Origin of the sequence: Collinsella aerofaciens ATCC 25986, from assembly GCF_964239575.1 — a bacterium.
GTDB lineage: Bacteria > Actinomycetota > Coriobacteriia > Coriobacteriales > Coriobacteriaceae > Collinsella > Collinsella aerofaciens_BQ.
Map to the genome: position 1 here is coordinate 57,672 of NZ_CAXSQQ010000004.1, position 57,315 is coordinate 114,986.

Consider the following 57,315-nt stretch of genomic DNA (forward strand, 5'->3'; position numbering starts at 1 on the left):
GCGTAATACCGGCGTAGTTGCCCGCAAAGAACAGCGTGCAGCCAAACTCGCCCATGGCACGCGCGAAGGCGAGCACCGTGCCGGCGGCAATCGAGGGCCAGCCAAGCGGCATCATGAGCTTGGTGAAGATGCGACGCTCGGACCAGCCCAGCGTGCGTGCCGCATCGAGCATCTGCGTGTCGAGGCTCTCGAAGGCTCCGAGCGCCGTGCGGTAGACCAGGGGAAACGACACCACCACGGCGGATATCACCGCCGCGGGCCACGTAAAGACGATCGAGATGCCATGCGCGATAAGCCACCGACCGACCCCGGTCGATCGACCAAACAGCATGAGGAGCAGAAAGCCGCAAACCGTGGGCGGCAGCACCATAGGGATGGTAAAGACCGAGTCGAGCAGGCCCTTGATACGGCTCGTAGTACCCATGGTCTTCCATGCGGCAAACAGGCCCAGCGCAAAGGAGATCAGCAGGGCGAGGCCGCTCGTTTTGATAGACACCCAAAACGGACGATAGTCGATGTCGCCCAAAAAGGAGGCCAAGGAGGTCAAGGGGCCCTGCTCATCCCGCAACACGACAGACGATGCCTCTACCATTTGAGCGCTATCAAGCCAACGCGCGCCGCCCTTGGCATCACCCGAGGCTGATGCAATCACCACATAGCGGTCCCCATCCGCACCGCGCTCGTCAAAGCTATAGGTATACCCGCCGGCATCAAACGTTGTTTCCGCCGTGACATACCAAGGAAGATTCACGTCCCCCAGCTGCGCACCTCCCATGCAGTTTGCGCTGTCGAGCTCACAGACGAGGGCCTTGAGACCCGATACGCACTCGTTGTCCTGCGGATCCAACCCATACTTCTCGACCGCCTTGGGCGATATCCACACCACAACGCGATCGGCGGCAGGCGCCACTACAAGGTCCACGTCCTCGTCAACGGGAAACCGGTAGCCCTCAGGCTGGCCCTCCATGGCACGAGCGGTCCCCTTGGCCAACCGCTCAAAACCTTCGATCCCATAGGAAAGCCCATGAGCGGTCGCAGCAACCTGGGCCCCGTGCTCAGCGTCCCCGGCAAACGCAAATCCCGGCACCCAGCAAAGCGCGAAGGTCAAAGCACAGGCGACAAGCATGCGGAATCTATTAAGCACGAAAAGCTCCAAGCGAATACAAGGACGAAGTGAAAAACAAAACGATGGAATTATCGCGCCAAGCCGCACTACGCGGAAAGCTCAAAGCCGTACTTGGCCCAAATCTTCTGGGCCTTCTTGTTGGTCAGGCAGAAGTCGATGAACGCCTTGGCCTTGTCGGCGTGCTCGGAGCTCTCGGCAACGGCACCCGGGTACACGATGGGCTTGTGCGAGTCCTCGGGGCACACAAAGGCTTCCTCGATGCCGTCGTAGCGGAAGATGTCGGAGCTGTAGACAAAACCAGCCACGCAGTCGCCTGTGGACACATAGGCGGCGGCGGTGCCCACCTTATCGGCCAGTGCGACCTTGTCGGCAATCTCGGGAGCATACTCACCGTCGTCGCCCTCGGTGCCGGTGTAGAGGCCCACGGAGGCCAACGCCTGGTTGGCGTACTTTCCGGCAGGGACGGTCTTGGCGTCGCCGATGGCAATCTTACCGTCCAGATTCGCGACGTCGGCGATGGCCTCGACCTTAGTATCGGAGCCCTCGGCGCGAATGATCACGAGGTCGTTGACGAACATGTCCTCACGCGTGTCGGCATCGACGAGCTCGGCGGCTTCGGCGTCGTCCATGGTGCCCTTGGAGGCCGTGATGAGCACGTCGACGGCGGCACCGGCACGCATCTGCTCAACGAGGTCGCCGGAGGCCTTAAACTGCGTGTCGGCAAAGGTGGTGCCGGTCTGCCCGGTGTAGAGCTCCTGAACCTCGGGCAGGGCCTTCTCGAGCGAGTTGGCGGCAAAGACCTGCAGCTCGACAGCTTTCTTGGAAGATGCCTTAGCAGAACCTGCATCGGATCCGGCCGGCTCGGACGTCTTGCTGCCCGAGCAACCGGCAAGACCAAGGCCGGCAGCGGCGACAGCAGAAAGTGAGACGAATCCGCGGCGAGAAACCAAATCGAACATATTCAACCCTTTCGGATCTTGTGCCCGGGTACCCCACCGCGGGCTTTAATCTGCAATCAGATTATACTTCTGCGCGAATAATGATTATGAGAAATTATTCTCTCCAGAGAATATAGTTTCAAGTTACCGTGCACCTCGGTGTCGCTTCGGCGGAAAACAAAAGCGGAGCGACCGATAAGGTCGCCCCGCCGCAGGTAAACCGCTTAGTTGGTATGTCCGCCGCCCGCTGTCATCTGAGCCGCATGCTCCAGCTGGTCCGCTATGGCCTCCCAGCTTTCGCGGGCGGCCTTCGTAGAACCGGAAAAGTTTACGACAAGTGTATGACCTCGTTGCATGCAAATAGCACGCGAGAGCATGGCGCGGCGCGTCTTGGTCATGGAGTATGCACGGATTGCCTCGGCAATACCCGGCACATCGCGGTCGCAGACGGCACGCGTCGCCTCGGGCGTCACATCGCGCATCGAAAGCCCCGTGCCGCCGCAGGTGAGCACGACATTGGCGTGGCACTCATCGGCGGCTTCCACAATGGCATCACCGATCTCGCTGGCGTCGTCGCGCACGACCACATGCGAGGCGACCGTCCAGCCCTGCGCCACGATGAGCTCCTCGAGGGCAGCGCCCGCCTCGTCCTGGGCAAAGTCGCGCGTATCCGAGCACGTCACGATCGATATCTTCAACTCCATAGCGTTCCTCCTATAGCACCGTTCCCTCGGGCAGGTCGACGCGCACAACGTCCACGGCATCTCCCACCTTGAGCTCGCACGGTCCTTCGTCAATACGCAACAGGCAGTTCGCACGCTGCATAGTTCCAAGCAGCGCCGAGTTCTGCGTCTTGGCCTCGGTCACCAACAATTCACCGGTCTCGGGGTCGCGCAAAACCGTGGCGCGATCGAAGAAGCGTCGGTCCTGGCGCTTCTTCACGCCGTGTGTGAGCGTCGCCTGCTGCACGGGACGCACGCCCTCGGAAAAGCCGCGCATCTTGCGAATCGCCGGGCGGGCAAGCATCTCAAAGCCCACATACGCCGCCGCGGGATTGCCCGAAAGCCCCAAATATGGCTTGTCCCCAAGCAGACCAAACGTGATGGCTTTGCCCGGACGCATCGAGATGCGATCGAACAGCACCTCGCCCTCGCGCCTGACCAGCGCCGTCACATAGTCGTAATCGCCCGAAGAGGCGCCGCCGCTCGTAATGACAAAGTCGCACTCCTGCACGGCACGATGAACCAGCTCGGCAATCGCCTGCTCATCATCGGGCGCAATGCCGTAGAACACGGGCTCGGCGCCGGCATCGAGCGCTTCGGCCATCAACGCCGACGAGTTGGAGTCGCGAATCTGCCCGCGCGACGGCACGTTGCTCGGTGCGACCAGCTCCGTGCCCAGCGAGATGATGCCCACACGAGGGGCAGCGTGCACCTTCACGCTCGCGTATCCGGCGCTTGCCAGCAGACCCGCGCCCGCCGGAGCCACGACCTCGCCGGCGTGCATCACAACATCGCCGGCATGGGCCTCCTCGGCGGCAGAGCGAACGTTCTCCCCCACCTTGGCCGGCGCCGAGAAGCGAACGTGCGACCCCTCGTTACCATCGCCGTCGAGCACGTCGACGATCTCGTATTTCACCACGGCATCGGCACCCTCGGGCACCGGCGCGCCCGTCATGATGCGGACCGTCTCGCCCGCGCCGATTGCGTCCCCAAACACATGACCCGCGGCCTCATGTCCGATAACATCGAGCGTCACCGGCGCCTCGCCAGATGCCTGCGCCAAGTCCGCCGAGCGCACGGCATATCCGTCCATAGCGCTGTTGGCAAACGGCGAGATGTCGATATCGGCCACCGCGTCCTCGGCCAGGGGAAGACCGGCGGCCTGCCACACGGGAATCTCGACGAGATCGGTCGGAGCAACGTGCGACAGGACAATCGACTGTGCGTCATCCAGCGGAATGAGTTTCTCTGCCATATGCACCTCTTAATGCCACGGCGCACAACAGGGGCGCCGATTCTTTATGCTTGTCTCAGTATAATCCCCCGTCGCACGACCGCGACTCGGCCTGTACCCGCAAATACACCTGTCGGTTGCAGGCCGCGAAACAGAATGGAAACCAACCCACCGGCTCGTCGCGTTTACCGCGTTCTATAATGCTTGCGTTGCAACCTAAAAGAGGAACGTATGGCTCATAACGACAAACCCGAAAGCGCAAACGAGGCTCAGGATCATTCCCAGCCGCTCGACGACGGCGGCTTTTTCTCCCTGAACGACGTCATCATGGCAGGCAGGCATCAGCTCACCCGCTCCGAGCAGCTCTTGGCTGCCGACACGCGCCGCAACGCCCGCAACCTACTCGCGAGCGCCAAGTTGCTCGTACTCGTCGTCATCGTCTCGCTCGCCATGGGCGTCGCCGCTTGGGCGTTTTTGGCCTCGTTGAATATCGCCACCGACTATCGCGAACACCATGCGTGGATTTACGCACTGCTTCCCGTTGTGGGCGTTGCCACCGCATGGGTGTACAAAAACCACGGTCTTGCCGCCAAACGCGGTAACAACCTGGTCATCGACTCCGCTCTGGGCACACGCCTCATCCATATGCGCATGGCCGTCCTCACCTTCGTCTGCTCCACGCTCACGCACCTAACGGGCGGATCGGCCGGTCGCGAGGGAGCCGCGGTTCAGATTGGCGGCACCATCGCCAGCAACATCTCGAGCCTCGCCCACCTCAAAAAGCATGATCACCACGACCTCATGCTCGCCGGCATCTCGTCCGCTTTTGGCGCCGTATTCGGCTCGCCCCTCGCCGGCGCGTTCTTTGGCATGGAGATGTGCTTTATCGGCAAGATCGACTACACCGCAGGCATCTACTGCCTGGTTGCCTCGTTTACCGGCTACTTTACGTCGCTTGCCTTGGGAACCGAGTACGAGGCGAATGTTATCGCCAGCGTTCCCGCCATGACGCCCAAGACAGTCGTCATCGTTGTTATCAGCTCCATTATCTTCGGTCTGACGGCACGCCTCTTTGCCTGGTCGGTTCGAACCGTCAAGAGCCTGTACGGTCGCTTTATCACCAATTATCTTACTCGCGCACTCATAGGCGCACTCGTGGTTTTGGCCGCCTATGCCCTCCTCGACGCCTGGGACTACGCCGGCCTTTCCACGTGGCTTTCCGGCGCCGGATTTGCCGGCAACACCACCCTGGCGGACGCAGTCATCAAGTTGGTCGTCACAGCGCTCACCCTGGGCGCCGGCTTCCAAGGCGGCGAGGTCACGCCCCTGTTTGGTATCGGTGCGGCGCTCGGCGGCTGGATCGGTTGCCTCGTCGGAATCGATCCCAGCTTTCTGGCAGCGCTGGGCATGCTCGGCGTGTTCTGCGCCGGCCTTAACGTGCCCATCACCACCTGTATGATGGCCATCGACCTGTTCCACGGCACGGCAGCCGGGTTCTTTGTCATCGTGGCCTTTATCAGCTACCTAGCCGCCGGACACCGCGGCGTGTACCCCGCCCAGCGCATCATCTCGCCCAAGCGCCGTTCGCTTATTGTGGATGAGGGCGGTACGGTAGCGGATGCTATCGAGCGCCACAACGACCTGATAGAGTAGATGTAATAATCGCCGTGCAGCCACAATCAGGGGCAATTCGACCTGAGCGCGACCGCACTGCCATGTCACACGCCGGGAGTCGCCCCCATGCACGCAACTGATTTTGGCCGCACGCTCATCATCGCCAACCCAGCCGCCCAGTCGGGTGCGGCGCACGAAGTTGCCGAGCGCCTGCAACGCTTTTTGGACATGACTGCACGCGCATCCCAGTTTGACCTGGTGCTAACCGAGCGCATGGGACACGCCAAGGAGCTGGCCGCCCAGGCAACGGACTATCGCACCGTTATCGCACTCGGCGGCGACGGCGTGATCCACGAGGTCGTCAACGGGCTTATGACGCAAAAGGAGGACGCCCGCCCCGCTCTTGCCGTCCTGCCCGTGGGCTCCGGCAACGATTTTGCCCAAACGCTCGGCATCGACGATTTCTCCGGTAAGGATTTTGGCGCGCTGCTCACCTGCGAGCTGCAGCGTCAGGACATCGGGCGCATTCGCTTATGGAACCCCACAAGCGGCAGCGGCGAGGCTACCGTTGAGTACTACGACCAGACGCTTTCGGTCGGCATCGATGCCGCCATCGGCCTTGGCACCACCGAGCTACGCAAAAAGACGAGCCTCACCGGCGCGCCGCTCTACACTCTTTCGGGACTTGAGCAGTTTGGCCTACGCTATCGCAATTACCCCATGACAGTCAGCTTTGACGGGGCGCCCGCCGAGCGCGTAAGGGCGATCATCATGGCGATTCAGCTGGGTCCTACCTATGGCTCGGGCTATCGCATCTGTCCCGACGCCGACCCCTGTGACGGCATACTCGACGTCTGCTACGCCTGCGGCCCCGTCCCTCGCGCGGTTGCCCTGCCTATGTTTCTTTCGGCCAAGGACGGCCACCATACCAAGTTGCCGCCGGTTCGCATGCGCCGCTGCCACCATGTCGAGCTCACCTTTGAGGAGCCCAACTATCCCATCCAGGCCGACGGCGAGCCCATCGTCGCCTCGCGCATCGAGGTCGACATCCTTGCCGGCGCCCTCCACGTCTGGCACCCCACCCGCTAGCCCCACCTAAGTTGCGGTGAAATAGGGACTGTTTATGTAGCTAAAGCCGCAAAACAGTCCCTATTTCACCGCAACTTATTGATAAGATCATTCCTCCCCGCCCAGCTTGCGACGGTTGGCCTTTTTAATCGCATTGAAGTGTTTGTCGTTGAGCCTGCGCTGGCGCGACCGCTGTGGCACTTTGGTCTTGACGCGGCGGCGCGGCGGACGCCCGCGACGCTCAAGCTCAGCGCGCAGCTTACGTAGGCAGCTGCTACGGTTTTGGAACTGACTGCGGCTCTCGCGCGCCATCACGACAATCCCCGAAGGGATATGTTTCATGCGTACCGCCGAGTCCGTCGTGTTCACGCCCTGTCCGCCCGGACCCGTCGCGCGAAACACCTGCACCTCGCAATCGCGCGCCAACTCCTCGGCCGACATCTCGGCATAGCGCGCATACTCGCGCCATCCCATCTTATTCTCATCCATATCAACACCTCCCCTCATACAAAAAATGTGACAAAGGGACAGTCCCTTTGTCACATCGCATACCAATCGCTTGTGTTGCGCGCTTAGGCGAAGGTGATCTCGCCGTTCTCGCAGTCCATATCGGCGATACGTGCCAGGCTCTCAACGCGGAAGCCGCGCTTACGGAGCTTCTCGCCGCCGCCCTGGAAGCCCTTCTCCACGGCAATACCGATGCCGGCAACCTCGGCGCCCGCAGCCTCGCAGATCTTGATGAGACCCTCAAGCGCACAGCCGTTAGCCAAGAAGTCGTCGATGATCAGAACCTTGTCGCCCTCGGACAGGAAGCGCTTACCTACAATGACCGGGTACTCCTTCTGCTTGGTGAAGGAGTAGATGGTCGTGGCATACTGCTCGCCATCGAGGTTGATGGACTGCGCCTTCTTGGCAAAGACCACCGGCACGCCGCCAAAATGCTGAGCTGCGATGCAGGCCATGCCAATGCCCGAAGCCTCAATCGTCAGGATCTTGTTGATCTCGACACCCTCGAACAGACGGGCCCACTCGGCACCCATGTGGTCGAACAGCTCAACGTCGCACTGGTGGTTGAGGAAGGCATCAACCTTAAGGACGTTACCGGCCTTTACGATGCCGTCATGGCGAATACGATCCTCAAGCTCCTGCATGGCGCAACCCCTTCTCGCGGCACCGATACCGCGCGATTAATAAACGTTGTTCGATAGTCTACCACGGACCGACCCCCGCCCGCCCCACAAGCCGCATCGCACCACAAACCAGTCTTTTTGGGACGGCGCGAATCGTGGCAGACAGCCTCCCAACACGCTAATGGCGGGCGCGCATCCTCACCAAACGCACCATGGCAAGCGCAAAGCCCACAGCGGCCACAGCCATAAGTACGTAGAACACCGAGCGAAAGCCGAATAGGAATACATCCGGACGGCCTGCAACAAAACTGGTCACGGCCTCGCCCATCGCCACGCTCATCTGTCCATACAGGATATTCGACGCCACCGTAATGCCGAGTGCCATACCCGCATAACGCGCCAGGCTACCCAGACTACCCGCAAAGCCGAGTGCTTCGCGCGGAGCCGAGCCCATGTACAACGAGTTGTTAGGACTCTGGAAAACCGACGTACCGCACGACATAAACGCGACACAGCACACGATCACAGGGATAGAAGAGCGCTCGTCGAGCGTGCTTACCGCAAAGAGACCGCACACATACACGCCCAGGCCGACCGCCGTAGGGCCCTCGCAGCCAACACGGTCCGAAACCGTACCCGAAAGCGGCCCGATAAAGGCATTCACCATCGGCAGCGCCAAAAAGAGCAATCCGGAAATGTCGGAACCAAAGCCGTGGGCGTCCTGAAAATAGAACGGCAGAATAAACTCGGATGCGCCAATGCCAACGAACACGATGAGCATGCAGACAAGGTTGATGGTGAAGGCCGAATTTGCAAAGCAGCGACGAGCGGCCTCGATCAGGGACATGGGGCGCTCGCCGGCCTCCGGCTTAACATGCGGCAGCGTGTAGAGCCCCACGATAAACGAGATGACGCCAATGGGCAGGTTGATGAGAAAGATGCTCTCCCAGGGAAAGCTTGCCACCAGCATGCCGCCAAGCACGGGGCCACACATCATGCCGAGGGCCACAAAGGTCGCGAGAATACCCATGGCACGGCCTCGTTCGCGCGCCGGAAACGACTCGGTGATGATACCCATGTTGTTGGCCATGGCCGCCGCGCAACCGACGCCCTGCACAATGCGTGCCAGAATAAGAACTTCGAGCGAGGCCGAAAGGCCGCACAGCAGCGAACCAAGCGTAAAGACGATGACGCCCAGCTGAAACACATTCACCTTGCCGCGCACGTCGCCCAGACGGCCAAACGGCAACATAGCCACGCAAGTCGCAAGCAGATACACCGAGCTTACCAGCTGAATGCGATCGAGGCCCACGCCCAGCTCCTTTTGCATCACGGGCAGTGCCACGGTCACGACGGTCGAATCCAGACACACCATAAACGTCATGATGAGCACGGTAAACAGAATCGCCCACTTGTTCTTGCCATGGGTGTCGCCCTCTAGGGCAAGGTGCTCGCGGCGCAGCTGCTCTGCAGTTTTCTCCATATCCATCCTTTCGAGTAGCCCAACGCAAAAAACGGGGCCCCAATCGCCTGCAAACAGCCGCGATTGGGGTCCCGCCTACGGAATCGGAACGAAAGGTCGCCGAAGCTTTCTGCCAGCATCGGCGCCTTATGCGAACGCTAGCCTAGCACTGCTCGAGCGCCTGCTCAAGGTCGGCAATCAGATCGGCCGTGTCCTCGAGGCCGCACGACAGGCGCACCATGTCGGCGGAGATACCGCAGGCGATGAGTTCCTCGTCGTTCATCTGGCGATGCGTAGCGTTAGCAGGATGCAGGCAGCAAGTGCGGGCGTCGGCAACGTGCGTGGCGATCTGGGCGAGCTTGAGGCTCTTCATAAAGGTCTCGGCCGCCGCGCGACCACCGTTAAAGCCAAAGCTCACAACGCCGCAGGTACCGTTGGGCATGTACTTCTGAGCCAGGTCATAGTACTTATCGCCCTCCAGGCCCGGATAGCTCACGAAGCGCACCTTGGGATGGCTCTGCAGGAACTTGGCAACGGCCAGGCCGTTCTCGCAATGACGCGGCATGCGCACATGCAGGCTCTCGAGCGAGCTGTTCAGGAAGAAGGCCGCCTGCGGATTCTGCATAGGACCAAGATCGCGCATGAGCTGAGCGGTTGCCTTGGTAATGAAGGCACCCTCGCGACCAAACTTCTCGACATAGGTCACGCCGTGGTAGCTCTCGTCGGGCGTGGTGAGACCCGGGAACTTGTCCGCATGAGCCATCCAGTCAAACTGACCGTGGTCGACGATCACGCCGCCCAGGTAGGCAGCATGTCCATCCATGTACTTGGTGGTGGAGTGCGTAACGATATCGGCGCCCCACTCAAAGGGACGGCACATCACGGGCGTCGGGAAGGTGTTGTCGACCATCAGCGGCACGCCGTGGTCATGTGCGGCCTTGGCAAAGCGCTCAATATCGAGCACAGCAAGGGCGGGGTTGGCGATCGTCTCGCCAAAGACGAGCTTGGTATTGGGCTCAAAGGCTGCCTCGAGCTCCTCATCGGTGCAGTCGGGGGCGACGAACGTGCAGGTCACGCCCATGCGGCCCATGGTATGGGCGAGCAGGTTATACGTACCGCCGTAAATGGCAGAGCTAGCGACCACATGATCGCCGGCACCGGCCACGTTAAAGATCGCGAGGAAGTTCGCAGCCATGCCCGAGCTCGTGAGCATCGCGGCGGTGCCCCCCTCCATCTCGCAGATCTTGGCGGCAACCAGATCGCACGTGGGGTTCTGCAGGCGGCTGTAGAAGTAGCCCGACTCCTCCAGGTCAAACAGCTTACCCATATGCTCCGACGTGTCGTACTTCCACGTGGTGGACTGGTAGATGGGCACCTGGCGCGGCTCGGCATCTCCCGGGTGATAGCCGCCCTGAACACATGTGGTACCGATGGTCTGCTCGCTCATATCTAGCTCCCTTGCCTGGGTTACGTTTTATTCGGTTCACGATACCGCTACCCCGCACCCCTCTCAACCCATCCCCAAGGTAGGTTATGTGACAAATTGATCAGGGGTATTTTTCTCAAGCCTTGGGCATTTGCTCGATAGACAAAAACGAGGCATACATGAAGCTCTCGATGATTACATGCCCCGTCACGGGTACCATAGGCGGGTACACCGTGACCAAGGAGACAACGATGAAGCAAATCGATACGGCCCAGCTCGACATCACCGCCTGTCAGGCTCAAGCTGCCGAATATCACGCCCGTGGCTTTAACTGCGCCCAGGCCGTCGCCTGCACGCTCGCGCCCGCCGTCGGGCTCGACCCCCAGGTCGCCTTTACCCTCACCGAGGGCTTTGGCGCCGGCATGGGCGGCATGACCGAAACCTGCGGCGCCATCTCGGGCGCCGTGGCCATCATGGGCTTTGTAATGAGCGACGGCATGGAAAACCCCAAGACCAAGGGCCAGACCTACAAGCTGTCGCGCGAAATCGCCAAGCGTTTTGGCGAGAAGAACACAACGACCGTCTGCGGCACGCTCAAGGGCATCGGATCGGATAAGGGTCCGCTCCGCAGCTGCCCCGGCTGCATCGACGATGCCGTCGAGATTGCCTGCGATGTGCTAAAGCAGATCGCCGAGTAAACGGCAGCAACAGAAAAACGACGGCCGGCGCGCTTGGAATCCATCCAAAAGCACGCCGGCCGTCGCCGTTAGAACTCGGCAAACTCGGGAGCGCCGACCTCAATCTCCTCACGCCCCGCCATAAGCTCGCGTATCTTAGCGCAAAACGGCTCCTGCTCCCCCGCCTTAAACACCAAATGAAGTGTCACGGCGTCCGCGTAATCGGTATCCGAAACCTTGGCACCCGAATCCTGCGCCAAGCGAAGCACCTGCTCGTACTGCGGATAGGCCACATGCACGTCAACCGGCACGACGCTTGTCATCTCAACGATCTGCCCGGCCTCCTGAGCCGCGGCCACCGCCGCCTGCGTCGCAGCGGTATAGGCGCGCACCAAGCCACCAGGCCCCAACAGCGTGCCACCAAAATAGCGCGTCACTACGCAGCAAACATTTTTGAGCCCCGCACCGCGAAGCACCTCGAGCGTCGGCATGCCGCTCGTTCGACTCGGCTCACCATCATCGCTCTGGCGCTCGCGTCCATCGACCAAAATCCACGCGGGAACATTGTGTCGAGCATCGTAATGACGCTTGCGAACCATCTCGATAAAGGCATTCGCCTCATCCTCGGACTCAATATGGACCAGCTGGGCAATAAACCGGCTCTTGCGGTCCACAAACTCGCCCGAAGCCTCAATATTTGATTGCAGAGTAAAATAGCTGTCCAACAAAGCCCCTCAACAACAAGCAAAGCAACAAACAGCCTCAATAATACGGCAAAGACCGTATCGATTGTCAGGGTAACAAAAATGCCAAGTGGGCCTATAAGCCGGGTTCTGTCGTGAACGGTCATTTATCTTGTCTGCACGTTACCGTGCAGCTCCACGCACGCTACCCGAACGCGGACCGGGCCGGCCCATAGCGTTCCTATTCGCGCTTGCTCCGGATGGGGCTTGCCAAGCCGCCGTGTTGCCACGACGCTGGTGGTCTCTTACACCACCGTTTCAGCTTTTCCCTTTACGCCTTGCGGCGCAGGTGGGAGTCTTCTTTTCTGCGGCGCTTTCCGTCGGATCACTCCGCCCGGCCGTTAGCCGGCATCCCGCCCTCTGGAGCCCGGACTTTCCTCACGCGTACTGCAAACAGCACATCGCGCGACCGTCTGGCCCACTCAGCAGTGCAAGAGTGTAGCACACCGTTGCCGCAGGCAATGGCACAACACAAGCGTTCGACACGATAAACCAAGAACCACGCCATGCAGTACAATAGGGTTGTCGATGGGCAATGTCGTCAGTCGAGACGCGACCGCGCTCCGCACCCCTCCGTCTATTCGGTGCGTTCCCGCCTCCTCCCCGAGGCGGGATGTCGGCATTTTTTCATTCACCGACAACCCAATAGCCTGTGGACAGCCCGGGTAGCATCGCGTGCATCAGCAGCGAAAGCAAAAAGGGACCCGTCCATTGCGGACGGATCCCTTAAAACAAGTGATCGTCAAACCGATTTACTCGGCGTCGGTCTCCTCGTCCTTCTTCTCGGAAGGAAGCGGGGTAACCTCGATCTCGACGCCCAGAGTCTCAGCAGCGGACTTCATGGACAGAGAGATACGACGACGGTCGAGATCTATCTCCATGACCTTGACCTGAACCTTGTCGCCCACGTGGGTGACCTGAGAAGGCTGGTCGACGTGCTTGTTGGCCATCTCGGAGATGTGCACCAGGCCCTCGATGCCCTCGCCCAGGTCGACGAAAGCGCCAAACGGGACAAGCTTGGTCACAGTGCCCTCGACGATAGCGCCGACGGGGTACTTCTTGACCAGTGCGCGCCACGGATCCTCGGTGGTCTGCTTGAGACCCAGGGAGATGCGCTCGCGGTTGAGATCGACGTCGAGAACCTCGACCTCGACCTCCTGGCCGACCTTGACAACCTCGGAAGGATGGTTGACGTGGTTCCAGGAGAGCTCGGAGATGTGGATGAGGCCGTCGATACCGCCGAGGTCGACGAAGGCGCCGAAGTCGACGATGGAGGAAACGGTGCCCTGGAGACGCATACCAGACTTGAGCTTGGACAGGATCTCGGAGCGCTCGGCCTTACGGGACTCCTCGAGCACGACGCGACGGGAGAGGACGACGTTGTTGCGGTTACGGTCCATCTCGATGACGCGGGCCTCGATGCGGGTGCCCATGTAAGAGGTGAGGTCCTTGACGCGACGGAGGTCGACGAGGGAAGCAGGCAGGAAGCCACGCAGGCCGATGTCGAGGATCAGGCCGCCCTTGACAACCTCGATAACCTCGCCCTCGACGTTCTCGCCGGAGTTGAACTTCTCCTCGATGCGGTTCCAAGCACGCTCGTACTCGGCACGCTTCTTGGACAGGACCAGACGACCGTCCTTGTCCTCCTTCTGGAGAACCAGAGCCTCGATGGGATCACCGAGTGCAACGATGTCTGCAGGGTTAGCGTCCTTGCGGATGGACAGCTCGCGGACCGGGATAACGCCCTCGGACTTGAATCCGATGTCAACGAGCACCTCGTCATGCTCGATCTTAACGACAGTGCCGTTAACGAGATCGCCCTCATCAAAGTCGGTAATCGTACCGTCGATGAGGTTGTTCATCTCCTCCTCGTTGACATCGTCAAGAGAGAAAATGGACGAGTTCTGAATCTCACTCAAAGGTGGACCCCTTTCGAACTACGGGGCCCCGATTGCTAGGACCTACAGAAGGGTGCGACAAGCACACAACGTTTAGGAACACTCGGGAGCCGACAGATACTAATGTGACGCTTATGCAATCACGTTCGTATAGGTTACGGGGAAATGAGTTCGATTTCAAGCGTGAACTGCGTTTTTTTACTCGTGTGGAGACTTTTTCGTAATCTTATGAACACACGTCTCCGCAACTTGACGATAACCAGCCAGGCATTCGGCTTTGGGGTAAAGTATCCGGAGCCAACGATTCTAGATCGATTTTTCGAGAAAGGTGCCCGCGTGCTCAAAGCAGTCGTTTTCGATATGGACGAGACGCTTCTCAGCATCAACCTCAACGCGTTCATCCTTCGCTATTTTAAGGATGTCTCTTCGATGCTCGCGGATATCGGGCGCCGCAGCCGCGGTGGCACGATGGCACGCCTCAGCACCATCCTAGTCGACCTCAACGCCAATCGCCGCAGCGGCACGGACAACCGCACCAATCTTGAGTTTTACCAAGAAGAGGTCGAGCGCCGATGCGGGATCCGCCTCTCCGATCCCCTCATCTACGAGGCGTTTACCTACTATGATCGCGAAGTTCTTCCGTACAAGAACGACGATGTCATTAATGCCCACGCCATGCCGGGCGCACACGCCGCGCTCCAGGCCGTACAGGACGCAGGGCTGCGTTGCGCGCTCTTTACCAACCCCAGCTTTCCCCAGGGGGCTATCGAGTGCCGCATGGGTTGGGGCGACCTGGCCGACGCTCCCTTTGAGCTCGTCACGCACATGGGAAACACCACCCGCTGCAAGCCCGATGCCACCTACTATCTAGAGCAGCTTCAGGTGATGGGGCTCGAGCCGCACGAGGTCCTTATGGTGGGCAACGATCCCAAACGCGACTTCCCGTCCCCCGATTGCGGCATCCAAACCGCCTTTGTGGGCCAAGGCAAGCCCAGCCGAGCCACCTGGCGCGGAACCATGGAAGACTTCGCCCGCGACTTTAACGCCGTAGTAGAAGCCTTCTACGAACACCAAATTGCCAACGAACTGTCTTAACAGACCTGGGTTTTGCCGATCATGATGTTGAGGATCTCGATGTCGGTGTCCTTCATGCCCACGCGGCCTACGTAGCCCATGCTGGCGATCGTCTGCTCAACGGTATCTTGGATCAGACCCTCGCCGGCGCGGAAGCCGCGACCCTGCATGGCCATATCATGGCCCAGAATCGCCGCATCGACGGCAGCCGAGATCTTGGCGGCACAGCTCGCCTTGGCGCCGTCGCACACGATGCCGCCCACGTTACCGAGCGTATTCGAGACCGTCGCGCCAATCTGCTCGCGCGTGCCACCGCACAGCCAGGTAATCGCGGCGCCGGCGCCGCACGCGGCGCAAATAGCACCGCAAAACGCCGAGAGCGCACCAATATAGCTCTTGATATGCACGGCGATAAGATCGGACAGCATCACGGCGCGCACCAGGCGCTCGTGGTCGCAGCGCAGGTACTCGGCATACTCCATGACGGGCAATGCGCAAGTAATGCCCTGATTGCCCGAGCCGCACACAATGGCGACCGGCAGCGCGCAGCCGTTCATGCGGGCGTCGGACCCGGCGGCCGCACGGGCACGGGCACGGCAGGCGACGTCATCGGCACGAGCACCTAGCAGCGTACGACCCACCTCGGCGCCCCAAGCGTGCGCAAGGCCCTCGGCACTGATTGCGCCATTCAGCTCAATCTGACGCTCAACGGCAGCGCGGGCGTCCTCAATGTCACCGTCCTCGATAAAGTCGATGATGGACTCGATGCTCATAGGGGTATCGGCGTTATCTGCCGCACGCTCGGCCACCACGCGCTCGGCGCAGGCGGCACACTCCCCCGCCGACTTGCCGCACACCGGAATACCATCGAGCGTATGGCACGTGACATTAGTGTGGTGATCGGTAATCTCGACGACCGCGGTATGGCCCCCGGCCGTCGCAGTCACCTTGATGTAGAGGTTGGGCACACCTTCGACAAGCGACACATCGCAGTAGCCGGCGTCGGCGAGGAGCTCGGCCACGCGAGCGCGGTCTTCATCGTTAACGCTCTCGAGCACCTCGAGCGCGCTCTTAGCGTCGCCGCCCACGGCACCCAGCACGGCCGCGGCCTCAATACCGTGCATACCGCCCGAGTTGGGCACGGTCACGCTCTTGACGTTCTTGATGATGTTGCCCGAGCATGCAACATCCATATGATCGGGTTCGCAACCGAGCGTCTGACTCGCCAGCGCCGCTGCATAGGCAACGGCAATGGGCTCGGTGCAGCCGAGTGCACAGACAAGCTCGCGGTTCAAAACATCGCAAAACGCGGCATCACGGATGGAATCGGTAGGCATAGGTATCTCCTGCTTGCATAACGGGCTAGGCTCTCAAAAAATGTTAGCTCCTTTATTTGATAACAATGCATCAAAAACCGCAACCATGGTTCCGGCGGACGGCGCTCAAGCACAAACTGACAGCATTCATTCATGAGCAGCCGGTCTTGTTGCATGCTAAAGCGTTTGACCAAAAAACGCCCGAGCGTTTACGCAAAAGTCGCGCTATCATGCAGTCGAACGCGGTAAACACCTTTAGCATTTGCGCCGCACAGACCAGAGAGGAACCATCCATGAAGATCGGTATCGGTAACGACCACGCCGCCGTCGAGCTCAAGAACATCATCTCCGAGCACCTGAAGGAGCGCGGCTGCGAGGTCGTGAACTTTGGCACCGACACCTCCGAGAGCTTTGACTACCCCATCGCCGGCTACAAGGTGGGTAAGGCCGTTGCCAACGGCGACGTCGACCTGGGCATCCTCATCTGTGGCACCGGTGTCGGGATTAGCCTGGCTGCCAACAAGGTCGAGGGCGTACGCGCCGTCGTGTGCTCCGAGCCCTTCAGCGCCAAGCTCTCCCGCATGCACAACAATACCAACGTGCTCGCCTTTGGCGCCCGCGTCGTGGGCTCCGAGCTCGCCAAGATGATTGTCGACGAGTGGCTCGACGCCGAGTTTGAGGGCGGTCGTCACGAGCGTCGCGTTAACCTCCTCAACGAGATCGACCACACGCGCGGCCTCAAGGTCGTCGACGAGGCCTAAACATCTCAGTGCCACAAGCTAACAGCAGGGGCCCGCTCGGAACTCATGACCGAACGGGCCCCTTCATAGATTTTGGAATAAAAGGGCGCCGCGGATGGAGTTCCGCGGCGCCCAAGCCACACGCTAACAGCTTTAAGGAGTCAAAGCTGGTTTAGCCAAAGAAGCGCTTGATCTCGATCTCGGCGTTCTCCAGGCAGTCGGAGCCGTGGATCACGTTGGCGTTGACATCGACAGCGAAGTCGCCGCGGATGGTACCAGGAGCAGCGTCAAGCGGATTAGTAGCGCCCATGAGGGTGCGCATCTTAGCAACAGCGGAGAGACCGGAAACGACCATCTTGACGACCGGACCGCTCGTCATAAAGTCACAGAGACCGCCAAAGAAGGGCTTGTCGGCCAGATGGGCGTAGTGCTCCTCGACGGTAGCGCGCTCGAGCGTGGTCATCTCCATGCGCTCGATGACAAGGCCGCTGCGCTCGATGCGAGCAACAATCTCGCCGATCTTGCGGTCGCGCACGGCGTCGGGCTTAATCATGATGAAGGTCTTCTCGATAGCCATAAGGTAGCCTTTCAAGTAGGTTCGCGCGTGCCCAAGTCCCATTCCGGCACCCGCCTGGACTGCATCGTAACAGAGTTTTAGCTGCAGTTAAACAAAAAGCTGTTTATTGAAACGTTGCAATTTATTGAAGCGTTCCATATGTGTCACTTCTGTTTCGAAGCTCGATTAGAGTACCATCCGACTGCCCATCAACCGCATCGAGCAGAGCAGACGGTCGGTTGCCGCCCGCGAACGTACCCCCTTCACAACCTGCCCAAAGGTCCTACAGAACTTCTCGACAAGCCCCTCCCCCATAGCAACAAAATACGGACGCTCACATCAGCAGACGTCCGTAAAGCAAAAAATGATTCCTCAATAAATGGCAAAAACGGCTTCGGCCAAACCCTTACTTTATCCCGAGGCCCATCTCGACGACCTTGGTCAGCGATCCAAACACGCCTTCGTCGGCCACGAGCTGTGCCACGGCACGCTGCAGCTGCACGGCAACGGCGGCAGGGGCGGTACCGCCCTCGGTCGTGCGTGCAGCGACAATCGACGGGATGTCGAGCGCCTCGGTAATGTCGTGCTCAAAGAGCGAGCTTGCCTCCTGGAACACCTCAAACGGCAGGTCCTCAAGATTGCAGCCGCGCTTCTCACACATCAGGACCAGATGGCCCACCACGGCATGTGCCTCGCGGAACGGCAGACCACGCTTAGCCAGGTAATCGGCAACATCGGTGGCAGCAAGATGCCCCACGCCGCACTCGCGCGCCATGGCACCCTCGTTGACAGTCCAAGTCGAAATCATACCGGCCATAACCGATAGGCATTGCATGAGTGTGTGAGCGGTATCGAGCGCACCCTCCTTGTCCTCCTGCAAGTCCTTGTTATAAGCAAGCGGCAGGCCCTTCATGGTCACGAGCAGCTGCACCAGGTTGCCATACACACGGCCGCTCTTGCCGCGGATAAGCTCGGCAAAGTCGGGATTCTTCTTCTGCGGCATGATGGACGAGCCGGTGGAGTACGAGTCGGAAAGCGTGATAAAGCCAAATTCGGAGCTCGACCACAGCACAATCTCCTCGGAAAGACGCGACAGGTGCATCGCCATGACGGAGCCGGCGTAATGCAGATCGAGCAGGAAATCACGGTCGGAAACCGCATCGAGCGAGTTGGGAATCACGCCCGCAAAGCCAAGTTCGGCAGCCGTCATCTGGCGATCGAGCGGATAGCTCGTACCGGCAAGCGCGGCAGCACCCAGCGGACAGTTGTCGGCGGCATCAAAGGCGGCCTTCAAGCGTGTAAAGTCGCGCGCGAACATCCAGGAATACGCCAGCAGATGATGCGACAGCAGCACGGGCTGAGCGTGCTGCATATGCGTGTAACCCGGCAGAATCACCTTGTCGTACTTCTTAGCCGCATCCACCAGCACATGGCGCAGCTCAAGATTGGCCTCCATGAGCTCCTTGGCCAGTGCCTTGACGCCCAGGCGCGTGTCGGTCGCCACCTGGTCGTTGCGCGAACGTCCGGTATGCAAGCGCTTACCGGCCTCGCCGATGCGACGCGTCAGCTCGCTCTCGATGGACATATGGATGTCCTCGTCGTTGATATCGAAGGTAAAGTTGCCGGCATCGATATCCTGTTCGATTCCGGTCAGGCCCTCGGCAATCGCCTGCTCGTCCTCGGCACTGATGATGCCTTGGGCGGCCAGCATCTTGGCATGTGCCTTAGAGCCGGCGATATCCTGCTTATAGAGATGTTTGTCGACCGGCAGCGACGCGCCAAACTCCTGCGTAACCTCGGCCACGCCCGCCTCAAAACGACCGCCCCAAAGAGCCATGGGATCGTCCCCTTTCATCAAATACCAAACGAAGCGCCCAAAGCAATGTGCCCTGTCGCTAAAGCGATTTACCAACCGCTAGTTTTGCACATTCCCCACTGCATGCGGGGCCATGTAGCTAATTTGCAAAGAAGTGACGCACCATGCACTTGGCACCCAACGTCTCCCTCCGGATGTTGCCCTGCGAACCGTCAATCCAAGCCTTCAGGCTCATAGGGACGTCCTCGACCTTTGCAGCATCGAGCTCGGGCGCGAGGGCAAGTAAAGCATGCGCGATGACATTGAACATATTGGATACTCCTCATATATATAGGCGCAAGGCCGACAAATTGATAGAAAGAGCCCCGCCGGACAACCCCGGCGGGGCTCGGACTCAGCCGCAAGCGCGGCGTCATATATGCGGGCGGAACGTAGGGGCCACCGATGTTAAGAAGTGTCAGCAAGCATAACGAAAGGTAGGGGCCCCGTGCGCCCGTTTTGTATCACGCGGATGGGCCGCGCGGATACCAAGGGAAGGAAAAGCCTTAGGCCTGGGCGGCAGCAGAGCTGGGACCCTGGACCTTTGCCCACGTCTTGAGCGACAGCGTATCGATCTCGATAAAACCGGCGCTGGCCTTTTCGTCAAACGTGGTGTCGCGGTCGTAGGTAGCCAGACCGTAGTCGTAGAGGCTGAAGGGGCTCTTGCGGCCGACGACATGGCAGTTGCCCTTAAAGAACTTCAGGCGGACGGTGCCGGTCACGAACTTCTGGGTGTCGGCCATAAAGGCGTCGAGCGCGTTCTTGAGCGGGCTGTACCACTGGCCGTTATACACGGCGGTGGCCCAATCCTGCTCGAGCTTGATCTTGGTCTTGAGCAAGTCGCCCTCGACGCAGATGTCCTCGAGCGCCTTGTGGGCGGTGATGAGCGTCAGGGCGCCGGGAACCTCGTAGCACTCGCGGCTCTTAAGGCCCACCAGGCGATCCTCGACCAGATCGAGACGACCAAAGCCATTGTCGCCGGAGATCTTGTTGAGGGCGATGACGATCTCGGAGAGCTTCATCTTCTTGCCGTCGACGGCGACGGGCTTGCCGGCCTCAAACTCAATCTCGGTGTAGGTCGGGGTGTCCGGCGTGTCCTCGGGGTTCTTGGTCATAACCCAGGCGTCGTCGAGCGGCTCGTTCCAGGGATCCTCCAGGTGGCCGCACTCAATGGCACGACCCCACAGGTTGTCGTCGATGGAGTAGGGGTTGTCGTTGGCGCCCTCGGGAACCGGCACGTTGTGGGCGTGAGCATAGGCGACCTCGTCGGGACGGCACTTCAGGTCCCACTCGCGAACCGGGGCGATAACCTTGAGCTCGGGGTCGAGGGCCTTGACGGCGGCCTCAAAACGGACCTGGTCGTTACCCTTGCCGGTGCAGCCGTGGGCGACGTAGGTCGCGCCAAACTCGTGGGCGACCTCGACAAGCTTCTTGGCAAGCAGCGGACGGGAAAGAGCGGAGAGCAGCGGATACTTGTTCTCGTACATAGAGTTGGCGGCGATGGCTTTGGTCAGGAACTCATCGGAGAACTCGTCGCGCAGGTCGAGCACCTGGCAATCGAGAACGCCCAGGTCGAGCGCCTTCTGCTTCTTGGCATCCAGTCCGGTCTCTTCCTGGCCCACGTTGCCGCAGACACAAACGACATCGAGATTCTTCTCGTCCTGGAGCCACTTGACACATACGGATGTATCAAGACCACCGGAATATGCGAGAACGACTTTTTCCTTGCTCATGGCTGTTTCCTTTCGCCCTTGGTAGCTAGTTAGAACATCGGTCAGTTGCAAGTCACTTCAAGGTCATATACCGTGCAATATCAGGTTAAATAGCAAAAATCAGCACATACATGCCCTAGAAACATGCAGCAATGTCGTGCTAAAACCCAACGACCTCAAAATGACTCTGTTGAGGCAATTCGCCCCATGCGGGCAGAGACGATTGTTATCGTCGTCGGGAAATTGCGCGCTGGCGTCGGATGGCATTGTCTGCAGTGGTGATAATCTTTACGAACTGCATCTGCCTCTCCTTTCACGTATCGCCGGGCGCAATTCAAATATCGCAAACGGTACCTTTTCCTCGGTAAACGGCTCTTTTACCGTCTCCGTTTTCGATGTTCGCTATATTACGATAAAGTGCACGCTGCGCAAGCGACAAATTCAAATTTCTGAAAAGTTTTTTCATTAGTTTGTGAATTGCAGTGCAAATACGCACCATTCCTGCGAAAATACGCTCGACTACTAGTTGATGGTTATAACGTCTGAAACAATCTCGAAACGAAAGGCGCATTTTTATGCAAACTTACGAATCGGACGCCAACATCGGCAACATTAAGATTCTCGCCGTCGATATGGACAAGACGCTGCTGACCGACGAGCGTGTGCTGCCTCAGGGTCTTGATGAGCGCCTGGACAAGCTCGCCGACGCCGGCATCGTATTCTGCCCCGCCAGCGGACGTCCCGCCCCCAAGCTAGAGGAGATGTTCGAGGGTATCAAGAACCGCCTCGCCTTTTGTCCCGATAACGGAGCGTGCGTGATCTATCGCGGCAGCTATATCTATAAGAGCAATATTGACGTGGAGCTGTATCAGCAGGTCTTGAGCCGTGCCTCGGAGGATCCTCGCGCTGTCCCCGTCCTGTGCTGCTTCGACGAGTTCTACGTGCTTGCCCGCGACCATCAATACCACGACGAGATCAGCGTCTACTACAACACAATCAACTACGTCGACAGCTTTGAGGGCATTGATTTCGAGTCCAACAAGATTTCGGTCTTCTTCCCCGGCTACGACGCCGAGCCCGCTTTCCGCGAGACCTATAGCCCCGAGTTCTCGGACAAGCTCTACGTCACCAACGCCGGGCGCGAGTGGATCGACTTTATGAACCTGGGCGTCGACAAGGGCGCCGGCATCGCTCACCTGTGCGAGCACCTGGGCATCGATATTGCCGATGCTGCCGCCGTGGGCGATACCTACAACGACATCCCCATGCTCGAGCGCGTCGGTCACAGCTTTATCGTGGACAATGCCGAGGAGCACATGAACACGCATGCCAGATGGCGCATTCCGAGCAACAACGACGGGGGCGTACTGACGCTCATCGACGCCATCCTGGCGGCTCGGTAACGTGGTTCGTCGGACCTGGCCGGGCGAGGCGGGTAAGTTTTTCGTTCGGTCAGGTCCTGGGCTCGCTCGGAAAGCACATTAAGTGCTTTCCGGCTCGTGCGGAATCTACGAAAAACTTACCCGCCTCGCCCGGCCAGGTCCTAGGGTGACTTGCTTGCCGCCTGGATGGCGTCTTGGCGTCTAGATACTTGGCTGATTTTTTTGGAATGAAGGGGCCTCCTTGTTGGCAAGGAGACCCCTTCTGCTTTTGGTTACTTTGGGGTTGTTGATACGTCTTTATTTGGCGTCGGCCCAGGTTATGCCGGTGCTGGCTTCGGCGATTAGGGGGACGCGGAGGTCTACTACGTGCTCCATGACGTCGCGGACCATGGTGGTTAGGCGCTCGACTTCGTCGATGGGGCACTCAAAGTCCAGTTCGTCGTGTACCTGCAAGATCATGTGGGCGGCAAAGCCTTCCTCTTCCAGGCGGCGGCTTACGCGGGCCATGGCGATCTTGATGATGTCGGCCGCGGTGCCCTGCATGGGATGGTTCATGGCCGTGCGCTCACCAAAGCCGCGGAGTTGTGGGTTTTTGGCCTTGAGCTCGGGAATATGGCGACGGCGGCCATACATGGTCTCGGCGTAGCCCGTCTGCTTGGCGCGCGCCACCACGTTGTCGAGGAACGTACGCACGCCCGGGTAGGCCTCGTAGTAGCGGTCGATCATGTCGCGCGCCTCGGCCATCGAGATATGCAGCGACTGCGACAGGCCGTAGGCCTGCTGACCATACACGATGCCAAAGTTCACGGCCTTGGCGCGACTGCGCAGGTCGGGCGTTACCTCAGACACCGGCACACCGAACACGCGCGCCGCCGTCTCGGCATGGAAGTCCTCGCCCTCGTTAAAGGCGCGCACCAAGTGCTCGTCACCCGAGAGATGCGCCAGCAGACGCAGCTCGATCTGCGAGTAGTCCACCGCCAAAAAGACGCTTCCCTCTCCTGCCGAAAACGCCGTCTTGACGGTACGGCCCAGCTCAGAGCGCGTCGGGATGTTCTGTAGGTTCGGGTCGCTCGAGGACAGACGCCCCGTTGCCGTGATGGTCTGGTTGTACGTAGTGTGTACGCGACCGTCACCACGGCGCAGCGGGCCCAGCGTGTCCAGATAGGTGGACTTGATCTTAGACTTCTCACGCCAATCCAAGATCAGACGCACGATTTCGTGGTCGCGGGCAAGGTCGCTCAACACCTTGGCGTTGGTCGAATAGTAGCCGCGCTTAGTCTTCTTGAGGCCCTTGGTCGGAAGCCCCATCACATCAAAGAGCACATGCGACAGCTGCATGGGACTGCCAATATTAAAGGTCTCGTCACCCGCCAGGTCGCGAATGCTGCGCTCGACCTCGGTGATCTGGGTCGCCAGGCCCTCGGACAGATTACGCAGGCGGTCGGGATCCACGAGCATGCCCGCGCGCTCCATCTTGGCAAGCACCGGCACGAGCGGCATTTCGATGCCATCGAACACGTTGGCGGCGTTCTCGCGGGCCATGCGGTCGCGCAGCGGTGCGACCAGCGCCAACGTCAAGGCCGCCGTGCGAGCGGCGGGCGCCGGAGCGTCCTCACCGGCACCCTCTGCACCGCGCGCCGCAGGCAGCGCCATCTGCAGATACGTATCGGCCAGATATGCCTCGTCAAACTCGGAGCGGTCGGAATCCAACAGGTAAGCGGCGACCACGGTGTCGAAGATGCACGTGGAATCGACTGCCAGCGGATCCATAAGCTCGGGCTCGGAAGAATCGATGGGCGAAAGCTCGTGCAGCAGCGCCTTCGTATCCGGGCTCGCCACGCGGCCCTCCATAAACAGGCGCGCAAGCACGCCGGCGATCACACCGTGAGCGAAGTTGAAGCCCTCAACCTCAGCCGCCGCACAGCTGTCGCCCTCCTCGAGCGCGAACAGGCCCTTGGACGTCGCCAACCACAGCGTGCGCGTCAGTCCAAAGAGCGCGCCCTCTTCCTTGTCATCGTCCACCACGGCGGCGACCCACTCGCCGGCATCAATCGCGCGGGAGACCTCAGCCGCAACGGCACCAAGCGCGTCGGCATCGCCGGCAGCTGCGCGAGCCATCGCAGGTATCTCAAACACACTGGAGGCAGCAGCGACCCCGCCCTCGCCGCCGATCAGCGCCAAGAAACGGTTCTGCATGGCGGTGATGCCAAGCGTACCCAGCGCCGCGGAAACCTCATCGGCAGAAAACGCCGGGAAGGACGTCGCCTCAAAGTCGAGCTCGACAGGCGCATCGGTACGAATGGTTGCGACCTTGCGGCTCAGCAGCGCATCGTCGATGTGCGCACGCAGGTTCTCGCCCATCTTGCCCTTGACCTCGTCGGCATGCGCGATGACCTCATCCAAGCTGCCGTACTGCGCGATGAGCGCGCTCGCCTTTTTGGGGCCGATGCCCGGTACGCCGGGAATGTTGTCCGACGTATCGCCCTTTAGACCGTAAAAATCGGGCACGAGCGCCGGCGTAATGCCGTGATACAGGTCGTCCACGCTCTCGGGCGTCATGATCGCCACGTCGGACAGGCCCTTGCGGGTCGAGACCACGTTGACGTGCTCGGTCACGAGTTGATACATGTCGCGGTCGCCGGTCACCAGCAGCATGTCGCAGCCGGCCTCTTCACCCAGGCGTGCCATGGTTCCCAGGATATCGTCGCCTTCCCAGCCCTCGGACTGCAGAATCGGCACGTTGAGCGCGGTGAGCAGCTCCTTGATCATCGGAAACTGCGCATGCAGATCGGGGTCCATGGGCGGGCGTTGTGCCTTATACTGCGGCAGCATCTCCATGCGCACGCGCGGTTTGCCCTTGTCAAACGCCACGACCACACCGTCGGGGTTAAAGGCATCGATCATCTTGAGAAACATGTTCAGAAAGCCGAAGATCGCGTTGGTGGGGCGCCCGTCCGGCGCATTCATGGTGGGCGGCACGGCGTGGAAGGCGCGGTGCATGAGCGAGTTGCCGTCGATAACGGCAAAGGTGCGGCGCTTGTCAGACATATTGAATACCTCGCTTTGGGCTGGGCACGGTTTGCTCACACCAGTTTACACGCTCCCCGCCCCGCGGCCACCGCACATCAGGCTTCCCTGCCGCCGCGGGCCCGCGCGTGATACGATGGCTCACGGTACATCAACCAGCACGATCGATCCGAAAGGAGCCTGCGTCATGGAGCGTCCCTGCGCATGGAAAAAGTACACGCCACAGCAAGTCGAGGAACTCGAGGAGCTTTGCCGCGGCTATAAGCAGTTTTTGAGCGAGAATAAGACCGAGCGCCTGTGCGTCAAGACCGGCATCAAGATGGCCGAGGAGGCGGGCTACGTCGACTTGGAGACCGTGATTGCCGAGGGCCGCACGCTCAAGGCCGGCGACAAGGTGTACGCCGCCAATCACGGCAAAGACCTCATGCTCGTCAACCTGGGCACCGCCCCGCTCGAGCAGGGCTTTAACATCCTGGGTGCTCACGTGGACTCGCCGCGCCTGGACCTTAAGCAGAATCCCGCCTTCGAGGCCGGCGACATGGCCTACCTCGACACGCACTACTACGGCGGCGTCAAGAGCTACCACTGGGTGGCCTCCCCGCTTGCACTCGTGGGCGTCATCTGCAAAAAGGACGGCACCACCGTCGACATCAACATCGGCGACAAGGCAGACGATCCGGTCTTTACCATCTCCGACCTGCTGATCCACCTCTCGAGCGAGCAGATGTCCAAGCCCGCCAAGGACGCCGTCGACGCCGAGATCCTCGACGTGATCGTGGGCGGCCGTCCCGTCAAGTTTGACGAGGACGACAAGGACGCTCCCAAGGAGCCCGTCAAGCAGATGTTCCTGGACATCCTCAAGGAGCAGTACGGCGTCGAGGAGGAGGACTTCCTCTCCGCCGAGATCGAGGTCGTGCCCGCCGGTCCCGCCCGCGACATGGGCCTCGACCGCTCCATGATTTTGGGCTATGGCCACGACGATCGTGTCTGCGCCTATCCGTCCATGCTCGCCCAGATCGACGTCGCCAACGTGGAGCGCACGAGCATCACGCTCATCGTCGATAAGGAGGAGATCGGCTCCGTGGGTGCCACCGGTATGACGAGCCGCTTCTTCGAGAACACCGTCGCCGAGATCATGACGCTCGCCGGCGAGGATAGCCCGCTGGCCCTGCGCCGCGCGCTCGCCCGCAGCCGCATGCTCTCCTCCGACGTGTCCGCCGGTTTCGACCCGGGCTATGCCGGCAAGTTCGAGACGAAGAACGCCGCCTTTATGGGTCGTGGCCTGTGCTTTAACAAGTACACGGGCAGCCGCGGCAAGGGCGGTTCCAACGACGCCGATGCCGAGTACGTGGCCCTCGCCCGCGACATCATGGACGAGGCCGGCGTGGACTTCCAGACCTGTGAGCTCGGTCGCGTCAACGCGGGCGGTGGCGGCACCATCGCCTACATCATGGCCAAGTATGGCATGAACGTCATCGACTCCGGCGTTGCCGTCCTGTCCATGCACGCCCTGTGGGAGGTCGCCAACAAGGCCGATATCTACGAGGCCTACCGCGGCTACAAGGCCTTCCTCGAGCGCGCCTAACCAGCCCCTTCATCAGTTGCGGTGAAATACGGACTAAACTGGCCCATAAACGGCCAAAACAGACCGTATTCCACCGCAACTTCCTTTTTGGCAGAGGAGAGTTCATGCTGCAGGTCATCATTTCGCCCGCCAAGCAGATGCGCGCGGCCCAAGATGCTTTTGAAGTCCTGGGCATTCCACCCTTTGTGCGCGAGACAGCTCGCCTCCACCGCGCACTGCTAGATATCGAGCGGAATGAAGGCAGCGGCGGTCTGCAGGCGCTGTGGAATGTGAGTGACAAACTGCTGGGGCCTTGTCTCAACACCCTGCATGAGTTCGGGCCCATCCTGAAAAACGGCGATCTCGACAATCCCGCACTCGCCCGTCACCTCTCCCCCGCCGTCATGTCCTATCACGGCATCCAATACCAAAGCATGGCGCCCGAGGTCATGGATGCCGCACAGCTCGACTGGCTGCAAAACCATCTCTGGATCCTCTCGGGCCTTTACGGATGCGTACGCCCCTTTCATGCCGTTGAACCATATCGGCTGGAGATGGGCGCGAAGCTTGCCGTCGACGATGCCCGAGACCTCTATGCGTTTTGGGGCGACAAGCTCGCACGGGCCATCGCTCCGGCGGACTCCAACGCTACGATCGTCAACCTCGCCAGTGCGGAATACGCCAAAGCCGTTCTGCCCCGCCTCACCACCGATGCCACGGTCGTCACATGCCTCTTTGGCGAAGGCGTCCGCAACGGCAAGCCCATCCAACGGTCGACCGCCAGCAAAAAAGCGCGCGGCTCCATGGTGCGCTGGATGGTAGAAAACAAACTCGTGGATGCAAGCGAACTTACCGCATTCAACATCGGCTATCGTCACATCCCCGAGCTTTCAGACAAAAACACCCTGGTATTCATGAACGCGCAGGCACAATAGGCCCGCCGTTTCCAAACACCCCGTTACTCCGCCAAGCCATCGGCCTTTGCAATCCCGTTTGTCGAACCGTCCTGATAGACAATCTTGACGTGCTCAACCTCGGACACCGCAACACCCGCCGGAGGCTCCAGACGCCATTCCGTCAGGGCGATATCCATGGTCGTGGGCACATCTCCTTGATCTTTGAGCTTCACCGTGAGCGTTTTGAGTGCCGCGTCAAACGTCACGCGTTCGATTTCTTCGCCCGGAATAGACCCGCCGCTCAACTGCAGCTGCACAAACTCGTCGCGCGGATACCAATAGTCGCCCGGTGCGGCAACCGTGTTGCCACCAGAAACTTTCATGGTCATAATCGGCAGGGCATCGTCGGCTTCAAACCCCCAGGTGACGCCGCCACGACCGCCGAACGTCCAAATACAAAAGGCAATCACCAACACGGCAAGCACCGCAAAACCAATCGCGACAAGGCCATGGTGCGCACGGCTTTCCTCGGCCGATACATCCCATTGTGTCTCTCGATATAGATGCTTGTCTTCCATGTTCGCCTCCCCACAGGCACGCTCGTTGGCCCAATCGTACCCATTCAGGCTATACTTGAGCCCACCACATAAACGGGGAGCTTGCAGGACAAGACGGCAGGCTGAGACTGGGCGCGCCCGCCCTGACCCGCAAACCTGATATGGGTAATGCCAACGAAGGGAGCCGTGCCAATGAGCACACAGACCGAGCCCAAGCTCGTCACGCAAATCGACTTCGCCCGCGCCGGGCAGATCACACCGCAGATGAAGGAGGTCGCCGAGCGCGAGCATCGCGACCCCGAGTACATCCGCGAGCGCGTGGCCGACGGCCGCATCGCCATTCCCGCCAACATCGTGCACATCAAAAAGGGCATGCGCGCCTTTGGCGTCGGTGAGGGCTTGTCCACCAAGGTCAACGTGAACCTGGGCATCTCGGGCGACAAGGCCGATGCCGCCGAGGAATGGAAGAAGGTCAAGATCGCCGAGGACTTTGGCGCCGACGCCATCATGGACCTCTCCAACTCGGGCAAGACACGTCAGTTCCGCCAGCAGCTCATCGACGAGACGCCGCTCATGGTAGGCACCGTCCCCATGTACGATGCCATCGGCTACATGGAAAAGCCGCTGGTCAAGCTCACCAAGGACGACCTGTTCGAAGTCGTGCGCGCGCATGCCGAGGACGGCGTGGACTTTATGACCATCCACTGCGGCATCAATAAATCGGTCATCAAGACCTTCAAGGAGACCGGCCGCCTCATGAACATCGTCAGCCGCGGCGGCTCGCTGCTGTTTGGTTGGATGGAAGTCACCGGTAACGAGAACCCCTTCTACGAGTTCTACGACGAGGTGCTCGAAATCTGCCACGAGTACGACGTAACGATCTCACTCGGCGACTCCTGCCGCCCGGGCTGTCTCTACGACTCCAACGACGCCACCGAGACTGCCGAGATGATCGAACTGGGCAAGCTGTGCAAGCGTGCTTGGGCCGCCGGCGTCCAGGTCATGGTCGAGGGCCCGGGTCACATGGCGCTCGACGAGATCGCCGCCAATATGAAGCTGCAGAAGCGTCTGTGCCACAACGCCCCGTTCTATGTGCTCGGACCGCTGGTAACCGATATCGGCGTGGGCTACGACCACATTACCGCCGCCATCGGCGGCGCCATCTCCGCAAGCTCCGGTGCCGACTTCCTGTGCTACGTGACACCGGCAGAGCACCTATGCCTGCCCAACGCCCAGGATGTGCTCGACGGCCTCATGGCCACCAAGATCGCCGCACACGCCGCCGACATCGCCAAAAAGGTGCCCCACGCCCGCGACATGGACGACAAGATGGGCCAGGCACGCCGCAAGCTTGACTGGGACGCCATGTGGGAGTGCGCGCTCGACCCGGTTACGGGCAAGAAGCGCTACGAGGAGTCCCCCGCCGCCACCGAGGGCACTTGCACCATGTGTGGCAAGATGTGCGCCGTCCGCACCGTCAACAAGATCTTCGAGGGCACCACGATCGACCTCGGCATGGAGGACTAGCCTGTCGCCGCGGCCGCTTCTGTCGGCGAGCTGGTGCCTGTCAATTGTTGACGTGTGAACATTTGCTTGCATTTGCGTAAAGATTGCATCGCCCGCCCGGGTTCGACATAGAGTCGGCCCGGGCATCTTTATAATGCTGGCTTAAAGACCCATTTGATTCCGACCGAACAAGGGAGCGAACATGGATCGTAGTAAGGTACCTGCCGTCCTGTCCATCGCGGGATCCGATTCCAGCGGCGGCGCCGGCATTCAGGCCGACATCAAGACCATCACGGCGCACCGTCTGTATGCCCAGACGGCCATCACCGCCATCACAGCGCAAAACACACTGGGCGTTACCGCCGTGCAGGATATCTCGCCAGATATCGTAGCCGCGCAAATTGACGCCGTTTTTGACGATATCCGCCCGAGCGCCGTCAAGATCGGCATGGTTTCTTCTGTCGAGATTATCGATGTTATCGCCGACCGCCTGAGCGCCTGGAAGGCGACAAACGTGGTAGTCGACCCCGTCATGGTAGCCACCTCGGGCGCACGGCTGATTGCCGAAGATGCCGCAGAGGCGCTCACTCGCCGCCTGTTCCCGCTAGCGACGGTTATCACGCCCAATATTCCCGAGGCCATGGCCCTGCTCGACTACGAGGTCGACTCCGAGCGCACGCAGCAAAATGCTGCCATGCTCCTCACCCGCCGCTTTGGTTGTGCATCCCTCGTTAAGGGTGGGCATCTTGTCAACGAGGCCAACGATGTACTGGCCGAACCCGCGCCACTCGATGACGAGGGCAACCATCTGGGAGATCCACTCACCACGTGGTTCCGCCACAAGCGCATCGAGACCGACAACACGCACGGCACCGGATGCACGCTCTCGTCCGCCATCGCCTGCGCGCTGGCCCAGGGCATGGATCTTGCCGATGCCGTCAACGCCGGCAAGGCATACCTAACGGGCGCTCTCGCCGCCGGCTTTGACATGGGCAAAGGTTCCGGCCCCGTCAACCACATGTGGCAGTATTAAGATTCGCAGTCCAAAGCCACCGCAAAGGCGCCCGTCCCCTTTGCGGTGGCTTGGGGTCGCGCTACTCTCCGAGCATCTCTTGGAGCTTGGCTGCCACGGCGTGGCCCAGGCTCTCGTGGCTTTCGGGCATCATGTGCAGATAATCGATATCGCCCGGCTCGGCAAAATCAGCGGCATTCAAAAAGTCGCAGCCAAACTGTTTAGCAGCATACGCATAGTATTCGGCAAAATGCTCCGAGGCCTCGACGGAGCGCTCGTCAAAGTCGGTCATGTACACATCGGCGATCTGCGGTTTAATCTTGATAGGCGCCATCAGCAGAATACGCGGGCAGGGCGCGGCTTCGGTCCAGGGAAACGCGCGGACGGTGCGAATCAGCGCCATGGCACCGTCAGCGATATCGGCAGCCCCCACGCTAAAGACCGTCTTGCAGTCGTTGGTGCCCAGCATAATCACGATCGCATCCAGCGGCTTATGAGCCTCGAGCAGCATCGGCAACGCGCGGATGCCGTTGAGATTAGTGTCCAGATGGCACATGTCGTCGCGTACCGTCGTGCGGCCGTTGAGGCCTTCCTCAATCACGTGCCAGCCCTCGCCCAGGTCGCGCTGGGCCACGCCGCACCAGCGCACATCGTGCGCATAGCGTACCGCGGTGCCGTCGCGCATGCCCGCCGGATCATAGCCGTAGGTATTGCTGTCGCCAAAGCACAGAACGTTTTTCATCGTAAGCCCTTCCTCTAGTAAAAAGAAAAAGTCGGCGGGAGCAGTCTCTCCCGCCGAATCGACCTATCTGTCAGCACATACCGATTACAGGTACTTGCGCCAATCGTCATCGTCTTCATCGTCCTCGGCGGCAGCCTGGGCCTGCTCGGCGGCGCGGGCAGCCGCAGCGCGAGCGGCAACCTGGGCATAGGACTCCTCGTTGCGCTCGGGGAAGTTTGCCAGCACATGCTCGAACTTGGCAAAATCTTCGTCCCAGCGCGTAGAGGGCACGGCAAAAAAGACCTGCTTGACCTTAAAGTCGCCCGATGCGAGCTCCATGCGGAAGAGCTCGGCCACGGCCTCGGCGTCAAAGCCGTTGTTGTCGCAGCCCCAAGCGCCCAGCACGAGCTTCTCGCGACCCAGCTCGTCGCAGATGGCAAGCACAAAGCGGATGCGATCGCGCAGGGCGTCCAGCAGGGCATCGTCACCCACACGATACTCCTGGCGAGCGCGCTTGGCGTTGGGCGCGGCGGCCACGATCACGTCGGCATACGCATGCACGTGGTTGCGGTCGAAGCGCACCGCAGGCACCACCAGCGCACGGTTGCGGTAAAGCTCGCAGTTGATGTTGCGGCGACGGTTCTCGCCGTACCATTTGCGCTGTTTATCGAGCACGTTGTACAGGTACGAATCGGCACAGAGCGTGGCCTCCTGACCCAGATAGCCCTGGATGTAGCCGCCGCCCGGGTTGGTGAACGAGGCAAAGTCGAGCACGGCCATGTCGCAGAACTGCGCATAGCCTCGGCCGTTATCCAGAATGGCCTGCGTGGCAGAGGCGTCGAGCACGGTGACCTCGGGCAGGACCGGAGCGGGCTCCTCGGCGGCAGGCGCGGACTCGGTCTCCGTGGCCTCCTCTGCGTGTGCAGGCTCGGCCGTAACCTCGGTCTCGGCGGACGCAACCTCAGCGGTCTCGGCCTCGGCGGCCTCAGACTCCTCGGCAACCTGTTCCTCGACAGCGTCGGCCGCTTGGGCCTTGGCCTTCATCGCCGCGACAAAACCGGCAGGCATACCATCGAACTCGCACACGCCGGCAAGCGAACGCTCGATATCCTTGGCGCACGCTTCGGACACAGTTGCCACGTGACGCTCGGCGGCCTTGGCACGGGCCTCGCGCTTGGGATTGGGCTGACCCGCTCGGTTGGACCTGCGGTTACGGTTCCTGTTGTCGACGTCTGCCATACATGGTCACCTTTCCTGTCGCTGCCGCTATCGGCTTTCCCCATCCATGATACCCCGCCGCGTACAAAAAAGACGGCCCCGAAGGACCGCCTTTCGCATCGATTTACCGTGTCCGGCAGGAAGCGTCGCAATGCCGCGCTTTAATCGCGACGGCCGAGGATGTTCAAAATGCGCAAAAACACGTTGATAATATCCATGAACAGGTTAGAGGCCATAAGCACGGCATTGGGCAGTGTGGGCGGCACCGTCGTGGCAACATAGGTGTCATAGCCAATAAACCCGGCGAACACCACGATCACGATCAGGTCGGTGATGGTCTGCGAGACGCCCATGAACATCAGCACGATCTCAACCAGAATAGTTGCGAGCAGAATGCCAAAACCGATGCCATATACGCGCTGGAAAAACTTGGGGAACGTCACGCCCAAGGCGCCAAAGACAAAGGTGATGGCGGCCGTGGCGATAAAGGCAGTGTTGATGGTGGGCAGGTCGTAGTTGGCAAGGCCAAACGACGCGGTCAGGCCAAAGGTACTCGCAAAGATTACGTAGCCCACAAGGGACAGGCCCACGGACTGCTTGCTGGCGGCGGCCGACATCATGACCATGCCGACGATGGTCAAAATAAACGAGCCAAAGACCAGCGGCAGGGCGGCGCCGCTCATCATCATGCGCGCAAACGACATGGTGCTCGTAAAGTAGGCGCCGGCGCCCATGGCGCAAAAGCCCAAGAAGATCAGGGCAGACATGACAAGGTTGTACGCGCGCGGCGACATCTCCTTGGCACAGCTTGCACCGGTCTCGATGGGGCCGTTCTGATAGCCCTGGATATCGTTCATACTTCGTCCTTTCAAAAAGCGCACGACAGCGCCGTAGGTGACAAGATTCCTGCCATTGTACCCGAATGCCGCACGTCCTTACCTACGGCGCTCGCTCTCAAGCGTACGATCAAAGGCCCAGACCCACCAACGCATCACGTGTGCCTGCGAGCCGTCTGCCCGCTCGCGCGTCTGGTCCTCCAGATACAACTCGGTCGCGTGCCCGCCAAAACGCACCTTATATGTTGCCGTACGGATGCCGTGGACCATCAGGCCAAACCCGGTGGTCGAGATAATTTCGTCGATCGTAAAACAACGGCCGTCGACCCAGCAGACGGTGACCGGCACGACCTGTCCGCCCGCGAGGATGCGGGCCACGACGTCCACATACTGCTTGTGCACGCGCCGAGTTTTGCCGTCTGTCTGTCGATATTCCATGCCTCCTATTATCGAACGCATGTTTGCATGTTGTAAAGCGAACAGACTGTGGTTTTGGAGTGTCGTAGTAATCGCACGTGTCCGCATGGCGTGTTAGCAAAAAGAACACCCGCGGTCAACAGGGCTAATATTCAATTTTAGTGCCAAAAAGTTCACTTCTCCCATCAGAACTCGGTAAAGAGACCCGCAGGAGGTGATACGATTTATCATGTTTTTGTAACGTGTCTGCAAACTTCGAGAAAGCCCATATATGGACGTAACGTTCTCAACCTTCCTCGGCCAAATTGTGTCGAACCCAGTCCTTGCCGTCACCGTGATCCTCGCGTTGGGCGCCATCTTCGTCAATGGATGGACCGACGCGCCCAACGCCATCGCGACCTGCGTCACTACGCGTTGCATGCCCGCCCGCGCCGCCATTCTCATGAGCGCCGCATTCAACTTCCTCGGCGTGCTCATCATGACGCACTTTAACGCGAGCGTCGCCAACACCATCTCACATATCGTCGACTTTGGCGGAAACAGCACCATGGCGCTCGCCTGCCTATGCGCGGCGCTGTTCTCCATCGTCGTCTACGGCGCCACAGCGTCGCGTTTTGGCATCCCCACCTCGCAAAGCCACAGCCTTATCGCCGGCCTGACCGGTGCCGCCATCGCCCTCGGCGGTGCGAGCAGCGTCAACGTCCACGAGTGGATGAAGGTCATCTACGGCCTGGCGCTCTCCATAGGCCTGGGCTTTGTCATGGGCTGGGTCCTGTGCAAGCTCGTCTCGATTCTTTTCGCCGCCGCCAACAGGCGACGTGCCAATGTCTTCTTTAAATACGCTCAGATCGCGAGCGCCGCGGCCATGAGCTTTATGCACGGCGCGCAGGATGGACAGAAGTTCATCGGCGTGCTCTTTTTAGGCGTGGCCTTTGCCAGCGGCCAGACGAGCGTCGGCGATGCAGGCATCCCCATCTGGATTATGCTGCTGTGCTCGGCCACTATGGGTATCGGCACCAGCGTGGGCGGCGAGCGCATCATCAAGTCCGTCGGCCAGAGCATGGTCAAGCTCGAAAAGTACCAGGGCTTCTCCGCCGACCTGGCGGGCGCCGCAAACCTGCTGCTTGCCACCCTTACCGGCATCCCCGTGTCCTCCACCCACATCAAGACCTGCGCCATCATGGGCGTCGGTGCCGTCAAGCGCCTTTCGGCCATCAACTTCGGTGTCGTCAAGGACATGATGTTCACCTGGTTCTTCACCTTCCCCGCCTGCGGACTCATCAGCTTTGTCATGGCCAAGCTGTTCATGATGTTCCTCTAGTCAAACCGAACGTCCATCCGGACTGCATTACCTCGCCCGCCCATCTTCACCTCGAAAGGACCACCCATGGCAAAGAAACCCGATTCGTTCTACTTTGACAACTACGTCGCCTGCGCCGACCTAGCCGTCCAGGCCGCAGAGCTGCTCACCAAGATTTTTGAGAACTTTGACCCTGCGCAGATCCACGACATGCTCGATAAGATGCATGCGATTGAGCATGCGGCAGACAAGAAGCACCACGAGCTCGAAGACGCCTTGCTCACCGCCTTTATCACCCCGCTTGAGCGCGAGGATCTAGACCTGATGAGCTGCTCGCTCGACACCGTGCTCGACCGCATCGAAGGCGTCGTGCAGCGCGTCTACTTCACCAACATCCAGAGCATCCACCCCGATGCCATCGTCATCGCCCACAAGGTGACTGACGCCTGCCGCGCCATGAAAGACCTGATGGTCGAGCTGCCCAACTACCGCAAGTCCAAGACCCTGCGCGAACTCGTCATCCAGATCAACACGATCGAGTCCGAGGCCGACGAGCTCTACATCAACGCTATGCGCAACCTGCATGTCAACGGCAAGGATCCGCTCGAGGTCATCGCCTGGCGCGACGTGTACGCCTTCCTGGAGTACTGCGCTGACTGCTGTGAGAATGTGGCCGATGTTGTGGATTCGATTGTCATGAAGAACAGTTAATTGGGGGTACGTGTCCCGGCGGCGAAGGGCCGGCACCTGTTTGCTTTCTCACTCCGGCTGCATGGCAGAGTCGTTCGAAAGTAAACAGGTGCCGGCCCTTCGCCTTACGTACCACCATTGGGAACTTTGGCTGATACTTTGAAAGCGATGGGGCTTTTGTTGGCGGGGCCTTTGGACCCGATTGGGAACTTTGGGACCGCCTTAAACGTTTGGGTGGATGGGGCTTTGGGTACCCTTTGTTTTACTTTGGATTGATTCGTTGAATTTGGAGGTCTTGGTTGTGAGTTATTTGGATCTGGCTCGTGGTCGGTATTCTTGTCGTTCGTTTGAGGACCGTTCTGTTGAGCAAGCTGTGGTGGATGCCATTGTTGAGGCTGGGCGTATTGCTCCTTCTGCTTGTAATAATCATCCAACCCGTGTGATGGTGTTGGATACGCCTGAGCTTCTGGAGAAGGCAGCTGCTTGTCAGCCTCGGTTTGCTCGTGATGAGTCTATCTTTGGCGCTCCGCTTGTCTTCCTTATTTGCAGCGTTACCGATGATGCTTGGGTGCGCCCGTATGATCAGATGAATTCCAGCGAAATCGATACGTCCATCGTGTGTGATCAGATGATGATGGAGGCCACCGAGCAGGGCCTGGGAACGTGCTGGGTATGCCATTTTAAGCCTGAGGTGGCACAGGAGCAGTTCAATCTGCCCAAAGGCGTTTATCCCTATCACATGCTTGTCTGTGGCTATCCTGCCGACCACATCGCCGACCCCGAGCATCGCGAGGCCCGTACCATTCCCCTTCCCAACTTCCTCCTCAAGTAGTTTTTTGGCACATGCCCTAAAACCTACCTTTTACCGCTCACCCATTCGCCGAGTTCTGCGCCACAATGTGCAGGGCTCGGTTTTTTATGTTGCGCGCCCCTGCACAGTCATAAAAAAGGACCCGCAAGCTGCGGGTCCTTTCTAGGCACTAAATTGTAGGCCGAATGTTAGTCCAGGTCGTCGGCAGCGAAGTTGTCGATCGGGGCGAAGGGATCGGCCACGGGGACAACCGGGTCAGCGACGGGCAGCGGCTCGGCAGGAACAGTCACCGCAGGAGAAGCGGCGGAACCGACCGGCGTGGAGGCCATGAGGTCGGCCGGGAAGGAGTTCTGGGCATCGTCCATGAAGTGCTGGATAAGCTTGAGATACTCGGCCTTGAACTCCTCACGGGAAGCCTTGAGACGATCGATCTCCTCGAGCTCGGCCTGCTTCTCGGTCAGAGCTTGGCGGATAACCTCGCGTGCCTTGGCGTCAGCCTCGTTGCGAATACGCTCAGCGTTCTCATTGGCATCGTTGACGATGGTCTCAGCGGTCTGCTGGGCAGCGATCAGGGCAGCGGAAATCTGGCGCTCCTGAGCGGAGAAGTCAGGGGCGGGAGCAGCCACGGGGGCGGCAGGAACGGCCTGGGCGGTGGCATCCTGAGCTTGGGCAAGCTGAGCCTGCGCATCGGCAAGCTGCTGCTCGGTAGCAGTCAGACGACCCTTAAGGTCGACGATCTTAGCGAGCATAGCGTCAACCTCGGAGGACAGCGTCTCCAAGAAGACGTCGACCTCAGCAGGATCGTAGCCACGCTTGGCCTCAGAGAAAGTCTGAGCCTGGATGTCTGCAGGGGTAATAGCCATAACAAGTCTCCTTTTTCATCGCCTCGGCGCTACACGCCCGACGTAAGTTACTAAGTCAGTTCTACACGAGTATACCTATAAGAAGCTGCAGAACCAGCCTCTGCACCAACTGCAACGCAATAATCGCAACGACCGGCGAAAAATCGATACCGCCCATCGGCGGGATGAAACGACGGAACAGGTTGAGCCACGGACCGCACACGCTATCAAGCACCGCGGCAATATCCTGAAGCAAACCACCCTGCTTCATGGGAATCCACGTCATAAAGCAGTAGACGACAATGAGCGTGGAATAGAAGTTGAATAGCGTGTTGACCAGCTGGACGATAGTGTAGATGTTGATGGGAATCTCCTCGTCTTGTCTTTACTTAAGGTAGCCGTCGGCACGAAGCTTCTTGAGATCGGAATCTTTGACCTCGCAACCGGCGGGCAGCACCATGAACACGCGGTCGCCCACCTCCTTGACCGTGGCACCCAGACCGCAGGCAAAGCCGTAAGAGAAGTCCAAGACGCGCTTGGCAACTTCGGTGCGTACGCCCACAAAAATCAGTGCGACAGGCTGCTTGGTGCGAACGCGGCGCACCACGGTCTCCACGTCGTCATAGCTCTCGGGGCGCAGGACATAGGCCGGCAGCTGCGGCGTGGCGTTGATGATATTGCTCGCATAGGCCGAGGCATCGCTCGGTGCAGGCGCGGGTGCAGCGGCGGCACGGGCGCGGGTATTCTCGGCGTAGCTCGACGGCGTGTCATAGGCACCAGGACGATAACCGCTCGCAACACTGTCCTGCGAGCGCGAAGGCGGGTTATACGTCGTGGCATGGCGGGAGTCATCGCCGACCAGCTGACCGGAGCGCGTATACACGGCAACCGACTCAGCTTCACCGCGGCGCGTCTGGCCAAGCAGGCCGTTGCTCGGCTCGTCTTGGGTGTAGAAGCCCTCGCCCGAAGCACCACTGTAGCCGTTGTTCTGATAGCCATCGTCGTAGCCGTCATCGTAGCCGTAGTCGTCGTCCTGGCCATAACCCTGGTCGTAACCCTGCTGGCCGCCCAGGTGCATCTTATTTTTAATCTCGTCAAGGAAGCCCATGGTTGTGTCCTCTCGCGGTTTAGTGCAGGCGCCCCGATAATCAGTGCGCACTTCAGAGCCTTATTTTACTGCAAACTCCGGGCTAAATACTACCCTGCCCAGGCGAACGAGCGTAGAGCCCTCCTCAAGGGCAGACTCAAAGTCCTCGCTCATACCGCAGGAAAGCTCAGGCAGGTTCAAATCGGGATGCGCCGCCTCCAGCTCATCCCTCAGCTCACGAAGCCCCGCAAAGGTGCGGCGTGCCACATCCTTATTCCCCCGGGGCGCCATAGTCATAAGCCCCTGTACGCAAATTCCCTCAAGTTCTGCAAGCTCACCCGCGGCGGCGCGAATCTCATCGGGTGAAAAGCCTCCCTTCGACTCCTCACCACTCACATTGACCTCAATGAGCACACGCTGGGGGCCGACGAGCTCGCCTGCCTCAATCTTGCGAACAGCACGGCTCGAGATCGCCTGCGCCAGATGCAGCGAACCCACCGAGTGAATCAGCTCGGCTGAGCCCAGCACCGCATTGATCTTATTGGTCTGCAGGTTGCCGATCATATCGAAGCGCACCTCGGGCAGCTCCGGATGCTCCGCCAGACCCGTGAGCTTGCGAACCAGCTCCTGCGGGCGGTTCTCGGCAAAATGGCGATACCCCGCCTGGATGGCGGCAACGGTCTCATCGACACCAACGGTCTTGGACACGGCAATGAGGCTCGCGGCGTCGTGGGGACGGCCCGCGCGATCGAGCGCCGCATAAAAACGTTCCAGAATCTGCTCGCGGCGAGCGCGCATCAAGTCCAAATAGTTATCCATTGCCAATCGCCTCCGCTGACAGCCAAACAAGTAGTCCCATGCTAACGCAAGAGCGCGGCCCCGCATGTGCAAGGCCGCGTTCACTTAGGTATTTACAATCTTTCGACGAACGGGGTTACTTACTCCTCGTCGTCCTCGCCATCGTCCTCATCCTCAAGATGATCGAGCAGGTAGCGAAGACCCTCGCTGACCTCGTTAACGGGCACCTTGGCAACGTAGCGTGCATCGACGGCGGGCCTCATGATAACACCCTCGCCCGAAGGCACGCGCATGCTCTCGAGCTCATCCTCATCAGTGCAGGCGATATCACCGGCAGTCATACGCTGTCCGGTCAACAGGAAGGTCAGACGGCAGGCGGCATCGATGGAAATCGAGGCGATGCGATCGAGATAGCGCGATACCATGATGGCGCGGCGCAGGTCGTCATAGTTGCTGTCGTCGTCCATAAAATCGCCCGTGTCCATGCGGTTAAAGGTGCGGAAGAACTTCTCGTAGGCGGCGTGCACTGGCTCGTCCTCGACGGCCAAGTTGCAGATGATGGACATGTCGTTGGTGACGAGCGCAGAAAGCGAAGAGCCCAGCACCTGGTAGACGGCCTCAGCCTCGGCCTCGACCGTGCCGACAAGCTCCTTGGGCAGCGAGATGTCGGCCTTGATCATATGACGCGTGGCGCGGCAAATCTGGCGAACCTTATCGGTCATGCGCTGCAGGTTAAAGTCAACGTAGATGATCGTCTGCAGCAAGCGGAAGTCGGAGGCGACCGGTGACTGCGTGGCAATCAGGTTGTAGCAGACGGCCTCCAGGTTGGCGCAGCGTGCGTCAATCGAAAGCGTGCGCTTCTTGGTCTTGGTGGCGAGCTTGCGGTCGTCGGTCACATAGGCCTTCACGGCATCGTGGAGGGCCAGATCGACGGCCTCGTAGATGCTCAGCATCTCGTGACGGGCCTCGATGAGCTGACGGGAAAACAGTTTGCGCATGGTTCACTCCAATCAGTTGGGTGCGGTCATGCCGCCCGCACAGTGAATACGCACCGGACCAGATCCGATCGGCTTGGGACTAGTCGCACCGATCAGCCAAAGCGGCCGGTGATATAGTCTTCCGTCCGCGAGTCCACCGGGCTGGTGAAGATCGCGTCGGTTTGACCATACTCGATGAGCGTAGCGGGCTCGCCGGCAACTTCCTGCAAGAAGAATGCGGTGTAGTCGCTAATGCGAGCTGCCTGCTGCATTGAATGCGTGACGATGATGATCGTCATCTCGGGCGCCAGCTCGGCCATCAGATCCTCGACCTTAGAGACGGACGTGGGGTCGATGGCGGAGCAGGGCTCGTCCATCAGAAGGACATCGGGTTGCACCGCAAGCACGCGCGCGATGCACAGACGCTGCTGCTGACCGCCCGAGAGCGCCAAACCATCCTTGTTGAGCTGATTGGATACCTCTTTCCAGAGGTTGGCGCGCTTGAGCGATTCTTCCACGATGTCATCGAGGTCGCTTTTGCTAGTCACGCCCTGCAGACGAGGGCCAAAGGCGACATTCTCGTAGATGGATTTGGGAAACGGGTTGGGCTGCTGAAAGATCATGCCCACGCGACGACGGAGATCGACCGGATCGACACCCTCGGCATAGATATCGTTGCCGTCGAGCGTCATGGTGCCCTCGACGCGCGTGCCCTCAATCAGGTCATTCATGCGGTTGATGCAGCGCAAAAACGTCGACTTGCCGCAGCCCGAAGGGCCAATGAAGGAGGTGATGGCGTTTTTGGCGATGTTGAGGTCAAGCCCCGTCAGCGCATGAAAGTCACCGTACCAAAAGTTGAAATCCTTGGCCGTAATGGCCGCTTGCTCCAACGCGGGAGCGGACTGATAAACGGACATGGGACTCCTTAACTAGCGACGCTTGCGCGACAGGAAGCGCGCAAACAGGTTGAAGGCCAAAATGATCACCATCAGCAAGAGCGCGGTGCCGTAGGCTGCGTTCATGTTGATGCCGTCGTTGGCAAGCAGGTACAGGTGAACGGTCATGGGACGACCGGAATCGAGCGGCGAAATAGGTAGATTGATGGCCTGGCCCATGGTGTAGAGCACCACGGCGGTCTCGCCGATGGCACGGCCGATGGCAAGGACGATGCCCGTGGCAATGCGGCCAAAGGCCGAAGGAAGCACGATCTTGGAGACGACCTGCCACTTGGTAGCGCCCAGGCCGTACGCGCCCCAACGGATATAGCGCGGAACGGCGCGAATGGCTTCTTCGGTGGTGCGCATGACGATGGGAAGCATCAAGAGCGCGAGCGCCAGAGCGGCCGAGACCATCGAAAGGCCCAGGCCCATAGCCTCGACAAACAAGGCGTAGCCAAACAGGCCCATAACGATGGAGGGCACCGAGGCCAAAGCGTCAGCAGCGTAGCGAATGAGCTCGACGACCTTGCCCTGCTTGGCGTACTCGGCCAGATAGACGGCTGCCAGCACAGCGATCGGCGTGCAGATAAGCATGGCGAGCGCCGTCACGTAGACGGTCGAGACGATCGTGGGCCAAATTCCGCCCTCGGCGTTGACGCCCTGGGGCCAACCGAAGATAAAGTCGAGCGAGATGTGTGGCAGGCCGTTGATGACCACGTAGGCGATGATAGCGACCAGCACCAGCGTGGTGATGTAGGCAGCGGCACGAAACACGCCAAGCATGATCTTGTTGGACAGGTCCTTGTTGATGCGGCCCTTCTTGCCGTGGGAAAGGGCACGCTTGATGCGCTCGCGCGACGAGGTCGTATCGACCGTCGTGTCAACGGAATCGGACATAGCCTACCCCCTCTTCTTCTTGGAAATCAGACGGACGATACCCACCAGCATGGCGGAGATGATAAACAGGACCACACCCATGCCGAACAGCGCCGAGCGGTGCAGACCCGAGGAATAGCTCATGTCGAGCGCAATCTGGCTCGTGAGCGTCGAGATGGGGCTCGCAATGCTGTCGGGAATAACCGGGGCGTTACCTACGACCATGAGCACGGCCATGGTCTCGCCGATGGCACGGCCCATACCCAGCACGATGGCATCAACGATACCCAGCTTCGCGGCAGGTAGCACGACCTTATAGATGGTCTGCCACTTTGTGGCGCCCATGGCATACGATGCCTCGCGAATGCCCATGGGAATGGAATTGAGAGCATCGATGGTGAGCGTGGTGATGGTAGGGACGATCATGATGGCGAGCACAAACCACGCCGTCAGCGCACCAAAACCAAGGCCGCCGGTCAGTTGTGCGATAAACGGGCGGATGATGATCATGCCAAAGAAGCCGTAGATGATGGAGGGTATGCCCGCCAGCAGGTCAACGGCGGGGCTGATGAGCTTGCGCACGCGCTTGCTGGCAATCTCGACCAGGTAAACGGCCGTACCCACGCCCAGCGGCACGCCCATGGCGAGCGCACCGACGGTCACCAGACCCGAGCCGGCAAGCAGCGACAAGATGCCGTAGTGGCCCTCGGAAGGCGCCCACGTAAAGCTAAAGAAGTCAGCCAGACCGATGTCAGTAAAGACGGGCAGCGCCGAGTACGTGGTAAAGACAAAAATCAGGATGACGGTAACGACCGCCAAGAACGCGCAGGCAAAGAAGATCCACTGCAGCGCCTTCTCCTTGATATAGGTACTGCGCGATACGAGCGCCAGCTCGCGCTTCTTGGGCGTCTGAACATTCTGCTCAGTCTGGGAGTTTTCCTGTGCTTCCATGCTACTCACTCCCCTTCTCGTCGTTGGTGACGGGAATAAAGCCCGCCTCGCGAATCTGCTTGTCCATCTTTTCGGACGTCACATAGTCGATGTAATCCTGCGCCTGCTGCGAAGGCACACCCTTCACAAAGAAGTAAAGGTCGCGCGAGATGGGATAGCCGCCACTCGCGACCGTCTTCTCGGACGCCTCAACATGATTGACCGAGACGGCCTTGACCGAGGTCTTGGCGTTGAGGCTATCGACGAAGCCCAGCGAAATGTAGCCGATGGCCCCACGCGAACGAGATACCACGTCGCGCACCTGGCCCGTACCCGAAAGAACAGCCGAGCGGCGATCGAACGGCGTGCCATCCATCACGATGGTACGGAAGGCCTCGCGCGTACCGGACGCCTCGTCTCGGTTGATGACCTGAATCCTCAGGTCCTCGCCACCGACCTCTTTCCAATTGGTAATCTTGCCGGCGTAGATATCGCGGAGCTGCTCGGTCGAGAGGTTATCGACGGGGTTGTCGTCGTTCACGATGACCGCAATACCGTCGTGGGCAATGACGATGGGAGTCAGGCCCAGATCCTGTTCGTCGGCATTGAGTCCACGGGAGGAGCTGGCGATATCGGCCGTGCCGGCGCTGACGGCCTCGATCCCAGCGGAAGAACCCAAACCGGAAACGAGCACGTCGATGCCGGTCTCCTCCTTAAAGCCCTCGGCCGCAATCTCGGCGATAGGAAGGCAGGTCGTGGAGCCGGCAACGGTAATGGAAGAGGTAGAAGATCCCGAAGAACAGGCGCACAGCGTAAGCGTAAGCACAGCGGCGCTCAGAACCGATACGATCTTTCTCATAGCATCACGCCGATCGCAGCATGGCGCCCACAGGTGCCGTCCTCGTTACGGTAGGAATAAAAGCGGTCGTTCTGACGCACGGTCGAAAGCTGGGTATCCACGATATTATCCGCGTCGACACCGACATCTACCAGCGCCTCGCGAATGGCAGCGGAAAGATCAAGCATGCGAGAGGTATTCGCATCGATGCAAGAGAACTCGGCGGCAAAGCGATCCATGAGTTCCTGGGATACCTCATATTCGTCACCCAAGATATGGGGGCCGATATAGGCGGAAACGTCGCTCGCATCGCAACCGGCAGCATCGCAAAGCGCCTGGCACGCCTTGGCGGAAATACGTGCAATCGTGCCCTTCCAACCGGAGTGCACCACGGCAAATCCGCCGGGGGCCACCAGCACCACGGGAACGCAGTCGGCAAAGCAGAGCAGCACGGGCACGTTATGCGCCGTGCAGACGATGGCATCACAGCCCTCGGCAATCTGCTCGCGAACGTCCTCAAGGTCATCGGCGCCGTTCGAGGTCACCGCAACGATATGATCACCATGGACCTGATTGGGAACGAGCAGGTTGTGCTCGCACTCGGCGGCACCCATAGCCTCGAGCGCACGACGACGATTTTCTTGAACAGCAAAGGGGTCATCGCCAACATGCGAGCCCAAGTTGAGTGAGGAGTACGCATCTTCGGAAACGCCACCGGCGCGCTCGGTGAAGGCAAAGCGAACATCGGATGTCGCGCCCTCCACCAACGTAACTCCATCATGGTCGACACGCGAAACTTTGTCCGCACGTGCTGCCATACTAAAGCCTCCTAATAACACAAGTACCGCGGCATCGCCGCTACAGCCCGCGTTTATACGGCTGTCATACTTCTCTAAAAGGATACCTGCTGCGCTGGAGGCAATCGTAAAGGGAACGTAAAGAGATTGGAGGTTCTAGTTTACAAAGTCGAAATAAAAAGGGCGCGTCCATACGGACACGCCCCTGCGCACAACAATGCAAAGAACGACTTAGAAGCTACCGCGCTTCAGGAAGTCGGGAAGCTCGAACTGATCGTTGCCGAAGTTAGGAAGCTCGGTGCCACCGACGTTGCGGGTCGGAGCGGCCTGAGCCGGGCTGGTGGCCGGAGCGGTGCGCTGCGGCTCAGCGGAGGCAGCGGCCTTGCTCTGAGACTGCTGAGCAGCAAAGAGCTCGTCCTGACGGTTGACGTTGGAGTCGGAGAAGCCCGTAGCGATGACGGTGATACGCACCTGATCGCCCAGGGACTCGTCGACAACGGTACCGAAGATGATGTTGGCCTCGGGGTCGACGGCGTTGGCGACAACGTCGGCGGCGTCGCTGATCTCCTGGATGCCCAGGTCCTTGGAACCGGCGATGGAGAGCAGCACGCGTGTGGCACCATCGATGGAGCTCTCGAGCAGCGGGCTGGAGATGGCCTGCTGGGCAGCGTCGACGGCACGGGTATCCCCAGAAGAGGTACCGATACCCATCATGGCGGTACCGGCCTGCTTCATGATGGTCTTAACATCGGCGAAGTCCAGGTTGATGATACCGGGGACGGTGATGAGGTCGGTGATGCCCTGGGTGCCCTGGGAAAGGACGCCATCGGCAATCGCGAAGGCCTCGAGCATGGTAGTCTTCTTCTCGGCGATGTCGAGCAGCTTATCGTTGGGGATGACGATCATGGTATCGACGCAATCGGAGAGGGTCTTAATGCCCTCCTCGGCGCTCTTCTTGCGCTTGCGGCCCTCGAAGGTGAAGGGCTTGGTCACGACGGCGACGGTCAGTGCGCCGACCTCGTTCATCGCGATATCGGCAACGATGGGAGCAGCGCCGGTACCGGTGCCACCGCCCTCGCCGCAGGTGATGAACACCATGTCGGCGCCAGCGAGCGCCTCGGCAATGTCGTCGCGGGACTCATCGGCAGCCTTGCGGCCAACCTCGGGGTTGGCGCCGGCGCCCAGGCCGCGGGTAAGGTCGGTGCCGATGTGCACCTTGATATCGGCATCAGAGATCGCGAGTGCCTGAGCATCGGTGTTGATGGCAACAAACTCGACGCCGCGGATGCCCTCTTCGATCATTCGATTGACCGCGTTGGTACCGCCGCCGCCGACGCCGACCACCTTAATGACGGCAAGGTAGTTGTTGATCTCTGTCTCGTGCATGTCGGTCCTCCGAACAAAGGTTATAGCCATAGCATGGGTCGACCCCTGCGCACATTAACCTTCAGGTTGAAAGTAAATGCAAAGGTAAACCGTATTATGGTTGCACATTATGAACGTATCAGTCAAATAATTGACCGTGAAAACCAAACAAACCAGATAAACGGCGTGGTATGGCCACTCAACAAAGCATCAACCAGCGCTATGAGGTCGGAGCATTCCTAAATGTGTAGTTGCCCGGAGAGCGCACATTGATATACGTTACGCCCTCTACCTGCGAAAGCAACTTGGTGACTACGCGTTCCTTCTTGGCGATATCGTCCGAATCGCCCAGCGACACCTCAATGCCGTTATTGAGGTTTGCCGAGATGGCTTCGACCGAAGGCGTGGAAATATCCTTGACTTGTCCCAAGAACTCGCTCGAAAAACCACGCACATAATCCAGGCCGGCCTTAACGGCCTTGGAGCTCACCGCCTGGCCGGAAACTGGAGCGACATCCGCCGAGACATCAGTCAGCAACACCGCGCCATAGTGCTTAGCGAGCGCCAGTGCGGCATCGATGCCGGTCAGGGTATTTGAGCCCTGCCCTGTCGTGATGACGTTGCCCTGGTCGTCCACTTCGACCGACGTCGACAGCGGGGCGATCCAGGTGTCATCATCCCCGATGGCCCAGGCTAGGTCATCGGAGCTGATATAGGCAATTGCGATGACCTTGCGCTCCATAGGCGTAATGATGAGCGTATGCGGGAACTGACGCTGAACATCCACGCCCGAGACCCACGGGTTCTGCTTGAGGTCCTCGGTAATCTGGTCGGGATCGACGTTAAAAAGCGACGTTCCCTCGGGCAAATCGATCAGCTGGATAGCATCGTGCTTCGTCACATGCTCGCTGCCTTGAATCTGAATATCAGTGGCGGTAAACAATCCAGAGTTAATCACCACGATGGCAACGACGACGAGCACGGCCAAGACGGCCAGAACGCCGCCCACGATTTTGCCTTTGCCTGTAACGACAGAAGCGGCGTCTGATGTTTTATTTGCCATCGCCCCAAGTGAAGACAACGGGTTGACGCCTTTTTTACCCGAAGGCTTCTTGGCGGTAGCCGGCACCGATGTCAGCGAGCGCGGTTTCGATGCGCCCAGCGTGCGACCTGGACGCGGCGCTTTAGTTCCCGTCGAGGGCTTAGGAGTTGCCATGGGACGGGCAGGTTTGGCGCCCATAACAGGCTTTGACGTCACCGAGGGACGCGAGGACTTTTTTGCGGCCGGACGATTACCGAGCTGCGAGCCGACGACCGGACGACTGGTCTGTCGAGCATGCCCGACAGACTTAGAATGCGCGACGGTATTGCGTTGAGGTTTGGCAGGCGCGCCGGAACGCCCTCCGGCGCGGCGGAAGGTGGGTTTCGATGCTCTAGAAGCCGAGGAATTTAACTTCCGGTCTGAGCTCGATGCCATACGCCTCCCTCACCTTTCCGTGCACATGTCTGATAACCGCGGCAACGTCATCGGCCGAGGCAGTTCCGTTATTAACGATAAAATTAGCGTGAACGGGCGAAACTTCCGCGCCGCCAATCGAAAAACCCTTTAATCCACAATCCTCGATAAGCTTGCCCACACTCGCATCGGGAGGGTTGCGAAAGACCGACCCGCAGGATGCGCGACCCATGGGCTGCGTACGCTTGCGCCTCGTCAGGTACCGCTCCATGCGCTCGCGAATGTCGGCCTTGGGCGCCGGTTTAAGCTTGAGCACGCACTCGAGGATAATCTCATTGCGGGGAAGGCTACATTCGCGGTAGCCCCAAGTGATCTCGGACCCCGCATAATGTTTGATACCGGATACCGGGTCAAACGTTACGACATCCTCAACCAGCGAGCCAATCCACTCGGTCCGTGTGCCGGCATTCATAGATATCGCACCGCCGACCGAGCCAGGGATGCCAACGGCAAACTCAAGGCCCGAGAGGCTACGCGACAGGGCATCGTTGACCAGGCGCGCAAACATCACGCCCGCACCGACCGTCAGCGTACAACCGTCATCGGCAACAACCGTGCGCTGAAACTCACGTCCGAGCGAAATGACGGCGCCGCGATAACCGCCATCGGCAACCAGCAGATTGGAGCCCTTGCCGATGATGACCCACGGCACCTGCTCGCGATCGAGCACCGCCACGGCGCGGCGAAGAGCATGATAGCTATGGCACGTCACAAAGAGGTCGGCCTTGCCGCCGATACGATAACTCGTATGACGCGCAAGGCGCTCGTCCTCGATCACATCCGTGTCGATCATGCCCGAGAGCGCCATGACGGCGTTAAACAGACCCATTAGACTTAAGCGTCTTTCTTGGCAGTCAGATACTCGATAAACTCGGGACCGACGGTCGTAACGTCACCGGCACCCATGGTGAGCAGCAGGTCGCCCTCGCCCACCATCTGCTCGAGCTCCTGATTGAGCTCAAGACGGCTGGAGCAGTACACGACCTCCTTGCCAGGATGCTTGGCGCGCACGGTATCGGCGAGCATCTTAGAGGTGACACCCGGAATGGGCATCTCGCCAGCCGAGAACACATCAATCAGCAGCAGTTTATCGGCATTGGCAAATGCATCGGCAAAGTCGTCGCACAGGGCCTGCAGGCGCGAATAGCGGTGCGGCTGGAACACGACGTCGACGTGCTTGTAGCCCAGCGACGAAGCGGCAGCAAGCGTCGCCTTGATCTCGGTGGGGTGATGGCCGTAATCATCGATCACGGTGATGCCATCGATATCGCCCACGTGGGTAAAGCGGCGGCGAACGCCCTCAAAGCTCGAGAGCGCCTTGGCGGCGGCGTCGATGTCAAGGCCCAGGACATGGGCGACGGTGAGCACCGCCGTGGCGTTGAGCATGTTGTGGCGACCGGGATTGCTCTTGATCTCCACGGCATGTTCAGTGCCATCCTCAAAGCGAACGATAAAGTCACTCTGGATGCCCTTGACATCCGGGTGCATGCAGACGATGTCGTTGCTCTCGGCAAAGCCGTAGGAAAGCACGTGACGGCCCGTCGACTTGGCGAGCTCGACCAGATGCGGGTCCTCACCGCAGACGATGACGGTGCCGTCCTCGCCCACCAGGCTCATGAATTTGGCGAAAGTTGCCTCGATCTCCTCGATACCCGAGTAGTGATCGAGGTGGTCGGCCTCGACGTTGGTCACAATGACTACGTTGGGGTTCAGGAACAGGAAGGAGCTGTCGGACTCGTCGGCCTCGGCGACAAAGTAGTCGCCCGAGCCGTTCTTGCCGTTCGTGTCATAGCCCTCGACGATGCCGCCGATCAAGAAGCTCGGATCCAGACCCATGCGGTCGAGCATGGTGGCGCACATCGAAGACGTGGTAGTCTTGCCATGCGTGCCGGCAACAGCGACGGTGGTGTAGCCGTGGCCCAAAGCAGAGAGCATCTTGGCACGGGGCCACACGGGAATACCAAGCTCGCGAGCGCGCACGAGTTCGGGGTTGGACTCCGGAATAGCGGTGGAGACAACAACCACGTCGGGCTTGACCTCGTCGATCGTGGCGGCCTCATGGCCCACATGCACCTTCACGCCAGCGCGGGTAAGCTGGCGGATATAACGTGACGTCTTAAGGTCGGAGCCGGTAACGGCATAACCGCGCTCGTGCAGAACGAGGGCGATGCCGCTCATGCCGGCGCCGCCGATACCGATAAAGTGGGCGCTCTTAAACTCGGGCGCGGAGGTTGCAGTCTGGGAATCAGCCATGTGCTCGTGTACTCCTTGCGTAAACACTGCCTGTAACCCATTAACTGTACCGCACCTACCGCATCAGCGCGAGGGCGACCGACGATATCCCGTCTAACTAACGCAAACCCTCTACCGCATCCGCCAGAAGAGCGGCGGCCCTATCCTGAGCCAGACCACGCGCCGCCTGACGCATGGCGTCGCGCGCCGCCGCGTCATCGACCAGATGCAGCAGCTCATCGGCAAAGGCAGAACCGTCGATATCGGCATCGGCGCAGAGCACGCCGGCCCCGGCGTCGACCAGATACCGGGCATTGGTGGTTTGGTGGTCGGCCGTCGCATGCGGATACGGCACGAGCACTGAGGGCACAGCGAGCGCAGCGATCTCGGCCACGCTCGATGCGCCCGAACGCGAGAGCACCAAATCGGCAGCAGCCAGCATATCGCCCATGTTGTCGATGTAAGGCTGGACGCGGTAACGCTTCGCCTCCTCGGGCGTCAGCGCCAAAGCGCGCTCGGTCTCCTCAAAGCCGTCGGCACCCGTCGAATGCAACACATAGAGGTTCTTGCGCGAAAGCAGCTCGTTTTTGAGCGAGACCACGCGCTCGTTGAGGTGCTGGGCGCCAAGTGAACCGCCAAAGACGAGCAGCAGCGTAGCGTCCTCGGGAACGCCAAGTGCCTTGCGGCCGCGAGCGCGATCGCCCTCGATCACCGAGCGACGTACGGGGTTGCCGGTCATGAGCACGTGGTCAGGGTCACCTTCGCGCTCAAAGACCGAACGCGCTGCCGGCACCGAGATGCACACGCGGGCGGCGTGGGAGTTCATCATCTTGTTGGCCAGGCCCGGAACAGAGTTCTGCTCATGCAGCAGATACGGAACGCCTGCGTCCTTGCACCACCCCAGCAGTGGAACCTCGACATAGGCACCAAAACCGATGGCGGCATCGGGCTTGCCGACCTTTGAGAAATGACTGGCGATCGCACGCTTGGCCTTGTTGACACGCCACAGCGAGGTCAGCGCCGTCCAAGGGCGGGAGCGGTCGAAGCCCGTGACCGTAATGGGCACAAAATCAAACCCAGCCTCGGGGACCAGACGACCCTCGAGCTTGCGCGACTGGCCCACGAACACAACGCGGTGGCCACGGTCACGCAGCTCTTCGGCCAAGGCGAGCGCGGGGTTGATGTGTCCTGCCGTGCCGCCGGCTGCAATAGCAACGGTCATTTTATCGGTCATGGTAGTCCCTTCGTACACGCGGTCCCTGGTCGTCGGTGCGCAGACGTGCCGACGGGTCCGAGTTCAAATCGATTCGATTATATCCGCCGCCCGCGTTGCGAGGGCTGGGGCGCTGCGGACGACCTTGCGGAGCCGTTCGCGGGCGTGGACGGGCTGCCGGCTCGGATGCAGAACCATCCAGAACGGTAAAGCCGCTACGCGAAGGTCGTTCACCGCGCACATGGGCCACGCCGGCGGTGCTCTCGTCCATAACGGCAAAGCTCTCACGGCGGCGGTCATACTCATCGCGGCGGGCGCTCTCGTACGAAACGCGCAGAATCAACCCGGCAAGCATAAGCGACACAATAATCGACGAACCGCCGTAGCTAATAAACGGCAACGGTTTGCCCGTCATGGGAAACACGTTGAGGATGCCCAGCGCGTTAATCAAAAACTGCACTGCGAGAATGACCGCGGAGCCAGACGCCATAAGCGCGCCCCGGCGATCGGTCGCCTGCTCGGCAATGCGAAACGCCGAGTAGATCAGCATCGCAAACACCAAGAAGAACAGCACGGTTCCGACAAAACCGACTTCCTCGCCAATGATGGCCAGGATGTAGTCATTGTGCGCCTCGGGCAGATACGAGTACTTCATGGTTGAGTTGCCGATGCCACGGCCGAACAGACCGCCCGAGGCAAAGGCCATAATGGCAAGCGTGGCCTGATAGCCGTCACCATACTCGTCGGCCCAAGGGTTCAAGGCAACCTGAATACGCACCATACGGTACGGCTCTGCAACAAGCGCAATCACGATCACGAGAATGCCGAAGATTAGCACGCCGAAGATAAATCTGGGGTCGAGACCCGCAAACAACGCCATGCACATGAGGGTCAACAGGATGATCAGGACAGTACCGAAATCGGGCTGGATAAAAATCAGAAAGAGCGAAATGCCCAGGTAGATGCCCATCTTGCGAAGGAATTCGTTGATGTTGCCACCGGGCGAAAAGAAGCGATCAAGCATGATGGCCGAATACGCAATGGCAAATGGCTTTAAAAACTCGGAAGGCTGGAACTGAATACCGGCGATGTTAAGCCAGCGCGTGGCGCCACGGCTGCCGCTGCCCACCAAGAACACCAGAAACAGTAGCCCTATCATGCCTATGAGGAAGATCCTGAGCACATCCTCCCCAAACCAGCTGTCCGGCAAAACGCGCACGATGGCAATCAGCGCCAGAACACCGACCACGGCAAACGCGGCCTGTCGACCCAGAAAAAACGTCGCCGAGCCATTCTCGTGCAGCGCCTCGACCGAAGACGCCGAGTACACCATCAGCAGGCCAAAGCATACCAAGGTAAACAAGCAGGCCATGAATATCAAACGGGGGCGCATGATACGGGCGGGAACGCCGGCAATATAGCGTTCGCCAAACGACTGCCCGCCGCGGCTGGAACGCGGTGTGATACGACGTGAGGAAGCACGGTCCGAGTCGGGCCTCCTCATACCTTGTCGGGGGCTCTCCTCTCTCACCGCAACCCCTATTCCATTTGTGATTTCGCTGCAGCGGCAAGCTGGGCCACGTAGTCCTTAAACACGCGGCCGCGCTCCTCATAGCCCGAGAACTCATCGAACGAAGAGCAGGCAGGAGAAAGTAAGATCACGTCACCACGGCTCGACAGCGAACGGGCGACGTCCACGGCGTCGCGTAGGTCATCCGCCTGGGCGATATCCACATCGCCATCGACATCGGCCTCGTCCATAGCGGCGGTGAAGCGCTCGCGCGCATCGCCAAAGCAGACGACCGAGCGCACGTTGTCCATAACGACGCGCGCGAAGTCCGTGAGCGGCGTGCCCTTATCGTGGCCGCCGAGCAGCAAGATCACGTCGTCATCGGGAAATGCCGTCAGTGCCTTCTCGACCGCATCGGTGTTGGTCGCCTTGGAATCGTTGACGTAGCGCACGCCGTCAATCTCGCCACACGGCTCCACGCGGTGCTCGAGCGGCTGGAACGAGTCAAGACCGCGGCAGACACCATCGACATCGGCACCGACCGCCAAGGCAGCCGTGGCGGCGCACAGGGCATTGATAACATTGTGATGGCCCGAGATCTTGAGCTCGGATGTAGCGATGAGCGGGGTCTCGACACCCTTCAGACGCACGATCATCTTGCCGTCGCGCACAAAGGCGGCATCCTCGCCCTCAGGCTCGTCAAAGGCAACCTTGCAGATGCGACGACTCGGCGTGTAGATGTACTCATCGAACTCGTGAATGCCGGCGTCTTCGACGTCGACAACCACCAGATCGTCATCGACCATATTGTCAAACAGTTTGATCTTGGCAAGCGCATAGTTCTTATGGCTCTTATGCCAGCCCAAGTGGTCGGGAGTGATGTTGAGCAGCACCGCCACGCGGGGGTGGAGCTCGGTTGTCGTAGCAATCTGATAGCTCGAGAGCTCAGCCACAAACCACTCGTTGTGGGCTCGGCCGTCAATCTCGTTGACCGGCGGCTCGCCGATGTTGCCGACAGCAACGCTGGCCTCGCCGGCAGCCTTAAGCAGATAATCAGTCAGCGACGTGGTGGTCGTCTTGCCGTTGGTGCCCGTGATGGCAATCCAGTTATCGGGCGACAGGCGATAGGCAAACTCGGGCTCACCCATAATCTGGGCGGCATGCTCGCGCCCGGCCTTAAAGAAGCCCGAGAACTCCGAGATGCCCGGGCACGTCACGCATACGTCATAGGCGCCCTCGACCTGTTCGGTCCCATAGACAAACGACGCACCAGCAGCCTCGAGCGCACGCGTGGCGTCATTGGGCTCAGAGGTGCCACCGCCATACACGGTAACGGCACTTACGCGCTCGGGATGTGCCAACGCCCAGCGGGCGACATCGAGACCGGATTTGCCCTGACCCAAAACGAGCAGGCTAAAGACATCAGCAAGAGACATGAAAGACCACTATCCCAACTGGAAGAACAGAGCAAGGCCAACGGCACCAAAGGCCGCAGCGATAATCCAAAAACGGATGACGACCTTGGTCTCGGCCCAGCCCTTCTTTTCGAAATGATGATGGATGGGCGCCATAAGGAAGACGCGCTTGTGCGTAAAGTGGAAGTAGACAACCTGAATCATGACCGACAGGGTCTCAACGATAAACAGGCCGCCGATGATGAGGGAGACGACCTCGGTGTTGGTCATGATGGACGTGCAGGCAAACGCGGCGCCCAGGGCAAGCGAGCCGGTATCGCCCATAAAGATGCTCGCCGGATAGCAGTTGAACCACAGAAAGCCCAAGCAGGCACCGGCACACGCGGTGCAGAAGATGGACAGGTTCACGTCTCCGTGCAAAAACGCCATGGCAGCCATGGCGAGCATGGCAATCATGGAGGTGCCGCCAGCAAGACCGTCAAGGCCATCGGTCAGGTTCACGGCATTAGAAAGACCGGCGATCATCAGCCAGCAAAAGACAATGTAGAGCCACGGGAACGAAAGGCCACAGATGGTGGTCGAAAGAACACCGAGGTCAATCGTCAGGCCGCCGGGAAAACGAATCTCGGGGGCGACGCCGCACCAGTTGACGGCAAGTACCGTAAAGGTGACACAGATAATGGTTAGGCCGATCATCTTGGCATGGGGCGTCAGACCGAGCGAGCGCCCATGCGTAACGGAGGTCAGGTCGTCGATCAGGCCCAGCACGCCGGTCGCCAGCGTGGCGAGCAGCACGAGCACGAGCTCGGTGGTGAGCTTGCCCATCAGCAGGCAGGTCAGCGAGATCGCGACGAGGATGACAACGCCACCCATGGTGGGCGTTCCCTGCTTAACCAAATGACGCTTGGGGCCGTCGGCACGAACCTGCTGGCCGATACCCTCGACCTTGAGCAGCTTGATCCACCACGGCATGAGCAGCAGCGCAATGGCAGCGGCGATGCCAAGCCCCAAAAAAGCCTGATACGTTGGATACGAGGGATTGCCGAACATGGGCTAGCACACACCTTCCACAAAGCGGTCGAGCTCAACAAAGCGGGAACCCTTGACCAGTACAACATCATGTTTTTCAAGCGCGCCGCCCATGCGGTCGAGCACCTGCTGATAATCGGAGAACACCTGGATGCGGTCCTCGTCCATGCCCATCATGCGCGCGGCATCGGCCATAAGCTGGGCCAGCTCACCACCCACGCACGCCAGCATGTCGAGCTTCTTGGCGGCGGCATAGGCGCCCACGAGCTCATGCATGCGAGGAGCCTCATCGCCCATCTCGCCCATCTCGCCTAGGATCGCCATACGAGACCCCGTGCACGAAAGCGAGCACAGCAGATCGAGGCCAGCAGCCATAGATTCGGCACTGGCGTTATAGGAATCGTCGATGACGCGGGCACCGCTCTTGGCGCGCTTGATCTCCTGGCGGTGACCGGTGATCGTGAGGCCTCTAAAGGCAGCATCGATCTGCTCGGGCGTCACGCCCAGGCGATAGGCAACTGCGGCGGCCTTAACGGCATTTGGGACGGACTGCACGCCGGGGATGGCAAGCATGGTATCGGTCGTCTCACCCTGGCCAAAATCGAGCGTAAAGACCGGACGGCCCTCGTCATCAACACGAATGTCGCGGGCACGGACCTCATCATCGTCCGAGACGCCGGCCAGCATCACGTCGATACCAGCAGGCTGGGCGAACGTATCGCGAATGAACGGTGTATAGTCGTCCTCGCCGCCCAAAACCAGCAGCGGCAAGAAGTCGCCGGCGGCGCACATACCCTGGACAATCTCGGCCTTAGCGCGGGCGATGTTCTCGCGGCTACCCAAAATGCCGATATGAGAGGTACCAATCTTGCTCACGATGGCAAGGTTGGGATTGGCGGACTGGGACAGGCGCTCAATCTCGTGGAAATGGTTCATGCCCATCTCGAGCACCAGGACCTCGGTATCGGCCGGAGCGGAAAGCACCGTGAGCGGCATGCCGATCAGGTTATTGAAATTGCCCTTGGTGGCCCAGACACGATAGCGCTTGGCGAGCACGGCGGCGAGCACGTCCTTGGTCGTCGTCTTGCCGATGGAACCGGTAATACCAACGACCAGGCAGCCAAGCTCCAGACGGTACGCGTGCGCCAAACGCAGCAGAAACTCCTCGGGATCATCGGTCAGCAAGATGGCACAGCCCTTGTCCTGCGCCAGCGAGACCAGCTCGGCCTCGGGCTCACGCGTCATCACGACGGCGCCGGCACCCGACTGGACGGCACGGGAAGCAAAATCATTGCCGTCGACGTTTTCACCGGGAAAGGCGACGAAAATCGTCCCTTCCTCGACCTGGCGCGAGTCGATAACGCACCCGCGGCATACCCGATCGGCTTCTCCCGTCACGGTTCGGGCCCCTGTTGCGGCCGCGAGGTTGTTGACGGCGATCTCTATCATTGCAGCTCCCCTGTAAACCTAATAATGCTATCGGCGTATTGTATCCCAGCGCCGCACATGCGTGGTGCAGGGCATGTGAACACCCTCATATGGGACAACAAACCACGCCCCAAAGATTGTAACCCCCTACTTCGCGTGCGGGATACCCAGCACGTCGAGCGCGTTGGCCATAATGGACTGGAACGGCACCGCAGCGGCATCTGAGCCGCTCGGCGTTCCGTCGAGCGTGATATAGCACAGCACCTTGGGCGATTGTGCCGGTGCAAAGCCCATAA

General features: G+C 59.9%; 54 protein-coding genes and 1 other RNA gene (2 of these 55 running past the window's edge). 13 read left to right on the plus strand and 42 right to left on the minus strand.

The features are described from left to right. The 4 genes from modB to ACESUZ_RS03730 all read right to left on the minus strand — a co-directional run. A protein-coding gene (gene modB / locus ACESUZ_RS03715; protein ID WP_373198557.1) for a molybdate ABC transporter permease subunit crosses the window boundary here: on the minus strand, positions 1-1,144 show its 5' portion. It extends 299 nt beyond the left edge of the window; the window shows 1,144 of its 1,443 coding nt (coding positions 1-1,144); it begins with the start codon at positions 1,142-1,144; its stop codon lies beyond the left edge, outside the window. A 68-nt stretch (positions 1,145-1,212) separates the two neighbouring features. Continuing rightward, the gene (gene modA / locus ACESUZ_RS03720; RefSeq protein ID WP_373198559.1) at positions 1,213-2,085 is read right to left on the minus strand and encodes a molybdate ABC transporter substrate-binding protein; all 873 of its coding nucleotides are present in this window, start codon (positions 2,083-2,085) and stop codon (positions 1,213-1,215) included. A gap of 203 nt (positions 2,086-2,288) precedes the next feature. Next, positions 2,289-2,768, minus strand: a complete 480-nt coding sequence (locus ACESUZ_RS03725) for a MogA/MoaB family molybdenum cofactor biosynthesis protein (protein ID WP_373198561.1) — start codon at positions 2,766-2,768, stop codon at positions 2,289-2,291. 10 nt (positions 2,769-2,778) lie between these two features. Further along, positions 2,779-4,041, minus strand: coding sequence for a molybdopterin molybdotransferase MoeA (locus ACESUZ_RS03730; RefSeq protein WP_373198563.1), 1,263 nt, complete (start codon positions 4,039-4,041; stop codon positions 2,779-2,781). A gap of 210 nt (positions 4,042-4,251) precedes the next feature. On the opposite strand from ACESUZ_RS03730, the gene ACESUZ_RS03735 reads away from it, so the two are divergent. Both ACESUZ_RS03735 and ACESUZ_RS03740 read left to right on the plus strand, forming a co-directional pair. Continuing rightward, a complete protein-coding gene (locus ACESUZ_RS03735) occupies positions 4,252-5,673 on the plus strand; it encodes a chloride channel protein (protein ID WP_373198565.1) in 1,422 nt (473 codons plus the stop codon). An 87-nt stretch (positions 5,674-5,760) separates the two neighbouring features. After that, positions 5,761-6,723, plus strand: a complete 963-nt coding sequence (locus tag ACESUZ_RS03740; protein WP_373198567.1) for a diacylglycerol/lipid kinase family protein — start codon at positions 5,761-5,763, stop codon at positions 6,721-6,723. 87 nt (positions 6,724-6,810) lie between these two features. Here ACESUZ_RS03740 and ACESUZ_RS03745 read toward each other — a convergent pair whose 3' ends face one another. The 4 genes from ACESUZ_RS03745 to ACESUZ_RS03760 form a co-directional block, all read right to left on the minus strand. Next, entirely contained in the window at positions 6,811-7,191 is a 381-nt protein-coding gene (locus ACESUZ_RS03745) for a peptide chain release factor family protein (RefSeq protein WP_187359580.1), read from the minus strand. An 83-nt stretch (positions 7,192-7,274) separates the two neighbouring features. Beyond that, positions 7,275-7,853 carry a xanthine phosphoribosyltransferase gene (locus ACESUZ_RS03750; RefSeq protein ID WP_373198569.1) on the minus strand — a complete coding sequence of 193 codons (579 nt, stop codon included), beginning with the start codon at positions 7,851-7,853 and terminating at the stop codon, positions 7,275-7,277. A gap of 157 nt (positions 7,854-8,010) precedes the next feature. Further along, a complete protein-coding gene (locus ACESUZ_RS03755) occupies positions 8,011-9,315 on the minus strand; it encodes an MFS transporter (RefSeq protein WP_373198571.1) in 1,305 nt (434 codons plus the stop codon). A 142-nt stretch (positions 9,316-9,457) separates the two neighbouring features. Beyond that, positions 9,458-10,741, minus strand: coding sequence for an O-acetylhomoserine aminocarboxypropyltransferase/cysteine synthase family protein (locus ACESUZ_RS03760; RefSeq protein ID WP_373198572.1), 1,284 nt, complete (start codon positions 10,739-10,741; stop codon positions 9,458-9,460). Between the two features lie 230 nt (positions 10,742-10,971). On the opposite strand from ACESUZ_RS03760, the gene ACESUZ_RS03765 reads away from it, so the two are divergent. After that, entirely contained in the window at positions 10,972-11,418 is a 447-nt protein-coding gene (locus tag ACESUZ_RS03765) for a C-GCAxxG-C-C family protein (RefSeq protein ID WP_373198574.1), read from the plus strand. 68 nt (positions 11,419-11,486) lie between these two features. Here the strand turns inward: ACESUZ_RS03765 and ACESUZ_RS03770 are convergent, their stop codons facing one another. From ACESUZ_RS03770 to rpsA, 3 genes are all read right to left on the minus strand, one after another. Continuing rightward, on the minus strand, positions 11,487-12,125 hold the full coding sequence (locus ACESUZ_RS03770; protein WP_373198576.1) for a YigZ family protein: 639 nt from the start codon (positions 12,123-12,125) through the stop codon (positions 11,487-11,489). Positions 12,126-12,203: 78 nt separating this feature from the next. Next, positions 12,204-12,565: RNase P RNA component class A (rnpB, locus tag ACESUZ_RS03775), an RNA gene on the minus strand. A 327-nt stretch (positions 12,566-12,892) separates the two neighbouring features. Then, entirely contained in the window at positions 12,893-14,059 is a 1,167-nt protein-coding gene (gene rpsA / locus ACESUZ_RS03780) for a 30S ribosomal protein S1 (RefSeq protein WP_022095232.1), read from the minus strand. A gap of 315 nt (positions 14,060-14,374) precedes the next feature. Here rpsA and ACESUZ_RS03785 point away from each other — a divergent pair, with 315 nt between their 5' ends. Further along, positions 14,375-15,133 carry an HAD family hydrolase gene (locus ACESUZ_RS03785; protein ID WP_373198578.1) on the plus strand — a complete coding sequence of 253 codons (759 nt, stop codon included), beginning with the start codon at positions 14,375-14,377 and terminating at the stop codon, positions 15,131-15,133. Here the strand turns inward: ACESUZ_RS03785 and ACESUZ_RS03790 are convergent. Then, entirely contained in the window at positions 15,130-16,449 is a 1,320-nt protein-coding gene (locus ACESUZ_RS03790) for an L-cysteine desulfidase family protein (RefSeq protein WP_373198580.1), read from the minus strand. The genes ACESUZ_RS03785 and ACESUZ_RS03790 overlap by 4 nt on opposite strands. Before the next feature lie 272 nt (positions 16,450-16,721). Here ACESUZ_RS03790 and rpiB point away from each other — a divergent pair, with 272 nt between their 5' ends. Beyond that, complete coding sequence (gene rpiB / locus ACESUZ_RS03795) at positions 16,722-17,189, plus strand: ribose 5-phosphate isomerase B (protein ID WP_006234151.1); 468 nt, start codon at positions 16,722-16,724, stop codon at positions 17,187-17,189. Positions 17,190-17,340: 151 nt separating this feature from the next. Here the strand turns inward: rpiB and ndk are convergent, their stop codons facing one another. From ndk to ACESUZ_RS03815, 4 genes are all read right to left on the minus strand, one after another. Then, positions 17,341-17,745 (minus strand): nucleoside-diphosphate kinase, encoded by a 405-nt coding sequence (gene ndk / locus ACESUZ_RS03800; protein ID WP_006234152.1) that lies wholly within the window; start codon positions 17,743-17,745, stop codon positions 17,341-17,343. A 385-nt stretch (positions 17,746-18,130) separates the two neighbouring features. After that, entirely contained in the window at positions 18,131-19,561 is a 1,431-nt protein-coding gene (argH, locus tag ACESUZ_RS03805; RefSeq protein WP_373198583.1) for an argininosuccinate lyase, read from the minus strand. Between the two features lie 118 nt (positions 19,562-19,679). Further along, entirely contained in the window at positions 19,680-19,850 is a 171-nt protein-coding gene (locus ACESUZ_RS03810) for a hypothetical protein (protein ID WP_271738655.1), read from the minus strand. A gap of 235 nt (positions 19,851-20,085) precedes the next feature. Continuing rightward, entirely contained in the window at positions 20,086-21,312 is a 1,227-nt protein-coding gene (locus ACESUZ_RS03815; RefSeq protein ID WP_035138001.1) for an argininosuccinate synthase, read from the minus strand. A 554-nt stretch (positions 21,313-21,866) separates the two neighbouring features. On the opposite strand from ACESUZ_RS03815, the gene ACESUZ_RS03820 reads away from it, so the two are divergent. After that, positions 21,867-22,694 carry a Cof-type HAD-IIB family hydrolase gene (locus ACESUZ_RS03820; RefSeq protein WP_373198585.1) on the plus strand — a complete coding sequence of 276 codons (828 nt, stop codon included), beginning with the start codon at positions 21,867-21,869 and terminating at the stop codon, positions 22,692-22,694. Positions 22,695-22,970: 276 nt separating this feature from the next. Here the strand turns inward: ACESUZ_RS03820 and polA are convergent, their stop codons facing one another. Continuing rightward, complete coding sequence (polA, locus tag ACESUZ_RS03825) at positions 22,971-25,721, minus strand: DNA polymerase I (protein ID WP_373198587.1); 2,751 nt, start codon at positions 25,719-25,721, stop codon at positions 22,971-22,973. Positions 25,722-25,887: 166 nt separating this feature from the next. On the opposite strand from polA, the gene ACESUZ_RS03830 reads away from it, so the two are divergent. Both ACESUZ_RS03830 and ACESUZ_RS03835 read left to right on the plus strand, forming a co-directional pair. After that, positions 25,888-27,285: an aminopeptidase gene (locus tag ACESUZ_RS03830; protein ID WP_373198589.1), complete on the plus strand. Its 1,398-nt coding sequence runs from the start codon at positions 25,888-25,890 to the stop codon at positions 27,283-27,285. Between the two features lie 104 nt (positions 27,286-27,389). Continuing rightward, on the plus strand, positions 27,390-28,199 hold the full coding sequence (locus ACESUZ_RS03835) for a YaaA family protein (RefSeq protein ID WP_373198591.1): 810 nt from the start codon (positions 27,390-27,392) through the stop codon (positions 28,197-28,199). Positions 28,200-28,222: 23 nt separating this feature from the next. On the opposite strand, the gene ACESUZ_RS03840 is transcribed toward ACESUZ_RS03835, so the two are convergent. Beyond that, complete coding sequence (locus ACESUZ_RS03840) at positions 28,223-28,738, minus strand: hypothetical protein (protein WP_373198592.1); 516 nt, start codon at positions 28,736-28,738, stop codon at positions 28,223-28,225. 171 nt (positions 28,739-28,909) lie between these two features. Here ACESUZ_RS03840 and thiC point away from each other — a divergent pair, with 171 nt between their 5' ends. Both thiC and thiD read left to right on the plus strand, forming a co-directional pair. Next, on the plus strand, positions 28,910-30,244 hold the full coding sequence (thiC, locus tag ACESUZ_RS03845) for a phosphomethylpyrimidine synthase ThiC (protein ID WP_373198594.1): 1,335 nt from the start codon (positions 28,910-28,912) through the stop codon (positions 30,242-30,244). Between the two features lie 181 nt (positions 30,245-30,425). Next, positions 30,426-31,256, plus strand: coding sequence for a bifunctional hydroxymethylpyrimidine kinase/phosphomethylpyrimidine kinase (gene thiD / locus ACESUZ_RS03850; RefSeq protein ID WP_373198596.1), 831 nt, complete (start codon positions 30,426-30,428; stop codon positions 31,254-31,256). Positions 31,257-31,317: 61 nt separating this feature from the next. On the opposite strand, the gene ACESUZ_RS03855 is transcribed toward thiD, so the two are convergent. The 4 genes from ACESUZ_RS03855 to ACESUZ_RS03870 form a co-directional block, all read right to left on the minus strand. Beyond that, positions 31,318-31,977 carry an SGNH/GDSL hydrolase family protein gene (locus ACESUZ_RS03855; protein WP_349090777.1) on the minus strand — a complete coding sequence of 220 codons (660 nt, stop codon included), beginning with the start codon at positions 31,975-31,977 and terminating at the stop codon, positions 31,318-31,320. Between the two features lie 84 nt (positions 31,978-32,061). Further along, a complete protein-coding gene (locus ACESUZ_RS03860; RefSeq protein WP_373198598.1) occupies positions 32,062-33,195 on the minus strand; it encodes a TIGR02452 family protein in 1,134 nt (377 codons plus the stop codon). Positions 33,196-33,335: 140 nt separating this feature from the next. Further along, positions 33,336-34,031: a Bax inhibitor-1 family protein gene (locus ACESUZ_RS03865; RefSeq protein WP_373198600.1), complete on the minus strand. Its 696-nt coding sequence runs from the start codon at positions 34,029-34,031 to the stop codon at positions 33,336-33,338. Between the two features lie 78 nt (positions 34,032-34,109). Continuing rightward, positions 34,110-34,448, minus strand: coding sequence for a hypothetical protein (locus tag ACESUZ_RS03870; protein WP_373198602.1), 339 nt, complete (start codon positions 34,446-34,448; stop codon positions 34,110-34,112). A gap of 250 nt (positions 34,449-34,698) precedes the next feature. Between ACESUZ_RS03870 and ACESUZ_RS03875 the strand changes: the two genes are divergently transcribed. The 3 genes from ACESUZ_RS03875 (at position 34,699) to ACESUZ_RS03885 (ending at position 37,249) form a co-directional block, all read left to right on the plus strand. Beyond that, positions 34,699-35,748, plus strand: a complete 1,050-nt coding sequence (locus ACESUZ_RS03875) for an inorganic phosphate transporter (protein ID WP_006234237.1) — start codon at positions 34,699-34,701, stop codon at positions 35,746-35,748. Positions 35,749-35,814: 66 nt separating this feature from the next. After that, positions 35,815-36,438, plus strand: coding sequence for a DUF47 domain-containing protein (locus tag ACESUZ_RS03880; RefSeq protein WP_055309822.1), 624 nt, complete (start codon positions 35,815-35,817; stop codon positions 36,436-36,438). 217 nt (positions 36,439-36,655) lie between these two features. Continuing rightward, entirely contained in the window at positions 36,656-37,249 is a 594-nt protein-coding gene (locus ACESUZ_RS03885; protein WP_373198604.1) for a nitroreductase family protein, read from the plus strand. Between the two features lie 167 nt (positions 37,250-37,416). On the opposite strand, the gene ACESUZ_RS03890 is transcribed toward ACESUZ_RS03885, so the two are convergent. The 20 genes from ACESUZ_RS03890 to ACESUZ_RS03985 all read right to left on the minus strand — a co-directional run. Next, positions 37,417-38,091, minus strand: a complete 675-nt coding sequence (locus tag ACESUZ_RS03890) for a DivIVA domain-containing protein (RefSeq protein WP_006234242.1) — start codon at positions 38,089-38,091, stop codon at positions 37,417-37,419. A gap of 61 nt (positions 38,092-38,152) precedes the next feature. Next, positions 38,153-38,440 (minus strand): YggT family protein, encoded by a 288-nt coding sequence (locus ACESUZ_RS03895; RefSeq protein WP_040358293.1) that lies wholly within the window; start codon positions 38,438-38,440, stop codon positions 38,153-38,155. A gap of 15 nt (positions 38,441-38,455) precedes the next feature. Continuing rightward, positions 38,456-39,178 carry a cell division protein SepF gene (locus ACESUZ_RS03900; RefSeq protein WP_006234245.1) on the minus strand — a complete coding sequence of 241 codons (723 nt, stop codon included), beginning with the start codon at positions 39,176-39,178 and terminating at the stop codon, positions 38,456-38,458. Positions 39,179-39,238: 60 nt separating this feature from the next. Beyond that, positions 39,239-39,976, minus strand: coding sequence for a YggS family pyridoxal phosphate-dependent enzyme (locus tag ACESUZ_RS03905; RefSeq protein WP_117746754.1), 738 nt, complete (start codon positions 39,974-39,976; stop codon positions 39,239-39,241). 119 nt (positions 39,977-40,095) lie between these two features. Beyond that, positions 40,096-40,953: a phosphate signaling complex PhoU family protein gene (locus tag ACESUZ_RS03910; protein ID WP_006234247.1), complete on the minus strand. Its 858-nt coding sequence runs from the start codon at positions 40,951-40,953 to the stop codon at positions 40,096-40,098. A 92-nt stretch (positions 40,954-41,045) separates the two neighbouring features. Further along, positions 41,046-41,849, minus strand: a complete 804-nt coding sequence (gene pstB, locus ACESUZ_RS03915; RefSeq protein ID WP_006234249.1) for a phosphate ABC transporter ATP-binding protein PstB — start codon at positions 41,847-41,849, stop codon at positions 41,046-41,048. A gap of 12 nt (positions 41,850-41,861) precedes the next feature. Beyond that, positions 41,862-42,767 (minus strand): phosphate ABC transporter permease PstA, encoded by a 906-nt coding sequence (gene pstA / locus ACESUZ_RS03920; RefSeq protein ID WP_006234250.1) that lies wholly within the window; start codon positions 42,765-42,767, stop codon positions 41,862-41,864. A gap of 3 nt (positions 42,768-42,770) precedes the next feature. Next, positions 42,771-43,697: a phosphate ABC transporter permease subunit PstC gene (pstC, locus tag ACESUZ_RS03925; RefSeq protein WP_346964906.1), complete on the minus strand. Its 927-nt coding sequence runs from the start codon at positions 43,695-43,697 to the stop codon at positions 42,771-42,773. Position 43,698: 1 nt separating this feature from the next. Beyond that, entirely contained in the window at positions 43,699-44,535 is an 837-nt protein-coding gene (locus ACESUZ_RS03930; RefSeq protein ID WP_022094493.1) for a phosphate ABC transporter substrate-binding protein, read from the minus strand. Further along, a complete protein-coding gene (locus ACESUZ_RS03935; RefSeq protein WP_138374476.1) occupies positions 44,532-45,332 on the minus strand; it encodes a purine nucleoside phosphorylase YfiH/LACC1 family protein in 801 nt (266 codons plus the stop codon). Before ACESUZ_RS03935 ends, ACESUZ_RS03930 begins: the two co-directional genes overlap by 4 nt. Positions 45,333-45,542: 210 nt before the next feature. After that, positions 45,543-46,697: a cell division protein FtsZ gene (gene ftsZ, locus ACESUZ_RS03940; protein ID WP_022094491.1), complete on the minus strand. Its 1,155-nt coding sequence runs from the start codon at positions 46,695-46,697 to the stop codon at positions 45,543-45,545. Between the two features lie 199 nt (positions 46,698-46,896). Next, the gene (locus ACESUZ_RS03945; protein ID WP_117746957.1) at positions 46,897-47,739 is read right to left on the minus strand and encodes a cell division protein FtsQ/DivIB; all 843 of its coding nucleotides are present in this window, start codon (positions 47,737-47,739) and stop codon (positions 46,897-46,899) included. 370 nt (positions 47,740-48,109) lie between these two features. Beyond that, complete coding sequence (gene murB / locus ACESUZ_RS03950) at positions 48,110-49,021, minus strand: UDP-N-acetylmuramate dehydrogenase (RefSeq protein WP_138339765.1); 912 nt, start codon at positions 49,019-49,021, stop codon at positions 48,110-48,112. 5 nt (positions 49,022-49,026) lie between these two features. Continuing rightward, complete coding sequence (murC, locus tag ACESUZ_RS03955) at positions 49,027-50,445, minus strand: UDP-N-acetylmuramate--L-alanine ligase (RefSeq protein ID WP_215694146.1); 1,419 nt, start codon at positions 50,443-50,445, stop codon at positions 49,027-49,029. A 97-nt stretch (positions 50,446-50,542) separates the two neighbouring features. Then, positions 50,543-51,658, minus strand: a complete 1,116-nt coding sequence (murG, locus tag ACESUZ_RS03960; RefSeq protein WP_373198608.1) for an undecaprenyldiphospho-muramoylpentapeptide beta-N-acetylglucosaminyltransferase — start codon at positions 51,656-51,658, stop codon at positions 50,543-50,545. Then, positions 51,648-53,009 carry a putative lipid II flippase FtsW gene (gene ftsW / locus ACESUZ_RS03965; protein WP_373198609.1) on the minus strand — a complete coding sequence of 454 codons (1,362 nt, stop codon included), beginning with the start codon at positions 53,007-53,009 and terminating at the stop codon, positions 51,648-51,650. The genes murG and ftsW overlap by 11 nt, the downstream gene beginning before the upstream one ends. A gap of 167 nt (positions 53,010-53,176) precedes the next feature. Further along, positions 53,177-54,583 carry a UDP-N-acetylmuramoyl-L-alanine--D-glutamate ligase gene (gene murD, locus ACESUZ_RS03970; protein WP_373198611.1) on the minus strand — a complete coding sequence of 469 codons (1,407 nt, stop codon included), beginning with the start codon at positions 54,581-54,583 and terminating at the stop codon, positions 53,177-53,179. Positions 54,584-54,592: 9 nt separating this feature from the next. Then, positions 54,593-55,612 carry a phospho-N-acetylmuramoyl-pentapeptide-transferase gene (gene mraY, locus ACESUZ_RS03975; RefSeq protein ID WP_006234262.1) on the minus strand — a complete coding sequence of 340 codons (1,020 nt, stop codon included), beginning with the start codon at positions 55,610-55,612 and terminating at the stop codon, positions 54,593-54,595. Between the two features lie 3 nt (positions 55,613-55,615). After that, complete coding sequence (locus ACESUZ_RS03980; protein ID WP_373198613.1) at positions 55,616-57,040, minus strand: UDP-N-acetylmuramoyl-tripeptide--D-alanyl-D-alanine ligase; 1,425 nt, start codon at positions 57,038-57,040, stop codon at positions 55,616-55,618. A gap of 126 nt (positions 57,041-57,166) precedes the next feature. After that, on the minus strand, positions 57,167-57,315 hold the 3' end of the coding sequence (locus tag ACESUZ_RS03985; protein ID WP_373198615.1) for a peptidoglycan D,D-transpeptidase FtsI family protein. 1,474 nt of this gene lie beyond the right edge of the window; the window shows 149 of its 1,623 coding nt (coding positions 1,475-1,623); the start codon falls outside the window, past its right edge; it ends in the stop codon at positions 57,167-57,169.

Coding starts and splice junctions, on each gene's coding strand:
- ACESUZ_RS03735 (WP_373198565.1), top strand. CDS start 4,252: ATGGCTCATAACGACAAACCCGAAAGCGCAAACGAGGCTCAGGATCAT.
- ACESUZ_RS03945 (WP_117746957.1), bottom strand. CDS start 47,739: ATGGCAAATAAAACATCAGACGCCGCTTCTGTCGTTACAGGCAAAGGC.
- ACESUZ_RS03880 (WP_055309822.1), top strand. CDS start 35,815: ATGGCAAAGAAACCCGATTCGTTCTACTTTGACAACTACGTCGCCTGC.
- ACESUZ_RS03750 (WP_373198569.1), bottom strand. CDS start 7,853: ATGCAGGAGCTTGAGGATCGTATTCGCCATGACGGCATCGTAAAGGCC.
- modA (WP_373198559.1), bottom strand. CDS start 2,085: ATGTTCGATTTGGTTTCTCGCCGCGGATTCGTCTCACTTTCTGCTGTC.
- ACESUZ_RS03980 (WP_373198613.1), bottom strand. CDS start 57,040: ATGATAGAGATCGCCGTCAACAACCTCGCGGCCGCAACAGGGGCCCGA.
- ACESUZ_RS03835 (WP_373198591.1), top strand. CDS start 27,390: ATGCTGCAGGTCATCATTTCGCCCGCCAAGCAGATGCGCGCGGCCCAA.
- thiC (WP_373198594.1), top strand. CDS start 28,910: ATGAGCACACAGACCGAGCCCAAGCTCGTCACGCAAATCGACTTCGCC.
- ACESUZ_RS03870 (WP_373198602.1), bottom strand. CDS start 34,448: ATGGAATATCGACAGACAGACGGCAAAACTCGGCGCGTGCACAAGCAG.
- pstB (WP_006234249.1), bottom strand. CDS start 41,849: ATGTCCGTTTATCAGTCCGCTCCCGCGTTGGAGCAAGCGGCCATTACG.
- ACESUZ_RS03900 (WP_006234245.1), bottom strand. CDS start 39,178: ATGGGCTTCCTTGACGAGATTAAAAATAAGATGCACCTGGGCGGCCAG.
- rpiB (WP_006234151.1), top strand. CDS start 16,722: ATGAAGATCGGTATCGGTAACGACCACGCCGCCGTCGAGCTCAAGAAC.
- ACESUZ_RS03935 (WP_138374476.1), bottom strand. CDS start 45,332: ATGGCAGCACGTGCGGACAAAGTTTCGCGTGTCGACCATGATGGAGTT.
- ACESUZ_RS03840 (WP_373198592.1), bottom strand. CDS start 28,738: ATGGAAGACAAGCATCTATATCGAGAGACACAATGGGATGTATCGGCC.
- ACESUZ_RS03910 (WP_006234247.1), bottom strand. CDS start 40,953: ATGCGCAAACTGTTTTCCCGTCAGCTCATCGAGGCCCGTCACGAGATG.
- murB (WP_138339765.1), bottom strand. CDS start 49,021: ATGGGTCTGTTTAACGCCGTCATGGCGCTCTCGGGCATGATCGACACG.
- polA (WP_373198587.1), bottom strand. CDS start 25,721: ATGTCTGACAAGCGCCGCACCTTTGCCGTTATCGACGGCAACTCGCTC.
- ACESUZ_RS03860 (WP_373198598.1), bottom strand. CDS start 33,195: ATGGCAGACGTCGACAACAGGAACCGTAACCGCAGGTCCAACCGAGCG.
- ftsZ (WP_022094491.1), bottom strand. CDS start 46,697: ATGCACGAGACAGAGATCAACAACTACCTTGCCGTCATTAAGGTGGTC.
- murG (WP_373198608.1), bottom strand. CDS start 51,658: ATGACCGATAAAATGACCGTTGCTATTGCAGCCGGCGGCACGGCAGGA.
- ACESUZ_RS03820 (WP_373198585.1), top strand. CDS start 21,867: ATGCAAACTTACGAATCGGACGCCAACATCGGCAACATTAAGATTCTC.
- ACESUZ_RS03875 (WP_006234237.1), top strand. CDS start 34,699: ATGGACGTAACGTTCTCAACCTTCCTCGGCCAAATTGTGTCGAACCCA.
- ACESUZ_RS03930 (WP_022094493.1), bottom strand. CDS start 44,535: ATGAGAAAGATCGTATCGGTTCTGAGCGCCGCTGTGCTTACGCTTACG.
- ACESUZ_RS03830 (WP_373198589.1), top strand. CDS start 25,888: ATGGAGCGTCCCTGCGCATGGAAAAAGTACACGCCACAGCAAGTCGAG.
- ACESUZ_RS03815 (WP_035138001.1), bottom strand. CDS start 21,312: ATGAGCAAGGAAAAAGTCGTTCTCGCATATTCCGGTGGTCTTGATACA.
- ACESUZ_RS03865 (WP_373198600.1), bottom strand. CDS start 34,031: ATGAACGATATCCAGGGCTATCAGAACGGCCCCATCGAGACCGGTGCA.
- pstC (WP_346964906.1), bottom strand. CDS start 43,697: ATGGAAGCACAGGAAAACTCCCAGACTGAGCAGAATGTTCAGACGCCC.
- ACESUZ_RS03760 (WP_373198572.1), bottom strand. CDS start 10,741: ATGAGCGAGCAGACCATCGGTACCACATGTGTTCAGGGCGGCTATCAC.
- ACESUZ_RS03890 (WP_006234242.1), bottom strand. CDS start 38,091: ATGGCTATTACCCCTGCAGACATCCAGGCTCAGACTTTCTCTGAGGCC.
- ACESUZ_RS03810 (WP_271738655.1), bottom strand. CDS start 19,850: ATGTTCAATGTCATCGCGCATGCTTTACTTGCCCTCGCGCCCGAGCTC.
- argH (WP_373198583.1), bottom strand. CDS start 19,561: ATGGCTCTTTGGGGCGGTCGTTTTGAGGCGGGCGTGGCCGAGGTTACG.
- ACESUZ_RS03855 (WP_349090777.1), bottom strand. CDS start 31,977: ATGAAAAACGTTCTGTGCTTTGGCGACAGCAATACCTACGGCTATGAT.
- ACESUZ_RS03730 (WP_373198563.1), bottom strand. CDS start 4,041: ATGGCAGAGAAACTCATTCCGCTGGATGACGCACAGTCGATTGTCCTG.
- ACESUZ_RS03725 (WP_373198561.1), bottom strand. CDS start 2,768: ATGGAGTTGAAGATATCGATCGTGACGTGCTCGGATACGCGCGACTTT.
- ACESUZ_RS03765 (WP_373198574.1), top strand. CDS start 10,972: ATGAAGCAAATCGATACGGCCCAGCTCGACATCACCGCCTGTCAGGCT.
- ftsW (WP_373198609.1), bottom strand. CDS start 53,009: ATGGCCTGCTTGTTTACCTTGGTATGCTTTGGCCTGCTGATGGTGTAC.
- ACESUZ_RS03745 (WP_187359580.1), bottom strand. CDS start 7,191: ATGGATGAGAATAAGATGGGATGGCGCGAGTATGCGCGCTATGCCGAG.
- ACESUZ_RS03905 (WP_117746754.1), bottom strand. CDS start 39,976: ATGGATAACTATTTGGACTTGATGCGCGCTCGCCGCGAGCAGATTCTG.
- thiD (WP_373198596.1), top strand. CDS start 30,426: ATGGATCGTAGTAAGGTACCTGCCGTCCTGTCCATCGCGGGATCCGAT.
- murD (WP_373198611.1), bottom strand. CDS start 54,583: ATGTCTCTTGCTGATGTCTTTAGCCTGCTCGTTTTGGGTCAGGGCAAA.
- mraY (WP_006234262.1), bottom strand. CDS start 55,612: ATGTTCGGCAATCCCTCGTATCCAACGTATCAGGCTTTTTTGGGGCTT.
- murC (WP_215694146.1), bottom strand. CDS start 50,445: ATGGCTGATTCCCAGACTGCAACCTCCGCGCCCGAGTTTAAGAGCGCC.
- ACESUZ_RS03755 (WP_373198571.1), bottom strand. CDS start 9,315: ATGGAGAAAACTGCAGAGCAGCTGCGCCGCGAGCACCTTGCCCTAGAG.
- pstA (WP_006234250.1), bottom strand. CDS start 42,767: ATGTCCGATTCCGTTGACACGACGGTCGATACGACCTCGTCGCGCGAG.
- ACESUZ_RS03885 (WP_373198604.1), top strand. CDS start 36,656: ATGGGGCTTTGGGTACCCTTTGTTTTACTTTGGATTGATTCGTTGAAT.
- ACESUZ_RS03740 (WP_373198567.1), top strand. CDS start 5,761: ATGCACGCAACTGATTTTGGCCGCACGCTCATCATCGCCAACCCAGCC.
- ndk (WP_006234152.1), bottom strand. CDS start 17,745: ATGGCTATCGAGAAGACCTTCATCATGATTAAGCCCGACGCCGTGCGC.
- ACESUZ_RS03790 (WP_373198580.1), bottom strand. CDS start 16,449: ATGCCTACCGATTCCATCCGTGATGCCGCGTTTTGCGATGTTTTGAAC.